The following is a 57,501-nucleotide window of genomic DNA, read 5'->3' on the forward strand; positions in this document are numbered from 1 at the left end:
TTCAAGCCTATTTTTAGAATAGGAAAACACCCGGAGGGGTTCCCGAGTGGCCAAAGGGAGCAGACTGTAAATCTGCCGGCTCCGCCTTCGATGGTTCGAATCCGTCCCCCTCCACCATATTTTCTCGTAAGAGAAACCTTGATTGATACGTTGGGAAAACATCATTCAAGCCTATTTTTAGAATAGGAAAACACCCGGAGGGGTTCCCGAGTGGCCAAAGGGAGCAGACTGTAAATCTGCCGGCTCCGCCTTCGATGGTTCGAATCCGTCCCCCTCCACCATATTTTCTCGATTGAGAACGATAAAAAGCCAGCTTTCAAGCTGGCTTTTCCGTTTCTTTACATCATAGCTCTATAAACTGACGTCACTAAGTAGTCTAGTTAACCCTCAATATACTGAAGTAGAGCGGTAACACAGCTTTGTGCATCACTGCAATTGATACTCTCTGGCAGTTCAGTCTGCAATAAAAACCCTTGTTCCAAAGAGTGGCAAGATGAACTTTCACTTAAACAAATCGGAACTCCTTGAGCAGAAAGGGCATTCAATAACAGCAAAGCCGTTTGTATATTTCCCCCAGCATTGGCTGCAAAATGCAGCTCAAACTCAGCTGCGCTATTGAGTGAGGCCAGCGCATGCTCTAATTGAGTGTCCAATTCGGTTAAAGAAACCGAATCTAAATCACTAAAGCTCAGCATGCCTTGGTTCCTATCAGCATACTGCCAAGCAACGACATCAACCTGCTGCATATAGGCTCGCTGCATGCTTTGCGCGGCCGCCTGAATGATCACCTGCATTTGGTCACTGTTGCTTCTTCCACCACTGTCTTTGACTGATAATTCAAAAACATACGTGCCAGCAATCGTAGGATAAAACGCCGTTGCTTTCAGAGAATCTGCATTGATCAAGGTAAGCGATTGAGGCCCAGAAACTTGACGCCAAGACTTCGTTTTAATTTCATATATTGATAACTCAGATTTCGCCGTTCCGCTCAACGTAATACTATTTACTGGCAGTATTAGCATCTGATCAGCACCAGCATTAACCGTAGGCTTAGTCAGCTTATCCGCATCTTTCAAATCATCGGCTTTACATCCCACGATAAGTGCGAGCACACTCAGGATCACGAACAACTGGTTTAACTTAAACATAATATTTTCCTGTGGTTAAGCATTAGAAGAGGTAACTGGTACTGATGGAAAGAAAGGCGACTTCACTACCGTCCAAATACAATGCAGCATCTTGTTGCGCGTAATCCATCATCACATTCGATTGCGTATTGGTTTGGCTGAGCTGGTCATTTAAGCGGACCCCATCGCTGAAGGCTGAGATCCATTCCATCGGTTTAGTGGCACTGGTGGATGAGAAAAATACGCCGCTTAAAAACAGCGCTAATAGTTTGGTATTCATGCTTACTCCTTGTGAGCGGTCTGATTCACCGACCCATTCAAGGTAGCATTCTCAATACAAATAAATCGTCAGCAGTTTATTGACCATTTGTATCCAGTTTGGTCACATTAGGTAAAGAAATCTGTTTCGGCCATTGCAGTTCAAAACATGCGCCCCCTAATGCTGAACCATTTACTTTTACTCTAACCTTGCCTTGATGCCAACGAGTGATCTGTTTGACAATCGCCAGCCCAAGACCATGGCCTTTTTCACTATTACGCTCTTGATTATTCACTTGAGTAAAGGGCTCAAAAATACGTTCAATATCATCTGGCGCAATACCGGGGCCATCGTCTTCGACCACCAAAAAAAGTTGCCCATCAGATTCGTTCAACGAGAGATGGATCTCTTGCTGCGCAAATCGCGCGGCATTACTCAGCAAGTTTTTAACGGCCCGCAATAAAGCTCGATTATCGACAAATATCGTTTGCTGTCGCAACGAATCCAACACGCTGACACGCAATGTGAGTTGCGGGTTTTCAAGCTGGAAATGCTCCGCTTCTGCAACCAAATTGTCGGCAAAGTGGCAATAAGAAAAATGGCGAATATCTGTGATACGGTTATAGCGCGACAAAACAAGTGTCTGGTTAATCAAATGATCGAGATCTTCAATACTGGAGTGAATTACTTGGCGGTATTTTTCTTTCTGGCTTAAGGCAATGTCTTCATCCTCAAGCATTTCAAATGCAAAGCGTAAACGGTAGAGCGGTGTTCGTAAATCATGCGCCACGGCGTTGGTTAAGGTTCTTTGGCTGGCAATCAGCTTTTCGATGTTATTTGCCATATTATTAAAAGAATGACTGAGCTGAGAGACCACGGAAAGCCGAGATGTCGTCGCTCTACGAGATAATACTCCTTGGCCAAATTCATTCGCCGTTTTTACCAGACGTTTCAGATCTCGCCATAAAGGATAAATCCACATAACTAAGGCCACAGAAATGGCTAAAAAAAAGAAACCGCCGATAGCCGTGGTGAGCTTTAATTGGGTTTGGTAGGAAATATTGTCCTCGACGCGTAACCACGTATTCTCATCCACCGCAGCCAATAAGATCATGCTGCCTTGTTGATTGATATAACTGGTCATCTGCTCTTCATCAGCCAACAATTTACTTCGCTCGATGGGTGACAAATCTTGCTCTTGCAATAGACTCAACTCTAAAGGTATTCGGCTATTTTGCTCAGCAATACTGGTTTGCCATTGAGTACGGGGTTGGCTACGGAGATCTTCTACCGCGAGGTATAATGTGCCTCTGGACTGGTTAAGCGCAGCGAGTTCTCTCGGTTCATTGATCGCGAAATAGAGCACTTTGTCACTGTTCAACACTCTTTGCAAAAGTGCCATAGGATCACCATCTTGAAAAATGATCTCGCCTTTTTGCAACGCTTGATAAACTTCTGGGGAGGCGTGGTAACTGTCTAATGCCTCTAATCGAAGTGGGTAACTGAAATGCTTAGCATAGCCGTCAATAATCGTTGTCCACTCAGCTTGAGGTGCTTGACGTAATTTTTCAGATAGAAACGTAAAGTTACTCTGATAGACAGGCTTATAAAATTCTTCAGAGATACTGCGGCTAAGATATGGGATCGGATTAAATTGCGTGGGAATACTGAGTAATAAGATCGGCAGAAACACAGCTACCCAGAGTACCCAAAAAGATCGAATCATGACCACTTCCCTTCCGATACAGCGCAGAGCTGATATCCTTTACCTCGAACCGTTTTTATCAACTTAGGTTCATTAGGATCATCTCCGAGCGCACGCCGCAAGCGTGATATACGACGATCAATTGAGCGATCTAAACCATCATATTCAAAACCACGCACATGCTGAGCGATATCATCTCTCGTGACAATGGTGCCGACATGTTGGGCGAGTAGATACAAAAGCTCAAACTCGCTGGTCGTGAGTTTTATGGGCTGCTGCTCAAGTAATACCGCTCGATGCTGTAAATTCATCCACAAGTTACCTATGCACAATTCGTATTTGTCACTTTGACTTCCTCTTGCTTGCCTCCGAAGTAAAGCTCGAATACGTGACAGCAACAAACGGGGCTTAACCTGCTTAACAACATAGTCATCGGCACCCAATTCCAGCCCCATCACCTGATCAATATCGTCGTCCAACGCCGTTTGCATTAAGATCATACCGTGGTATTGATCTCGGATAGCGCGGCAGACATCCATACCACTTTGCCCTGGTAGCATAATATCCAGAATGACTAAATCAGGTTGCTCATCCAAAATCCGATCAACGGCTTGAATCCCATCCGCAACCGTTGAGACACAAAACTCATAGTGGTTGAGAAAGTCTTTGATCAGTTCCGAGAGTTCTAAATCATCTTCAACGAGAACCACTCGATAAGAGGGGGAGAGAGTACTGTTCATTGTGTTTCACATCCGTTTGCTAAGAACGCAAACTATAGCGGATTGTGTTTCATCTTTGTGTGACTAATTGTGACCAAGCAACAAAGTTGTGGTGTTGTTAAAACATTAAACAAATCATCAACAGCCGAGCCTACTGCGTTGAATCAATAAGAGTACGAAGAAAGTACCATTGGGCCTTGACTCATAAACAGAGTCGATAAAAAAGCCCCGAAAATTCGGGGCTGAAAAATGACTGAACCTATAGGGGTAGGACTCAATCAGGATACTAAATCGAACAAAATTACGCGTGTTTCATACGGACGAAGCACTTGATGCTCCAAAACTTTGAGTGGTTTTATATCTGTATAGTTGCCTAACAGGTATTTTGCTTTCTTAATCGGTAACTCTTTTGGCAGCACGCATTCGGTGTCAACGCCATAATAGTTATTGATACAGATCAGCACCTGTTTCGCGTTGCGTCGCTGGTAGGCAAAAATCTCTTTATGATCGGGTAGTAAATCGGTGTAATCACCATCGGTAATTACACCGATTTTTTTGCGCAGCGCTATCAACTCTTGGTAGAAATAGAACACCGATTGCTCATCAGCTAACGCACATTGCGCATTCAATTCTTGATAGTTTTCGGCAATGTCTAGCCAAGGCTGACCTTGGCTAAAACCGGCAAAGCGCTCTGCATTCCACTGCATTGGCGTGCGAGAATTGTCACGGGATTTTTGTGCAAGAATGGCCATCATGGCTTCATGACTTACCCCTTGCTGGTTCACCATGATGCCGTAAATGTTAGTACTTTCCACATCTCGGTACTGTTCAATAGCGGTGTAGCCGGGATTGGTCATGCCAATTTCTTCACCTTGATAAACATAAGGCGTGCCTTGCATCATATGAATCGATGCGGCCAACATTTTTGCCGACTCAACGCGATAACGTTGATCATCCCCTAAACGGCTCACGATACGAGGTTGATCATGGTTACACCAAAAAAGTGCTCCCCACCCTTTACCATTTAAACCCGTTTGCCAATGGTTGAAAATCTGCTTCAATTGCAAGAAATCAAATGGTGCTTTCGTCCATTTTTCACCGTTCGGATAATCCACTTTTAAATGGTGGAAGTTAAACACCATCGACAGCTCTTTGCCGTCCAAGCGTGAATATTGTTGGCAATGTTCAAGCGTTGTTGAGGACATTTCCCCCACGGTGACACTGCCGTACTGTTGGAAAACCGCTTGGCTGATCTCTTGTAAAAATTCATGCACGCGCGGGCCATCGGTATAAAAACGGCGTCCATCACCTTGGTGATCATCACTGAAATCCTGCGCTTTTGAGATTAAATTGATCACATCGAGACGAAAACCATCCACCCCTTTTTCGGCCCAAAAACGAATCACTTGCTTCACTTCCTCACGAACTTGAGGATTTTCCCAATTTAGATCCGCCTGCTCTTTGGCAAATAGGTGCAGATAATATTGCCCTGTTGCGTCATCTAACGCCCATGCACTACCACCAAACTTTGACTGCCAATTATTTGGAGCCTGACCATTAATCGGGTCTTGCCAAATATAATAGTCACGATACGGACTTGATTTATCAACCAACGCCGACTGAAACCAAGCGTGCTCGGTTGAGGTGTGGTTAACCACAATATCCATAATAATGCGGATACCTCTTTGATGAGCTTGAGCCAGCAGTTCATCAAAATCTTGCATGCTACCGAATTGAGGATTGACACTGTAATAATCCGAAATGTCATAACCGTTATCAACCATCGGAGATGAATAAATGGGTGTCAGCCAAATGGCATCAATTCCCAAGCGGTGCAAGTAATCCAGTTTAGAGATGATCCCTTTGATATCTCCCGTTCCTTTATTGCCGCTATCACAAAAACTTTTGGGATAAATCTGATAGATGGTCGCAGTTTTCCACCACTGACTATCACTCTTGGTTATAACCATATTGACAACTCACTTACCAAAATGAAAATGAGTGGTGAAAACTCACCACTCGAATGAAAGGTTATGCACTTGCTGGCTCTAGCTCGCCTTTAGCTTGAGCTCGTTTGTATAAAAACAGAGTAAGCAGAATTGGGACGGCCATCGCCACCAGCATCGCGATGCCGTAAATACCCCAGTATTGTGGTTGAATCGAAAGAATACCTGGTAAACCACCCACACCGATGCCATTCGCCATCACCCCTGCACTACCACAAATTGCGGCTGCAATAGCACTACCAATCATGGCGCTTAGCATTGGGAACTTGTACTTTAAGTTGACACCATACATCGCTGGCTCTGTTACACCCAAATAAGCCGAAATAGCCGCAGGAACAGAGATGTCTCGCTCACCGTGTTTTTTACTGATAAAGATGATACCGACGACCGCAGACGCTTGAGCAATATTTGACAGTGCAATCAGTGGCCAAATTGGCGTACCACCCATTTCTTGCATCAATTGCAGATCCACCGCGTTAGTGGTGTGGTGAATCCCGGTAATGACCAGTGGCGCATACAAGAAACCGAACACCATTGAACCGATAACCGCAAAATCGCCAGTCATTGCAGCTTTAGCCGCAAACGCGACGCCATCGCCCAATACGCGACCAAATGGACCAATTAAAGCGTGGGCCAAAATAACGGACAATATGATAGAGATAAACGGCACAACAACGAGGTAAAGATAAGAAGGGATGATGCGCTTTAAGTTTGTCTCAATAAACGCCAGAGCAACACCCGCCAACATTGCAGGAATCACCTGAGCTTGATAGCCGACTTTCTCTATCACAAACAAGCCAAAATCCCACACTTCGGGCATCTGCTTACCGATCAGATAAGCATTCATTAATTGAGGCGAAACCAGAGTCACACCCAAAGTAATACCCAGTATCGGTGTTCCACCTAACTTTTTCACCGTTGACCAACAAACACCAACCGGTAGGAAGAAGAAAATAGCCTCGCCAATTAACCATAAGAAAGAATGAACCGTGGCCCAAAATTGGCTAATTTCAACCAAAGTTTTTCCATCGAACATGCGAATGTCGCCAATGACATTACGAAAACCGAGGATTAAACCGCCGGTGATGATCGCTGGCAGCAAAGGAACAAAGATTTCCGCAAGATGCGAAATGCCACGTTCTAAAAAGTTCATGTTTTGGCGAGCGGCTTTCTTCGCTTCATCTTTAGAAACGGCTTCTTTGCCTGAAAGCCCGATTAAGATGGCGTAAACTTCGTCCACCTCAGTACCAATCACAACTTGAAACTGCCCAGCATTGGTAAAACACCCTTTAACCATGCTCAGCTGTTCTAGTCCTTTTTTATCCGCCTTGTCGGTATCATTTAAAACAAAGCGTAAACGAGTCAAACAGTGACTCACACTGGCGATGTTTTCTTTACCACCTACCAGCTCGATAAGACGTATCACGTCTTGCTTCGCTATCTTGGCCATACTTTTGCCCACCCTATATTGGAATACTGTCTGTTTTTCTTTTTAATGGGAACATTCCCATCTACAAGTGCAATATTGACATAAATAATAAAAGGTAAAAATGGGAACAATCCCATTAATTGAATAAGATCACAGACTAATTGTAATTCACTTTAAGAAATAAGGAGTTAGCTTGTTAGCGGTTGTTGAGTGATGTGTGCAGGGTTCATTTCATTATTAAGCTGTAAAATCAATAAATTAGCTGCTTTTTCTCCCGCTTGAGCATAGCCAGGATCAATACTATAAATATTAGGGAAAAGAAAAGAGAGCAGCTCATTACCACCCACACCAGTGACGGCGATATCATCTCGGCCCAATTCTTGGAGACGTTTAATCACGCCAAGTGCCAGAGTGTCACTGGCGCACACGATAGCTTGAGTCTGATCATTCAGCACTTCATCAACCAGTTGGTAAGCACTTTCATGATGCAAACGCCCAGTGCGATAATTGGGAGTGCATCCACTTTGTTTGCACCAATCTAAGTACGAATCTAAACGTAATTTACCTGTCGTTTTATCGCTAGGATCGACCCCAATGTAGGAAATATGAACTCGATTTTTCGCAGTCAAATGAGCAAGCGCGCCTTGAATAACACCATAATTGTCATAGTTAATCGATGAGACTTTATCGGCATCCATCGCAATCACAACCGCTCGCGATGCCCATAGGTTGAGTTGTGTGATATCGAGATCGGTAAAACCAAATACAATTACACCATCCACATTACGCTTATGTAAAACCTCAAGGTGCTCGTTCGTTTTAGTGCGATCAAACTGGCTTTCCATAATCACCACATCGTACCCATTTTGATACAACACCTGTAGCATTCGCCCCACGGCGCGGTTTTCAGACGGTGACTCAAGGCGTGAGATAATCACGCCAATCACTTTCTCACTGCCACCACGCATTAACTGAGCCGATTTCAGTGGCACATACCCAGAATCTTGGATAACGCGTTCCACTTTTGCTCGTGTTTCAGGCTTCACTTTTGGGTCGTTCGTCAATACACGAGAAACCGTCGATTTACCAACACCAGACAGTTTTGCAATATCCAAGATAGTCAGTTTTCTGCTCATGCGAACCTATAGCGTAAATAAAAATGGAAGATAGCATGCGCTTATCTTAAATGAATTATTGAGTGGTACAGCCTTGATAAGTCGTTGATCCCACTTCGAGCAAAGCCTCATCGCCTTTCGTATGTAAAAGCACGGTTTGAGGCTGAGTTTGCTCGCTATCGTCGATCACATACTTTGCGCCAGAGGCGGCTGGAATTTGTATTAATGTATATTCGCGATCGGCAATACGGAGAACGGCTGACTGTTGCTCAATATACGCAACATCAAAATGCTCACCAGAACGGCATTGATAATGCTGGAACAGGTTCTCACTTTCAACGCGCGAATCGTTCGCGTAGTGTGGTGAGCATGCCGCTAAAAAACCAACACTGAATCCAACAAAAAGAAATGATTTATTCATATTGCCTTCCACAAAGGGGGAATTTTTACTGTGCAAGAAAAGCAGGGACATCGCGAATACTATCAAGTACCACGGTGGCGAGTAATTCACCTTGCTCAGTAACGGGTTTACCGGTACGCACCAACACACGAGTACCAACACCTGCGGCTTGTGCAGCCATCATATCTTCAGCTTTATCGCCTATCATCACGGATTTTTCCATATCGATATCAAGAAAATCCCGTGCGGAGATAAACATACCAGGCTTGGGTTTGCGGCAATCACACTCTTCTTTATACTTACCTTCACCGTGCTCTGCATGGTGCGGGCAGTAATAAATACCATCAAACTCGACACCGTGATCGGCAAAATTCCAGTCCATCCATTGCGTTAAAGATAAAAAGCGCTCTTCACTAAATTTCCCACGAGCGATACCTGATTGGTTGGTCACCAAAACCAGCAAATACCCCATGTCTTGAAACTTCTTAGTGGCTTCAAATACACCATCAATAAACTCAAAATCATGCTCATCATGAACATAGCCATGATCAACGTTGATCACGCCATCGCGATCTAAAAACACTGCAGGTTTAGCCAAAATAACTCTCTCATATCACGCCAGATATGATGATTATTACACGCTTTATTTTTTTCATCACTACCTAATTCACTAAAGCGTTTAGACGTCTAGACGTAAAAATATCTATTGACTTAAATCAAGTTAAGCCATAGCATCGTCCAACAAGTGAGAGAGAGTTCAACATTTTATTCTGTTATCCCTGCACAGGTTTTCCGATGATTCAAATTAATCAAGTAAATAAAGTTTTCTATCAAGGCAATAAGGAAATTCATGCTTTGAAAGAGATTAATCTTCACATTAAGCAAGGCACTATTTTTGGTGTAATTGGCTCGTCAGGTGCAGGGAAAAGTACACTGATTCGCTGTGTCAACATGCTAGAAGCTCCAACAACAGGTTCGGTTGTGGTTGATGGCGTTGATTTAACTCAACTGAGCAAATCAGAACTCAGCCAAGCTCGTCGCAACATTGGCATGATCTTTCAACACTTCAATTTGCTTTCATCACGTACGGTATTTGACAACGTTGCTCTGCCACTTGAGCTGGCTGGTGTCGAAAAAAATAGCATTGAAAAGAAAGTGTCAGAGCTGTTGCAACTGGTCGGCCTGACGGATAAGCGCGAAACTTATCCTGCAAATCTGAGTGGTGGTCAAAAGCAACGTGTTGCAATAGCGCGAGCACTCGCCTCTGATCCAAAAGTATTGCTGTGTGACGAAGCAACCAGTGCGCTTGATCCTGCGACAACTCAATCGATTTTAGAGCTATTGAAAGAGATCAACCGCACACTCAATATCACCATTTTGCTAATTACTCACGAAATGGATGTGGTAAAAAGTATTTGCCACGAAGTGGCCATTATTGGCGACGGTGAACTGGTTGAAAAAGGCACAGTTGGCGAGATTTTTGCTCACCCTAAAACCGCCTTGGCTCATCAATTTATTCGCTCAACGCTCGATTTATCAATTCCGGAAGATTACCAAGCTCGCCTGCAAGCCACTCGCGTAAAAGGTAGCTACCCGCTGGTGCGATTAGAGTTTACAGGCGCAACGGTTGATGCTCCCTTGATGACACAAATTGCCCGTAAATTTAATATTGATGTCAGTATATTAAGTTCTGACCTTGATTACGCTGGTGGCGTTAAATTCGGCATGATGGTCGCTGAACTGTTTGGTAATGAGTCGGACGATACGGCCGCTCTTGAATTTCTTCGCGAAAACAACGTAAAAGTAGAGGTACTTGGTTATGTCCTTTAACACCATCACCGCTTGGTTAAACCTGAATGGCGATCTTCTACTGATGGCAACCTGGCAAACACTCTACATGGTCGCTGTCGCGGGCATCGTCGGTTTCGTGGTTGGTATTCCACTGGGGGTTATTTTACATACCACCAAAAAAGGCGGCCTTCTCGAAAACACTCAGCTGAACCGCATTCTTGGTGCCATCGTCAACATTGGTCGCTCTGTGCCATTTTTGGTGCTTATGGTGGCCATTATTCCGGTGACAAAACTGCTTGTCGGTACGTTTATTGGTACCACAGCGGCTATTGTTCCGCTGACGATTGGCGCAATTCCATTTGTCGCTCGTTTAATTGAAAGTGCATTGCTGGAAGTGCCCACTGGTTTGGTCGAAGCTGCGCAGTCAATGGGGGCTACGCCGATCCAAATTATTCGTAAAGTGTTGCTTCCTGAAGCGCTACCAACGATTGTCAACTCAGTCACCATCACTATGGTCACTCTAGTAAGTTACTCTGCCATGGCCGGAACCGTTGGCGGCGGTGGCTTGGGCGATGTTGCTATTCGTTACGGCTTTCATCGCTACGACTTAGGCATCATGACGGTCACCGTGGTGATGTTGATTGTCTTAGTACAAATTATTCAATCGATTGGCGATAAGTTTGTCCGCCGTGTCGACCACCGTTAAATCACAATAAAGTTAAAACACAGATTCGTTTTATAACAAGGAGTTAATCATGAAATTTAGCCTTAAAGCTCTACTTACCCTCGCCGTTAGCGCTTCAGCACTCGTGCTGGCAGGCTGTGGTGAAAAAGCGGTCGACAACAATAAAATCAAAGTGGGTGTCATTGCCGGTGCTGAAGCACAAGTTGCTGAAGTTGCAGCAAAAATTGCAAAAGAAAAATACAACCTAGATGTAGAACTCGTGACGTTTACCGACTATGTTACCCCTAATGCGGCACTGGATGATGGTTCGATTGATATCAATGCATTCCAACACAAGCCATACCTTGATCAACAGATCGCTGACCGCGGTTACAAATTAGCGATTGCAGGTAACACCTTTGTTTACCCGATTGCTGGCTATTCAAAACAAGTGAAATCGGTTGATGAGATTCAAGATGGCTCTCGTATTGCGGTACCTAACGATCCAACCAACCTTGGTCGCTCTTTACTGCTGCTAGAACAGCAAGGCCTTATTACTCTACGTGACGGTGCAGGCCTGCTGGCAACGGTACGTGATGTGGTCGCCAACCCAAAAAACATCACTATTGTTGAGTTAGATGCCGCGCAACTGCCTCGTTCACTTGACGACGTCACGCTCTCTATCATCAACACGACCTACGCCAGCTCAATCAATCTAACGCCTGAAAAAGATGGTGTGTTCGTTGAAGATAAAGAGTCACCTTATGTCAATATCATTGTTTCTCGTGCAGAAAATCTGAATGCTGAAAACGTGACTAACTTTGTTAAAGCCTACCAAACAGAAGAAGTGTACCAAGCCGCTTCGAAAATTTTTGACGGTGGCGCAGTAAAAGGCTGGTAATTAATAAAGCTATTACCTGTGCAAAAAGCCTATAAAAATAGAAAAGCCGATACGCGATGTATCGGCTTTTTCGTATCAACAACACGCACCTGTTTACTTAATATGATCCCAAGACATATTGGACACAATACGGCACGGGTCGCACTTAAAATGGAAAATGTCGTGCAGCGGTTCATCGAGTAGCCACTCTCCCCCACATGTCGGGCATTTTCTGGCTTGTTCGTCCGCTAGGCTCTGGCCGCCAACTCGATACAGATAGTAATAAGTAGGGATGTGAGTCAAAAACTCAATTCGTCCTCGTAAATCCCATCCTCGAATAAACAGCACACTGTCCACATCGCAAATCTCGTGCAGTGCAGCGTGTTCTGCTCGGCAACCACCCGCCATCTGAAGTTCATCACACGCCTGCCACTCCGTTTGCCATTTGATCACTGCTTTATGATCGCCATTTAAGGTCGCAGAATTACGATATAAAGGGATCGGCAGTAATGTGTCACCACTGCGCAGCGGAGAACAAGTGTGTACATAAGTGGTGTAAAGTATCTGCCAGCTAGGCAAAACATCATCAGCGGCTTGCTCGGAATTAAGATCGCGCCCCAACAAACGGGCTTTCGGAGCCAGCAAGCTAGCCTCCGTCAAGCGATTCAGGCACACCCTAACAAAATCAGAATGATACTTAGGGTGCAAGCTTTCTTGCTCTGGGCAAACCACCCGCACAAAGAACTCGCCCTCTCCCATCACGATGGGGAATTCACGCCCAAGCACTTGACCGTTATAGCGTAAAGCATCCATTAGGCCATTAATCGCTTTATCTACCGCCGAGATAGTCGTGTTATCAAAACACTCAAACTGCAATTCAACCACGTACATCGTTACACCACAGGTTCTAAATTAGCGAAAAACTCGGCCACACTTTCGGCCAGCACGTCGCGTTTATCGGTACCTAAACGTTCTAAAATCACATGTCCAGAAAGGTTACAGATCGAAATTACATCCATCTCCGCATCGGTTGCACCAATAAACACGGTTGGTTTGAGTTTTAGTCGGCGCTGAGTCACCAAATGACCGAGGATATTTTCCTGCAAACGAACAAAATCATCCTCACTCCACACTTGCAATAGAGCGAGCTCGTTGCCTTGCCACTTAGCTGGCATGTCCGCACAAAACTGTACGCCATAAAAGGCTTTAATATCAGAATGTAGAGTCAATTCAATCGCTGCTTCTACGTTAGAAAAATCAGCTGCAACAGATCTGACGACGGGCTTCCACAGCACACTGTCTTGGTCGTTCATCACTGCGCAAGGGGAATCCAACTCAGCCAACTCATCATTACGAGGAGACTCGCCATGCTTTGTTTGGTAAGCGTCAAGATAACGTTGAGTAAATGAAAGTAAGGCTTGCTCGGCAGTTTGTGCCATGAAGTGCTCCAAAATTGATGAGTCGCTGCCTTGTGTGATGACAGCAACCCTAGGATTGCGTAAAATTCTGCTTATTCTAATCGAATTGACGTGAAAGTATGAGCAAATATTCCGATGCCAAAGCGCTGGCAGGGTTAACCCTTGGCAAAAAAACCGACTACGCCAAACAATACGATCCAAGCTTACTGCAACCTGTCCCTCGTAGCTTAAACCGTGATGATCTGCATTTGGGGGATAGCTTACCGTTTAAAGGCTGTGACATTTGGACTTTGTACGAGCTCTCTTGGCTCAATGAAAAAGGGTTACCACAAGTGGCAATTGGCGAAGTTTCTATCCCTGCGACAAGTGCCAGCTTGATTGAATCTAAATCCTTTAAGCTCTACCTCAATAGCTATAACCAAAGCAAAGTAGCCAGTTGGGATGAAGTAACGCAGCGCTTAACCAACGATTTATCGGCCTGTGCCGGCGCGCCAGTTAGTGTCACTCTCAACCCGGTGACCGATTACACTGGCCAAGCGATTGTAACTATGCAGGGTGAATGCATTGATGGACAAGATATTGAGATTGAAAGTTACCAATTTGATGCCAGCTTACTAAAAAGTGCCGAGCGTGGTGAGCAAGTCAATGAAACACTGCACAGCCATTTACTGAAATCGAACTGTTTAATCACCAATCAACCCGACTGGGGCAGCGTCGAAATTCATTATCAAGGTCAACAAATTGATCGAGAAGCACTGTTACGTTATCTCGTCTCATTTCGTGAACATAATGAGTTCCACGAACAGTGTGTAGAGCGCATCTTCACCGACATTATGCAATACTGCCAACCGACACAGTTAACGGTATACGCTCGATACACTCGCCGCGGCGGTTTGGATATCAACCCATTTCGCTCAACCGAACAAGAACGGCCAACACATAACCAACGTATGGCCCGTCAATAAGGATTAGCATTAGGATGATCAACGTGCGCTGGACACTTTTGCTCAGTTTAACTCTGGCTCTGTTTTCACTGGCTTCACAAGCCACTATCTACTCGTCGCCAATGTTAAATGAAGCCAATGGGTTAATTGATATCTCACCGAATCAAGCCAAAACCCTAGCCACTGAGTATCTGACTCAGCGCAAGTTGGCCGAAAAATCAGAAAAATCATCATCAGTGATGGCGCGCGATGAAAGCGACAGTCGGATTCGAACACCGGGCAGCAGCGTTGATGCGTTAAAGATTTTAGCCAAAGCAGAGTTCCAGTTGCACAATATGGATGCCGCACTGGCCGCGTTAAAACTTGCTGAAGAGCTCACGCAACACTATCAATTGCCTTATTTAGCCACGGATGTACAAATACTCAAAACTCGTCTAATTTGGCTCAATAATAATGATGCAAGCGCCGCTCGGCAGGCGCTACGCGCGATCAGCATTCAATATGATGCCATCAAAAATGCGGATCAAGTGGCAAAAGGTCTCGATTATAAAATTACCCTGCTCAAAGCAGAAATTGCCTCAAAAGCCAATGATATCGAATTGGCCAATAAGCTTTTTGCTGACCTAAAGCCTTACATTGATTCGATCTCCTCACCGAAAACAGTGATTGAATATCAGATTGTTATTGGTCAACATTTTCTCACTCATGGCTTTTACAATCGCGCTTTATCTGAGTTGCTAGTTGCCTATTGGGGCGCGATTGAAAACAACTCAAGCGCCCTACTCGCTAAAACTAATACCTTACTGGCTCAGCTTTTTTTTGAAAGAAAAGTGCTCGATAAGGCTTTAGAGCATTTGTCTCAAGCCGCCGATTTTTATGACGGCTATAACAAGTCGCCAGCCTTGGCTGATGTATTGCAACGTATGGGCGATGTCTATTACCAGCAAGGTAAATACAATCTAGCGCTCGTTCACTACTTCAACGTGATCGATCACGAAACGAGCCGCAATGATCTGGAAAAAGTCATTGAAGTGCGTATTAGTTTGGCGGCGACCTACCTTAGTCTCTATAACTACCCATTAACTGACCAGTATCTCACTCGCGCTGAAGACTTGCTTGAGCTGAAAGATTATCCTCGTTTAAAGGCACAGGCTTACTTACTGCATTCAGGATTGGCCTTTCACCAAAAACAAGCCGATGTGGTCATCAGCAACGCTCAACACGCCTTAAGCGTTGCTAAAACGATGCAAGATGAAGAGATTGAAGAGCATGCCTATCGGTTACTGGCCTTGGGTTATGAGCAAAACGGTCAGTACGCACAGGCCTTAGAGAACATAAAACGCAGCAATGCACTATCGCAAATACGCCAAGAAAAACTCAACCAAATCAGTGAAGATGCTTTTCGTCAGCAAAAAGAGTTTGTAGAACAAACCTTACATCTGGTCGGGCAAGAAAAAGCGCTGCTCAAAACTCAAGAAGAGTATAATAAGTTCAAAAAGATCGCCTTTATTCTGTTTATCATCTCCATTATTTTATTTTTACTGCTACTGCGTAGAGGCTACCTTATCCAGTTGCAAAATGAAGAAATCGATGAACTCAACAGCACGCTCTTTACCCATTCTCGCTCTCGCTTGCGTAACTTGCGCATGCTCAATGCTAAGCTTCCTTCAGCGATGCAAAAAAGCAGCCGTCATTTTGAGCCGTGGTATATTGGTGAACTCATCCACGAGCCACTGAGTGATCGCCTCCGCTTTGTGATGATTGATATTCCCTTTCTGCGCAACATGTACTTAGAACATGGCTATTCAGCTGGCTTAGAATTGGAGCATCAATTTGGTCAGTTTTTAAAATCGAAAATCAAAGAACCGAATCGGATTTATCACTTTTCAGATTCCAATCTGCTCTATATCGAACCGAATGCCGATCGCAATACACTGCCTGAAATCGCATTCGATCAAATTCAGCAATGGATAGATGAATTTCAACCTGAACGTCGCTTAAACCGTACAATACGGATGGGCATCGCCGACTACCCGTTTTTGCCAAGAGCTTATATGGCGATTAATGATAAAGAGCTGCTCGATATTCTGCTGATGGCAACTAACACAGCTCGTGAGCTAAGTATGAGAGAAGGAGCAAGCCATTGGGTCTACTTAAAAGCGATTGATAACGCTCCAGCCGCTAGTTTTGCCTCCAACAATATTCGCAAATCATGCAAGCACGCCATCAATCAAGGGTTGATAAAAGTACATTCTTCTTATAAGAATGAGGAGAGCATCAAAAAACTCCTAAAAGATGGGTAATTACTCGGCATTCAATGTGTTAAAGCAGTGACGTGGGCAATTAATTTGTTATTATCGATAAATCAATTAATAGGATCCTAACGATCCTCGCAGTTTAGTTTAGTTGTACATGGGCGCTCTCGAACAGGATATTCAAACACAGTTACAGCAGCTGAAAACTCAGTTGGAACAGGTTCGTTTGACACACAGGGACACTTCGTTCAAATTTAAACGAGAACATACTGTCCTAAAACGGATCGTCACATCATTAAGCTTGGCGTGTCAGGGCAATGATCATCAGCTAAATATTAATTTATCGGATCTTCGTGAAGCTCTAGAGCAACAAAAAGACGTAAGCACGCTCATACCTCGCTTAGCCGTATTGGAGCGCATGTTGAAGCAACAAACTTTGGTTATGGAAAAAGAAAACTCTCATTTGGACTCTCAAATCAAACATTGTGGGGAAACATTACTTCGCGTTGCTGGCCTACCCGCCAAACTTAAGCGTGATTTGCGTGATCTGCTCAGTTTTTCAGAAGCTCAGCCTAAAGCTGAACAAGCGATTCAACTGCTTGGGATTTATGAACGTGCAATCAAAATAATAACAGCGAACCCGAATACGGCCATCAGCGATCTGCATGTCGCGGATAGAGAGCTATTAACCAAGCTATCCGATGAACTGCAACACCTGATCACTGAATTGGATTTTGAAGGTGAATCAGGGGAACTACTGGTAGATATTCGTGCCAAGCTGTTGATTGGTGTATCGACATCAACGCTCTTAGAGTTGACGTTAGAGATTCTAAAACTGGTGATTGATGGCACCAACAGTGAGCGCAAAACATCTGAGAAATTTTTAGAACAGGTCAACTCATCACTCACAAAACACATTAAAAGTAGCACTCACAACGCAGACCAAAGCCAGAGTTACTTTGAACATCGCCAAGAGATGAATGCTGAACTCGCCGCTTTGATTACCCAAAGCCAAACCCTAATCAAAGATTCTGTGGCGATTGACGATCTTAAGCTCTCCGTTTCACCTATATTATGCGAAATGGCGTCACTTTCTGAACGCTTAAGTCATGCAGAGCAACGCGAGCAGGCACTGATTGAACGCTTAAATTATGGCAAAAATCAAATGGAAGCTCTGTTTGAGCTCACCCAAGATTATCGCCGTCGATTGGAAGATCAGTCTCAGCGCTTGCTGCTTGATCCACTGACAAAAGTCTATAATCGCACGGCCTTTAATGACCACCTTGAGCTGGAATATCGGCGCTGGATAAGAGCTCAACATACTTTCCGAATCGTAATCTTTGATATTGATAAGTTCAAAACTATCAACGATAGCTTTGGCTATACGGCAGGTGATAAAGCCCTTAAAATTATTGCCCGCACCATATCCAAAGAAGCATCCGATACAGATACCGTGGCACGTTTCTCTGGTGAAGAATTTATTATTTTACTTCCCGATCAAGAAGATAATCACTGTTTCAAGGTGGTAAAAAACATTCAACGTCATGTATCGAGGCTCCCTTTCAAGTTCAGAGACAAGAGTATTACGATTACACTTTCAGCCGCGAGTACCTGTTTTAAAGACTCCGATACGCCAGAGGAAGTACTTGAACGTTTACGCCGCTCGTTACTAGAAGCCAAGAGTTTCGGCCCTAACCAAGTGGTTTGGAAATAAACACAAGTCCAGATCGGATGTAGACAAAAGAAACCCATTCAAATCGCGGCCTTAACTGGTCGCTATTTGAACAAAACCAAACTAAAGCGTGCTTAACATCACACTCTGCTTGCATAAACATTTCCTAACAATCGAGAAAAGAACTAGATTGATACTGTAATTTCAATCAGTTATGTCGTCCTATCGCACATCCGTCACTAAACGAACCATGACCTATACTCCATACTAAGCGGGTATATATAAAAACCAACTTTAGTCGTAGCGTGGACATTTTCCTTACTTCTCAACTAAGGAGGCCAGTATGATTACTCATATCAGCCCTACAGGCAGCATGGATCTGCTTTCTCAACTTGAAGTTGAGCGTCTAAAAAAGACCGCGTCGAGCGATCTATATCAACTGTATCGCAACTGCACTTTGGCGGTACTTAACTCTGGTAGCCATACGGATAACTCAAAAGAACTTCTTGAAAAATATAAATCTTTTGATGTCACTGTCATGCGCCGTGAACGCGGTATCAAGCTAGAGCTGACGAATCCACCAGAACATGCCTTTGTTGATGGGCAGATCATTAAAGGAATTCAAGAACATCTGTTTTCGGTCCTGCGCGATATCGTTTATGTCAACATGCATCTGGCGGATAATCAGCGCCTAAATCTTACCAATGCCATTCACATCACCAACTTAGTGTTTGGTATTTTGCGTAATGCCAGTGCCTTGGTTCCCGGTCTTGAACCTAACTTAGTGGTTTGTTGGGGTGGACACTCTATCAACCCTACTGAGTACCAATATACGCGGGAAGTGGGCCATGAACTGGGCTTGCGTGAACTGAACATTTGTACAGGCTGCGGACCAGGCGCTATGGAAGGGCCAATGAAAGGAGCCGCTATTGGACACGCTAAACAGCGCTATACCGCACAACGCTATCTTGGCTTAACCGAACCGTCGATCATTGCCGCCGAGCCACCAAATCCGATTGTGAACGAATTGGTGATTATGCCGGATATTGAAAAACGCCTAGAAGCTTTTGTGCGAATGGCGCACGGCATCATTATTTTCCCCGGTGGAGCAGGAACAGCGGAAGAACTGCTGTACATTTTGGGTATCATGATGCACCCAGATAACGCAAGCCAACCAATGCCAATTGTACTGACTGGTCCAAAAGAGAGCGAAGCCTACTTCCGTTCAATCGACACATTCATTGCCGAAACATTAGGTGAAAAAGCACGCCAACATTATCAAATCGTCATTGATGATCCAGAAAAAGCGGCGCGTATCATGAGCCAAGCGATGCCGCTGGTTCGTCAGCATCGTAAAGATAGTGGTGATGCTTATAGTTTCAACTGGTCCCTCAAAATCGAGCCTGAGTTCCAACTGCCTTTTGAACCGACTCACGACAGTATGGCCAACTTGGATTTACACCTAAACCAAAAACCAGAAGTACTCGCTGCTAACTTGCGTCGCGCCTTCTCTGGCATTGTCGCTGGTAATGTGAAAGCGGAAGGCATTCGAGAAATTGAACGTCACGGCCCATTCATCATCGATGGCGATGCCCAATTAATGAAAAAAATGGATTTATTACTAAAAGACTTCGTTGCACAACACCGAATGAAGCTACCCGGTGGAAGTGCTTATGAACCTTGCTATAAAATTGCAACCAATAATCACAATCATTAAAGGCTAAGCTGACTTATGCCATGATGAGTGGCAATCTTAAGTGAGATCATTACAATAAGGGCTTATTAAGCCCTTATTTTTTGGTCGTTATGTCTTTACACCTTGTCATCATTGATGCTTTGAATTTGATCCGTCGGGTGCACTCCGCACAACCCGATCCTAACGATATGGCAAGAACCATAGAGACAACCTCGCGCACCTTGCACCGTATCATCAATGAAGCTCAACCGACCCACATCATCGCCGTGTTTGATCATCACTTACAAGACCGGGGCTGGAGAGCACAACTTCTACCGACTTATAAGCAGAACCGGAAGCCGATGCCAGAAGCACTGCAACTTGGCTTAGACGCCATTCAGCAAGCATGGTGGGAATTAGGGATTGATTCACTGCTCTCGGAAGGTGATGAAGCCGATGATTTGGTGGCCACCTTAGCCACGAAAGTGGCAAGCCACGGTGAAAAAGTAACGATCATTTCAACCGATAAAGGCTACTGCCAACTGCTCTCTCCCACTTTACAAATTCGTGACTACTTTCAACATCGTTGGTTAGATCAACCCTTTATTGAACAGGAATTTGGCGTAAAGCCGAGCCAATTAACCGATTTTTGGGGATTAACGGGCATCAGTTCAAGCCAAGTTCCCGGCATTGCCGGCATTGGTCCAAAAGCAGCAAAAGAGATATTAACACAATTTCCCGACATAGAAGCGGCCTACGCCAGTGCTGATTTGGCCAAGAAATACCGTAAAAAATTTGATGAGCAGATCGATATGGCGCGAGTCTGCAAACACATTGCCACACTAAAGACCGATATAGAGCTCGGTTTTAACTTGCAAGACATTCGCTTTTCAGCGCAAGTATCCCATCCAGAATAGCAAAACGCTCCTAGAAAGGAGCGTTAAATTAACCTATTGGAGCATTAGTGCGGAGAGATGTTCGACAAGCATTGGACATGCACTGTGATCTCTTCACGATCATGATACAAATGCTTTGCCTGCATGCGGAACTTTACATCATTTTTAATCAGAAAAACTTTTAGGTTTTCAATGTCTTGTAAAACTTCATCATAGCGCCCTTTCATTGGCAGCTTTAAGTTGAAGATGGCTTCTTTCGCCCAACCCTTGAGGATCCACTGCCCCATTAAATGCGCAACACGAGCTGGCTTTTCAATCATGTCACACACAATCCAAGTCACGTTCTTGCGTGGCGGCTCAAATTTAAAACCATCCTCGGCATGGTGTTTCACCTGTCCTGTGTCCATCAAACTTTCAGCCATTAGACCGTTGTCGATAGCATGAACAAACATCGAACGCTTCACCAGTTGGTAAGTCCAGCCCCCCGGGCATGCGCCCAAGTCTACCGCCCACATTCCCGGAGCCAAACGTTCATCCCACTCTTCACGAGGAATAAACACATGGAAAGCCTCTTCCAACTTCAGTGTGGAACGACTTGGCGCATCGGCTGGGAATTTCAAACGAGGAATACCCATGAAAAAAGGCGAGTTATTGTTGGTGTACGAATACCCAACGAAGCAGTGTCCGGGTTGAATAAAGCAGACATGTAGCACAGGTCTCTTCGCCGACTCTTTGTTAGACAGAATCCCCTTGCCACGTAACGCTTGACGCAATGGCACGGTAAACTTACGACAAAATTTGAGCAACTCTTTCGCTTCATTGGTATCTGGCGTTTCAATGCGAATGTCACCACAACGCGGAAAACCCTCAAGTTCGGCGAGTTCAGATAAGATAGGCGAAATACGATCATCTTTAGGTAAATCGCTAAATTCCGTCGCTACCGCAAACATCTGACGAGCAAAAATAAGCGATTGGAAATCGATCTCTTTAATCAGCTTATCAGCATCACCGGCCTGATAGCACTCAAACAAAACGTAACCCGTATTGTTTTTCAAACGAGGAAAACCAAAAACCTCTAGCTTAGTCGCTTTATCTTGGATCTCTCCGGCACACTCTTTTTCAAAGCCTGCACGACAATAGAGCATTACGTGTTTCACTGGTCCACCTCTTGAATATTAAGTGCTGCATAGCCAAACACTCCCCACCCTAGCATAAAGAACACGCCACCAAATGGCGTGATCGGGCCAAACCACTTGATGCCCGTGAGTGCTAAAGCGTAAAGACTGCCGCTAAAACAAAGGACGCCGATGATAAAGCAAATTGCCGCAATGAAAAAATATTTTTGTGCTTTCGATCCCAAACGACAACGCAGCAAAATACCACACGCTAATATGGCTAAAGCGTGAATCGATTGGTACTGCACTCCCGTTTCAAACACCGAAAGCAAGTAAGGGGTTAAATACGCTTTTAGGCCGTGCGCCGCAAAAGCTCCTAGAGCGACACCAACGCCCGCCATAAAAGCCGCGATAGTGAGCAATAACTTACTCTTCATCTAGCAATACCTCTTGTTCCCTTCTGGCTTTTTTGAGCATCCAATCACGGAAAGTAGCGATGCGCCCCATATCGGCCTGCTTCTCGTGACAGACCACATAGAAAGCATTTTTAGTCATCAGCACTTCGTCAAAAGGCGCAATCAAGCGACCCGCTTCCAGCTCTGGCTGAGCTAACACGTTATTCCCTAGTGCGATACCTTGCCCATGCGCCGCCGCTTGCAGCACCATGGTCGAATGGCTAAAGATGGGGCCGTGGTTGACATTCACCCCTTCAAGATCGTTCTCTTTGGCAAACTGTTTCCAATCTTTACGTGAAGTATCGTGTAGCAGAGTATGGCGTGTTAGATCGTCCAGTGTTTCTAAAGGCTTAGGGCCTAACAGCAGTGAAGGAGAACAAAGCGGGATCAAAAACTCTTGATACAACTTATCCGCGCGTAAACCAGGCCAGTTACCTCGTCCATAATAAATCGCCACATCCACATCATCGGTTAACGAACCTTCATCCATATCAACCGCTTTGATACGCACATCAATATCCGGCTCTTGCTGGTTAAAATCGGCCAGACGTGGCACGAGCCACTGAATCGCAAAACTCGGCGGTAAACTAATGGTTAATGCCCCTTTCTCACTGCGCTCTAGTACCTTATCGGTGGCTTCAGAGAGTGCGGTAAAGATATCTTTAATGTCGAGAAAGTAACTTTGCCCTTCTTCTGTCAATAGCAGAGAACGATTACGACGGCGAAATAGCTTTAACCCTAAAAATTCCTCTAACGCTTTGATTTGATGACTGACTGCGGCTTGTGTCACAAATAGCTCTTCCGCAGCGCGAGTAAAACTCAGCTGGCGAGCTGCCGCTTCAAACACTTTCAGCGAGTTTAATGGTGGCAATCTTCTGGACATAGGTACACTCAAAAATTAGATTAGTTTTTTTAATCTGAAACATTATAAATTGTCCATTGCCGAGCGGCTAGAGAAATTCTATATTTCACCCCGCAACAAGGCCTGAACGGCTTGATTCAGTTATGAATCAATTGGCTTTTGTTGCGATGTTGTGTTTGCAAACTCGTATTTCGAGTGAGGTAGAATTCTACCATCCTGTTTTGTGCAGTTATCCCCTGCACCAAAACATATACTTCCTGTATTTATTGTTTGACCTGTCTGTCAAATTCTTTAGCACCGCCTTTGGGCGGTGTTTTTTTTATGCCTGTGATTAAGTCGGAGCCATAAAAAAACCGCTCACGAAAACGTGGGCGGTCGATTCTGTATCGAGATAACGATTAAGGTCGATATACCTTGATGTTGTTAAAGCCTTGCTCTTTCAAATACAGAGCTTGAAGCCGGCTCATCACACCGCGCGCACAATATAAGAGATATGTTTTCGATTGATCCAAATCGCCAAACTGAGTCGATAACTTGTAGAAAGGCAAATGTTTTACTTCCACACCTTCAATCAGCAGTGGCTTGTCATCTTCTTCATCTGGGCTACGAATATCAAGTACCACCGCATCTTTTCCGATAGCGGTCACTTGTTCAACTTCAGGTGCTTGCTCTTGGCTCTCTTTCTCAATATCACGGATATCCATTTGACGAGCGTTGTAAACTACGTGCTCTAGGATTGAGAAATCAAACTTCGCTTCTTCGGCTTCTAATTTCGCTTTCACCGCTTTAACTGTTGGGCTTTTTGAAATAACCCCACAGTATTCTGGCATCGTTTTGGCAAAATCTTCTGTTCCAATCTCGCGCGCCACTTTAATAATCTCTTCTTTGTCCCAGTTGATGAGAGGACGTAAAATTAAAGTATCTGTCACACCATCAATATGACGAAGATTAGTTAGAGTTTGGCTCGAAACTTGACCCAACGCTTCTCCGGTCACTAAAGCTTCAATATTTAACTTATGAGCTATCATGCCTGCGGCGCGCATAAACATACGTTTTAGCACCACACCCATTTGACCATCGTCTACTTTTTCTAAGATTTCAGCCACCACTGGCTCGAAATCGACCGAGATAAAACGCACTTTGGCTGAAGAACCGTATTTATTCCACAAATAATGGGCCACTTGCTTTACACCAATTTCATGCGCTGGACCGCCTAAATTGAAGAAGCAATAATGCACTTTTGAGCCACGTTTGATGTGTAAATAGCTTGATACACCCGAGTCAAAACCACCAGAAATCAAACTCAATAAATCTTCTTGAGTGCCAAGAGGGAAACCACCTAAACCTTTATAACGGGCAATCACTTGATTGAGCAATTCATCGGCTATTTCAATATTGATGGTAACGTCTGGGTTTTTAAGTTGAACTTTTGCACTCTCAACTGCTTGGTTTAAACCACCACCAACATAACGCTCAACATCGATTGAGGTAAAATCATGCTTTCCTCGACGCTTGGCACGCACAACAAAAGTTTTTCCTTCGATGTTATTACGGCTGAGTGCTAACACTTGCTCGTAAATGTCATGCATATCCTTAAACTCAGATTGCTGCACTTCGAGCACTTGCTGGATGCCAGGAGTATGAGTCAGAATTTCAAGGACTTCTTGATAGTATTGGTCACTTTGCGCAGCCACTTCAATGTGATCGCGACGGTTAAATACCGCGACTGACTCTGTTCTTCGTTTGATGATATTACGAATATTGGACTCTAAAATTTTTGTGAAGCGCTTGCGTACTGAGTCACTTTTAACAAAAATTTCCGGATGGGGCTTAACAATAAATTTCATAGTTCTATTCGCAATCTGATTGGGCAACGTGGTGAATCAATGGGTCGCATTCTACTTGCTACTGATACACCGCTAAGGGCGCAGGATTATACACGAGGTGATAACCATAAAAAAGACGAGCCTTAGCGCTCGTCTATGTGTTTTTACATAATCCAACGTAACTTACTGAACGGATGGAACTTCATCACTGTACAGCGGTTCACCTTGCATGATACTGATTTCTACTCGGCGGTTGCGTGAACGTTCACTTTCCGTATCGTTAGAGCCGACTGGATCGGTATCGGCCATACCACGCACCCTGAGTCGTTGATGAGAAAACCCGCGAACCTTTTCCATCTCTTGCGCCACAGAAACCGCTCGTTGAGCCGAAAGATCCCAGTTTGAGCGATACAATTCAGAATCGACACTTTGATTGTCGGTATGGCCAGAAATACGCACAATGCCCGGCACATCTTTAACCAGATCGGCAATTTGACGAACCAATGGACGAAACTTAGGTTGTAGAAATGCAGAACCTTCGGGAAACGCACCTTTTTCACGAATACGGATCACCAATTGCTGACCTAAGTTTTCAACTTCAATAGCGCCTTGTTCGATTTCTCTTGCTAACGCTTTTTTGATGTCCTGTTCAACAATTTCCATCTCCTGCGACATAGATTCTGCTTGCTGTTGTTGCATTTCCGATTCGGTGTTTTGATTATTCTGTGTTGAGGTTTCTGGGGATTGCCCCCCCGTCAATTGCCCTTCATCACGCTGCATACCACCAGAACGGTCAGAATCACCTTCTTGGAAATTTAATGTCTGCTGGGTGATATCAATGGTTTGTTGCATGATGACATCAATTGGTGTCGGTTCAGGACGGCCTGGGCGAAACTCTTGTGCAATGATGCTTGTCCCTTTAGGAATGTCTTTCACTTCCAAACGATTTTGCACACCAAAAGCAAACTTCATCGAGCCTGCTATCTGTTTAAACTTCAGAACGTCCATCTCGGAAAAAGAGAGCAGCAGTACGAAGAAACACATCAACAGCGACATTAAATCGGCAAAGGTTCCCATCCACAACGGCAAGCCGGGAGGTGGGCATTTACAGCCTTCTTCATCATCCATTACAGGCTCCGTTATTCACTATCAACATCTAAAACACGCTTGCCTTCATTGAGGTAGTTTTTCAGATAACTATCAATGACCCGTGGGTTTTGTCCATCCTGAATAGCCAGAACGCCATCCATGATTAAACGACGGTTAAGCTTTTCTTGGTCTCGGCGCAAAGCAAGTTTGTCTGCAATCGGGAAAAAAATCATGTTCGAGAGAACAGCGCCGTACAAGGTAGTTAATAAGGCAACGGCCATGGCAGGGCCAATTGATTTAGGGTCATCCATGTTAGACAACATGGCAACCAAGCCCACCAAAGTACCGATCATGCCCATCGCTGGCGCTACGTCACCAAAGGCACGAAATACACCAGACCCTTGAGAATGGCGCTCATCGGTCAATACAATGTCTTTTTGCAACGCAGAACGCACCACGTCAGCATCATGGCCATCCACCAGCAAATCGATCCCTTTTTGCATGAAGCTATTAGTAATTTCCATCTCTTCTAACGCAAGAAAGCCGCCTTTACGTGCTGCATCCGCCATTTCCACGATTTTTGCGATCAAATCTTCAGGCTCATCAGCTTTAAACATAAAAGCCTTACCTGCGACTTTGGCTGCACCAAAAAATTGTCCCATCGTGAATTTCATCAAAACAACAAAGGTTGAGCCCCCCACTACGATCAAGATAGATGTGACGTCGAAGAACATCATTAGGCTTCCGCCTAAAATCATCGCCATGATAACGAAAGCGAGGCCTCCGATCAGGCCTATCAGCGTTGCTAAATCCACAAAGCACTCCTCATGCTGCTTACCTGCGATAATGAGTTTAAACTCGTTATCGGCAATAGATTCAAATCTTTAAGTAAATTATTGGATCATACCGAAATTCTCTCTATTCAGTTTATACCTAAACTGAGCAAAGATGCACTGTTGCCAGCACACTGATATGGCCAAGATTCTGAGTCACCGTCACTATTTCAGTAAATATCGGTCTGGTTGCTAAGTATCGTATTATTATTTTTATTATTTGTGATAGTGACAGTTCCAAAAGAGGGACTTTTCAGACAAAAATCGTTGGTTAAATTTGACCATCACTACGCCCTAAGGTAACTTTCGTGCATATTTACCAAGATAAAAAGATTATGGCGAGCAAGAAACCTGAAAATATGTCCTTCGAAGCGACAATCGAAGAACTTGATAGCTTAGTGGAACAGCTAGAAAATGGCGATTTAGCCTTAGATGATGCGCTAAAAAAATTCGAGCGCGGAATATCCCTTGCTCGTGCTGGACAAAGTAAGTTAAGTGAAGCGGAGCAGCGAGTCAGTATTTTGCTCAGTGCGAGCGATGACGCGCCACTCTCTGACTTTACTGAACTACCTGAGTAATAGGCATGTATTACTGATACATACTTATTACTGACTCATATTTATCGATCTCATCGCTCGCTATGTGACATGAACCTGTCAATTAAGTCACAGGGAAACGGTCGATCGTAACCTAGTAGATACCACAACTTAGTAGAAAGAGTGCCCTATGATTGAGGCTCTGAGCTCCTATCAGCAAAGAAATATTGACCAATTAAACCTTTGGTTAGGCCGTTTACCGCACCAAAAACAACCGTTGATTGACGCGATGCGCTACGGTTTGTTACTTGGCGGTAAAAGAGCTCGACCTTATTTGGTGTATATCACAGGGCAAATGCTTGGTTGTACGCCAGATGAACTCGATACCCCAGCCTGCGCAATAGAATGTATTCATGCTTACTCATTGATCCACGATGACCTTCCCGCGATGGACGACGATGAATTGCGTCGCGGTAAAGCCACTTGTCACATCGAATTTGACGAAGCCATCGCGATTTTAGCGGGCGATGCCCTGCAAACACTGGCCTTTACTATTTTGGCAGAAGGTCAACTCGCCGAACATGCGCAAGTCAACCGCATTAAGATGGTTCAAATGTTGGCTCAAGCTTCCGGTGCTCAAGGTATGTGTATAGGGCAAGCGTTGGATCTGCAAGCGGAAAATCGTCTGGTTTCAGTGCAGGAATTAGAAGAGATCCATCGCAATAAAACAGGAGCCTTGATGCGTTGTGCAATCCGTTTAGGTGCGCTTGCGGCTGGTGAAACAGGGCTTGCGGTACTACCACAATTGGATCGCTATGCCGATGCCGTTGGTCTCGCATTCCAAGTTCAAGATGATATTTTGGATATCGTTAGCGATACCGAGACATTAGGTAAACCTCAAGGCTCGGATCAACAACTCAATAAAAGTACCTACCCAGCGCTGCTAGGGTTACAAGGTGCTATTGATAAAGCACAAAGTCTGTTACAGGAAGCTCTTCAAGCCTTGGAAGCAATACCCTACAATACAGAATCACTCGAAGAGTTCGCCCGATACGTCGTCGAGCGCAAGAACTAAACTATAAGCGCGCAAAATTATGACTCTTGATATTTCAAAATACCCAACACTGGCTTTAGCAAATACACCCGATGAACTGCGCAGTCTGCCAAAAGAGGTTCTGCCAACGTTGTGTGATGAATTAAGAAACTACCTTCTTAATTCCGTCAGTCAGTCGAGTGGCCACCTTGCGTCAGGCTTAGGCACGGTTGAATTAACGGTTGCCCTACACTACGTCTATAACACCCCTTTCGATCAGCTGATTTGGGATGTAGGCCACCAAGCTTATCCGCACAAAATATTAACTGGTCGCCGCGAGAAAATGTCGACCATTCGTCAAAAAGACGGTCTTCACCCTTTTCCTTGGCGTGAAGAAAGTGAATATGACACGCTCTCTGTCGGCCACTCGTCCACCTCAATCAGTGCCGCCTTAGGGATGGCGATCAGTGCAGGTAAAGAAGGGAAAAATCGCAAAGTAGTGGGCGTAATTGGTGATGGTGCTATCACCGCAGGCATGGCCTTTGAAGCAATGAACCATGCTGGCGACGTTCATCCGGATATGTTAGTCGTGCTCAACGACAACGAAATGTCGATCTCTGAAAACGTGGGCGCACTGAATAACCATTTAGCGCAACTGCTTTCCGGTAGCCTTTATACCTCGATCCGTGAAGGGGGCAAAAAAGTGCTCTCTGGCATACCGCCTATTAAAGAGCTGGTACGCCGCACAGAAGAGCACTTGAAAGGCATGGTCGTACCCGGCACCTTGTTTGAAGAGCTTGGATTTAACTATATCGGCCCAGTCGATGGCCATGATGTGATTGAACTTATCAAGACATTACGCAACATGCGCGAGCTCAAAGGCCCACAGTTTTTGCACATCATGACCAAAAAAGGCAAAGGCTATGAACCCGCCGAAAAAGATCCGATTGGTTACCATGCCGTTCCTAAATTTGCCCCGAGCCACAATAGCCTGCCGAAAAACAGCAACGCCAAACCCACATTTTCTAAAATCTTTGGTGATTTCTTATGCGATATGGCCGCGCAAGATCCCAAATTAATGGCAATTACACCCGCGATGCGTGAAGGCTCTGGCATGGTTCGCTTTTCAAAAGAGTACCCACAACAATATTTTGATGTGGCGATTGCTGAGCAACATGCCGTCACACTTGCAACTGGTATGGCGATTGCGGGAGATCATCCGATAGTGGCGATCTACTCAACCTTTTTACAAAGGGGTTATGATCAACTGATCCACGATGTTGCCATCATGAATTTATCGGTTATGTTCGCCATTGACCGAGCGGGTTTAGTCGGAGCTGATGGCCAAACTCACCAAGGTGCATTTGATTTAAGCTTCATGCGCTGCATTCCCAACATGGTGATCATGGCACCCGCCGATGAAAATGAGTGCCGACAAATGCTCTATACCGGCCATAAACACACAGGGCCAAGCGCAGTGCGTTATCCTCGTGGCAATGGCATGGGAGTCGAAATCCAAACCCAATTTAGTGCGTTAGAGATTGGCAAAGGACGCATTATGCGCCAATGTGACACGGCTATCGCGAATGAAAAAATCGCGATCCTCAACTTTGGCACTTTCCTACCAAACGCGCTTGAAGCAGCCGATAAGCTAAATGCAACAGTAGCTGACATGCGATTTGTTAAGCCCCTTGATGAAACACTCATTCGCCAACTGGCTGCGCAACATGATGTGCTAGTGACCTTGGAAGAGAATGCGATTGCAGGTGGTGCGGGTGCGGGTGTCATTGAATTGATGATGAAAGAGAAAATCCTAAAACCAGTACTCAATTTAGGTTTGCCTGATCAATTCATCGCTCAAGGTACACAAGAAGAGCTGCATGCAGAATTAGGTTTAGATGCCAAAGGCATCGAGCGTTCCATTCAAGAATATTTAGCAAAGTAGCGAGCGTTTTATAAGCTGTCGGTTTTATGAACTGAAGGTTTTTATGAACCGAATAGCTCGATAAGCTACACCACTTTCAGTTACATCCCAATACTCAAAACCCTCGCATCGCGAGGGTTTTGTTTTTATATCGGCTGGCTCCACTCAAACTGAGTAAACAGCCTTTGCCATACCTCATCAAAACCAGCTTTAAGCACTAATGCTTGGCCAGTAAACGGATGAGTAAAACGTAATTCAGAGGCATGGAGCATCAGACGCTGCGCGTCATAATGATCGCGAAATAGGCGGTTGTGCTTGCCATCACCATGAGTGGTATCACCAATAATCGGATGACTCAAATGGTGCATATGACGACGCAGCTGATGTTTACGGCCTGTTTGCGGTTTCATTTCCACCAAACAGTAGCGGCTGGTTGGGAAACGCCCGGTTGAATACGGCACTTCTACTGTCGCTAATGGTTGATAAGCGGTGATCGCCTCTTGGGCTTCTTTATCTTGTTTGGCAAACTTATCGGCAATTTTATCTAGCTCGATTTTGAGTGGGTAATCAAGCACATCCCCTTGTTCAATCCAACCACGCACAATCGCATGGTACGTTTTTTCCATTTGATGGTTGGCAAACATCGGCATCATTTGCGCCGCCACTTCACTGGAGAGCGCAAACACAAGCACGCCAGAAGTTGGCCTATCTAATCGATGTAGGGGAAACACATGCTGGCCAATTTGATCGCGCAGCGTTTGCATCACAAATTGCGTTTCGTGTTTATCTAGCCATGAGCGATGCACCAGCATTCCTGCAGGTTTATTCACGGCGACCAAATCATCGTCCTGATACAGAATCTCTAACATGGTTGGCTTACCTCATCAATCAAACGTAGCAGCGCAATCACCTCAGCCAATTCCGCTTGATGTTGCCATGCCTCTTCAAAATAGGGAGTGAGCGAGAACCCTTGAGGAAGCTCTGTTTGCTGCTCAATTGCCAATAACATTTTGGGGATGAAAATCCACTGCAGCCACTGCTCCGGAGTGAGGGTATCGATGGAGAAAGGCTCTGTGCTCATCAATGCGCTTTCGCTTGGCGGCTGGGATTGCCAGCGCTGAGAATTGCGTAACTGAGTTTCTAGTTGCTTCAACAGGTGGGTAAGTTCTGTGCTTACTGTCATTATTCACCAAGTTAATTTGCTAAGTGACCTTGAAAATGAGCTATAGAGTACCATTTATTGTTCAAAGAGAGTTATTGATCAAAAATAGTTATTCAAGAACACAAGTTAAGGTCACTTTATCCATGGATACCATTCATACGCTTAGCCAATTGCTCACCAATAGTGGTAGCCAATATCGGATCTTTGATTTAGGAAGGCGCATCTGCCCGATTGAAAATACACACTTTTCTCAAGTAGAAAAAGGTCAGCAACCGTATCCCTATCCATTGCAGCGTCATGCTCATCTTGCCATCGCCTATTGGAACCAAACCCAGCAACCTTGGATCTGGTTTCTTAAATTCTCTTTGGATGAACGTGGCCTACTCAAACAAGCTGAGATAGGTAACTTCATCAAGTTTGTACTTGAAGCGATGGGATCACGTTTGCATCAAGACCTCAGCGATGAGCAGCAGCAAAAGCTTGCCAATAACCCTTATACCTTTAAACCGAGCGACGACAAAATGGCGGTATTCCACAGCCAAATACGCGCCCAGTTGAACCTACCATCAAGCCAATATTATGAGCATGCGCAACACTATTTTAGTGGGGATTTAGGCTGGGAAAACTGGCAGACGGTCGGCTTACAAGGCATTACTGATATTTGTGCTCGTTTAAGCAAAGAACAAAATAGCGTGTTATTAAGGAAAGCATTAAACCACCTCCCCGCTCAGCCTTTGTATGCCCTGCTGGGTGCACTCGAACATAGTGCACAGTTGAATGATAAGTTGGCGCTGCGTTTGCAAGAGATGGCAATGTTGCACATCGAAAGCCACGAACCTGATCTGTTCTTACTCTCTGCTTTAATACGAGCCTTATCAGGTGCGGATAATGCACTCACCGCGACCTTGGTTGAACGTATTCTGCAAAGCCCACGCTTGAGCCATCAAGAGATATTAATTGCCATTGCAGGGCGCTCGTGGCATGTATTGTCTAACCCATCACTTGCCGAAACGTTTTTATTACGCTTGGCGCAAACAGGCAATCAAGCCCTCTTTAACCAGCTCTTTGCTGATTTAGTGATGCTGCCAGAACTGCGAATGGTACTGCTGCCACTGCTGCATTCTAGCCCTTCGATCGAATTAGCCGATGCCTTAATTCGCTTACAACAAACAACTAAAGCTCAATAACTGGAATGTTTATGCTAGGCGATCTATTGGCTATTTTATTACTCAGCTTGGGCTGCTTTCTTTTCTGGCAACAGCGTCGCCAAGCCGAATTGGCAAAAGCGGCGATCAGTCGAAAATGCGAACAACTCGACTTACAGCTGATCAGCGTTGCTTTTGGACGCCACAAATTCAAAACGCCAGAAGGACTCTGTCGTTGGCATACCGTTTATTGGTTTGAGTTTTCTGCACTAGGTGACGACTGCTACCAAGGTGAATTACAAATGATAGGCTTTAGGCCATCTGCTTTTCATTTGCCGCCTCATCGTATGTAAACTCAAATTCCCAATAAGGGCCAAAAACATCTTCTTTCTCACCCAACAGCTCAAAGCCGAGTTTTTTGAGTACCGCAATAGAGGCATGGTGGCCAATATTAGCAGTGGCTGTAATTTTTTGTCGTTGCAATTGGTAGGCTGCTTTAGGTAAAAAAGCCTTCAATGCCTCAGTTGCAATGCCTTTGCCCCAATACAATTTATCAAAAAGAAAACCGAGTTCTGCTCGCTCTTCGTCAAGTTCAATGAACAAATGCCCCATGTATTCGCGGTTATAATTATCTAACACCGCCATTGCGTACAAATGAGGATCATGAAGCACTCGTTGAAAAAGCTGTTTTGCTGAAGCGACCGTTTTAGGGCCATTCATCTGTGCCCGATTTTTGGCGCAACAATTGAGCATCAAAAAATCAGACTCTAACGAATCGGTGTAAGGGAGAAGAAGCGTTCTTCTTGTTACGGTTGTCACGTACAATCCTTGTTAGCCGCAAAATAATACCGAAAGACTCAACTAGGCTTAGGGCAATACGCCTTAGCCCAAATAAAATCTGGTACTCTATTTTTGCAAAGAAGCCGAAAATTAAACCAACCGAACGATGAGGTAATTGATCTAGATTGTTTTTTTGTTGTTATTATTTTGCTGCACTTATCATATGAACTTTTTTTGAAGCAACAACACGCTAAAGCCAGAATGCAAGTAATAAGAAAAGCCTCAACACGCATGTGTCGAGGCTTAAAGTCTTACTCGCAGCAGTCCAGCTACTAAATTGTGTGCTCCATGCATCATCCATAATAGTGGCCAATTCTTCGGCTCATCCTGCATCGCCATCCTAGCGGTGTCCAAACTTTCCATGGTACTAACACTCCGGTCAATACTCATCACTTGTTCCTTGAGCGGTGTCCATAACATCATCCTGATGTTGTCCTGCCTTATCCACAAGGTGTCCATCGCCAATCCATGCAGCTCGCATCCTGCCAACTGTTGTATCCTTACGCTGTCCTAGCATCCTGCGTGGTTATTCTTCGTGAACAACCTTGTCTTCTTCCTGAAGAGACCAAACCTTGGTGCTTTGTAATTCCTTGTCAGAATCCTTCCGACAGGGTTCAATTTACTCGTTTGGCTTTAAGAAACAATCACCTAAAAATATCATTTTAAAAAAAACAACCTAAAGAAATAGATATATTAATTAAAAACAAATAGTTATAAAAAAATCACCACCAAACACTGCGTTAAACACTGTGATTTCTTACAAACAATGTGCGAGATCTCTTACAACACTTCGCCACTTTTGCTCTTGGTAAATAAAAGGTAAGATCACAGCCACTCACAAAAAGGATAACCTATGCTCACAAAAGATGTCACTCAAGAACTAGAAAACATCTTGACTCTCTTACAACAACAGGGAAAGGAACCGAGTGTGGCCTTAGTAAAGTCACGTCTTAGCACCTCAGTGCCAATGCCAGCCTTGATTGCAACCATCAAAAGTTGGAAAAATGCACACCGAGTTCCCAAAGTAGAAGTGAGCTTTAGTACGGAAAATAGCGCGAACAAGATAGCCGAACTTGAAACGCAACTAGCCGCTTTGTCAGCCCGAGTAGCAGCCCTAGAGGCACAACTAACCGAGAAGTAATTGAATGATGAAAATTTGGGTGGACGCCGATGCATGTCCGAAAGTAATTCGTGAAACCATTGTCCGCGCAGCCGAAAGGACGGGCGTTGAATGTACTTTTGTGGCCAATCATGTCGTTCCGATTCCGCAACGATCCAACATTCGTTCACTGCAAGTCCCCAGTGGTTTTGATGTTGCCGATAACGAAATCGTCAAACGGGTAGAAGTGGGCGATTTGGTAATTACTTCCGATATTCCGCTGGCCGATGAAGTGATAACCAAAGGTGGCTTGGCGCTCAATTCTCGTGGTGAGCTGTATACCAAAGAGACCATCAAGGCACGCCTCAATATTCGAGATTTTATGGACACAATGCGATCAAGCGGTATCCAAACTGGCGGACCAAGTGCGCTTTCTCAAACAGAACGGCGCGAATTTGCCAACCATTTGGATCGCATTTTGGCTAAAGCGAACAAATAACCACGTTTTGACGGTTGGACAATCACTAGCCTGTCCAACCGTTCCTCTTCATTAGCGCTGAACCGCCTTAAATCTTGGATTAGTTTTACAAATTACATATAAACGACCGCGTCTTTTGACGATTTGACAATCTGGATGACGTGATTTTGCGCTTTTTAATGAACTTAATACTTTCATAGTTTACTCCTTACCAAACTGAGCAAAGCGACGATTGAAATTCGCCACTCGTCCTTCTTTTTGAACAACTCGCTGCTTACCGGTGTAATAGGGATGCGATTCAGACGACACATCTAAGGTGAAATAAGGATAGGTGTTGCCATCTTCCCACTCGATCGTCCGATCAGTTTTTAGCGTTGAACCCACAATAAAATACTTATCCACACTGGTGTCGTGGAAAACCACTTTTTGGTATGGCGGATGAATTCCGTCTTTCATCAATTTCCCCTCACTTAAATTGTTATGTTATAACATGACAATTAATAATCATTACCAAGAAGAAAAGCAAGCTTAAATATGATATTTTTCTCAACCAACGTGAAAAAAGACGGATACGGATATGCACACCATTGCTCCGATTGGCACTATTGAAACGCCTTATAAAGAAAAATTTGCCGTTCCTCGCCAACCTCGCTTAGTGGCGAGCGCAAGCGCGAGAGTCAAGCTCATCGGTCACGCTAATTGCTTAGAGTCGGTGCGAGGCATCGAACAATTTAGCCATGTCTGGTTACTTTTTCTGTTTGACCAAAACCTCGATGCCGGTTGGAAACCGACGGTGCGCCCACCGCGCTTAGGCGGAAATGAGCGGATCGGCGTATTTGCTTCACGGGCCACGTTTCGACCTAACGGCATCGGTATGTCTGCCGTTGAATTGAAAGGCGTCACTCAACAAGGTGATCAGGTTTATTTGGAACTAGGCAGCGTAGATTTAGTCGATAACACACCGATCATTGACATCAAACCCTATATTCCCTATTCCGATTCGATAGCCACAGCCAGCGGTGGCTATGCCGAGAGCGAGCCCCACAAGATCGCAGTGACCTTTAGCCAAGCGGCGTTAACGGTACTGAATGCGCGGGCAGATCACGACATGGTTAAAGCCGTCATTGAGCAAGTACTGGCTCAAGATCCTCGCCCAGCCTATAAAAAACATAAAATCGATCATAAAGAATATGCGGTAAATCTGTTCGATCTGAACGTAAAATTCACTATCGCAAACAACTTAGTCTCAGTAACCGCAATAGAACGCTTTTGACAAAGCCGATTGGCTGATATTATTAGCGGCTTAATTCTAGCCTCTCATTGGAGAGCGCTTTTAACTATCATGAAACGGATACCATAGAATGCGTACCAGTAAATATCTTCTTTCTACTTTGAAGGAGACTCCAAACGACGCAGAAGTCGTGAGCCATCAGCTCATGTTACGTGCAGGTATGATCCGTAAGCTGGCTTCAGGTCTTTATACCTGGCTGCCTACTGGTCTACGTGTGCTGCGTAAAGTCGAAAACATCGTTCGTCAAGAGCTCGACAATGCCGGTGCAATCGAAACCTTGATGCCCGTTGTGCAACCGTTTGAACTGTGGGAAGAGACAGGCCGCTCTGAGAAAATGGGCCCTGAGCTACTTCGCTTTACTGACCGCCATACTCGTCCGTTTGTGCTTAGTCCAACAGCAGAAGAAGTGATCACCAGCTTGGTACGCAACGAAGTCAGCTCTTACAAGCAATTGCCGCTGAACCTGTACCAGATTCAAACCAAATTCCGTGATGAGAGACGTCCTCGTTTTGGTGTGATGCGTGCTCGTGAATTCTGCATGATGGATGCCTATAGCTTTGATATTGATAAAGCAGGCTTAGAGAAATCTTACCAAGCAATGCACGAAGCTTACTGTAAAGCCTTCGATCGCATGGGGCTTGATTACCGCCCAGTATTAGCCGACACCGGCGCTATCGGTGGTAACGGCTCGCATGAGTTCCATGTATTGGCTGAAAGTGGTGAAGACATCATCGCCTTCTCAACTGAATCGGATTACGCCGCCAACATCGAAAAAGCGGAAGCCATTGCGCCAGCCGTTGAGCGCGCCGCGCCAACTCAAGAGATGACGCAGGTTGATACGCCAAACGCCAAAACCATCGCTGAATTGGTTGAGCAGCATGGCCTACCGATTGAGAAAACAGTTAAAACACTGTTTGTAAAAGCCTCTGATGAGATCGATGCCTCTATCGTGGCACTGATCATCCGTGGTGATCATGAACTCAATGAAATCAAAGCCGAGAAACTCGCTGAAGTTGCCGCTCCGCTAGAAATGGCTAGCGAAGAAGAGATTCGCGCGCTGATTGGCGCAGGCCCAGGCTCTCTTGGCCCTGTTGGTCTTGAATTGCCGTTTATCGTTGATCACAGCGTAGCCGTCATGAGCGATTTTGGCGCAGGAGCCAACATCGATGGCAAACACTACTTTGGCATCAACTGGGGTCGTGACGTTGAGCTAGCGAAAGTGGAAGATCTTCGTAACGTCGTTGAAGGCGACCCAAGCCCATGTGGCAAAGGGACACTAATGCTCAAACGCGGTATCGAAGTGGGTCATATTTTCCAATTGGGTACCAACTATTCTGAGAAAATGAACTGTGGCGTTCTTGATTCCAATGGTAAAAACACCATTTTAGAGATGGGTTGTTACGGCATTGGTGTATCACGCGTTGTAGCATCAGCCATCGAACAAAACAACGATAAATACGGCATCATCTGGCCTGACGCGATCGCACCTTTCCAAGTGGCGATCGTTCCCATGAACATGCACAAATCAGAGCGTGTCCAACAAGCTGCTGAAAAACTGTATGCGGAACTGACCTCAGCTGGTATTGAAGTGCTATTTGATGATCGTAAAGAGCGCCCGGGCGTAATGTTCTCAGATATGGAACTGATCGGTGTGCCACATACCATCATTATTGGCGATCGCAGTATGGATGAGGGCAACTTCGAATATAAACATCGCCGCAGTGGTGAGAAGTCGGCCGTCGCTATGAATGAAATAGTCTCCTTTATTAATGCTCAAATAGCCTAATAAAGTGTGCTATTGAAAAGGTTGCCTAAATGGCAACCTTTTTTATTTTGTCACCAGCCACACAAACTTTTTTAAGCATATTAATCTTCGATTCATCTACGGTGATCTATTCTTTAATCCATTATTAATGGAGGTGACCTATGGATCTAAAAAGTTTGCTTAACCAAGCATTGAATTCAGACATCGTAAAACAAGGTTCAAGCCAACTCGGCGCTATCACACAAGATTCAAGTAAACTCAAAACCTTAGGAGCTGGTGCACTCGGTGGTGGCCTAATCGGTTTGTTGATGGGCTCGAAGAAAGCAAAAAAAATAGGCACTAAAGTGATAGGGATTGGTGGAGCAGCGGCGCTCGGCGCACTAGCCTATAAAGCGTATAATGACTGGCAAGCAAAACAAACGACCACTCAACCGCAGTCTAGCTTTGACCCTAATGATGCTAGCCACAGCACGCTGATCCTAAAAGCGATGATTGCCGCCGCAAAAGCTGATGGCCATGTGGATGAACAAGAAATGGCGAAAATTGAGCAAGCCATCTCTGAAATGGGCGCAGATAACCAATTGCAGCAGCTGGTAAAAAATGAGCTGCATAAACCGCTCGATCCCGCGGCTATTGCACAGTTAGCCACAACGCCCGCACAAGCGAGTGAGCTTTATCTGGCCTCTTTACTTATCGCCGATGAACAAAATTTCATGGAAAAAGCGTATCTGAACGAGCTCGCTAAGCAACTACAGCTAGCCGACGATCTGGTCATGGCGCTAGAGCAGCAAGTGAACGCTTAAAGTTTCATCACATGCAATCAGAGCTTGCGCAAACGCAAGTTCTGATTTTGTCTTTGCCAAACGTAATGTGTATATTGAGAGCCATTATCATTAGTTAGGATTTAATCTATGCAAGTTTACGGTTGTTGTGAATTAGTGCGCGAGCTTTATGCGCAGATAGGCAGTGGTGATCAAGCTTATATTCCTCAAGCAATCTCCTGCGCCATCAAAACCTTGAATGATGTCGCAGCAGACGAATCGCTGCCAAAAGCGGTTCGAGAGCAAGCAGCCTTTGCGGCAGCTAACTTGCTGATTTCTGATTTCGAGGATAAGTGATGAATTTAGCCAATTTTGCCACAATGGATCCAATCATGCTGATGAGCATCATCAATATGAAGCTACGTGATGATTTTAATGGCGATCTTGATAAGCTGGCGGATGACTTTGATATCGATCGGGCGGCATTAGAAGCTCGCTTAGCCAGTGCAGGCTTTGAGTTTTTACCGCAAATCGGTCAATTTCGTTAAGGCATAAAAAACCCGCTAATTTAAAGCGGGTTTTCGTTCAAATAACAGTTCTTAAAGCACAGCACTCAGATTTTTTGTACTAAGCTTTTTTCTCTTTTCTTGCCAGAGCCTTACGCTCATTGCGTTTCGCTTGGTTCTCAATAAAGCCACTGAGCTCTTTTTCCGCCCAAGCTTGTGCTTGTGCTTCGCTTTCAAAACCCATTTCGCGCTTTGAAACAACACTTCTGCGAGAGGTCACTTGACGTACGATTTCCGCCGCCCAACCATTGCGCTTTTCAGTCACTTTGATGGTAAATTTTTTACTTTCTGACATTTTCGTTTTCCTAAGGGAATAATAAGGGATTACTCATCAACGTTTGTCGCGCGCCATTATATTATATGGCGGCGGATGTTGAACACCATCCCTTGGTAAGCGCGGCATTAGAGCACAAATCACAATTTTTTTCTGCATTTTTTACAAAAAATTCATCCTCAAAGTAAACAAAAAAGCCGCTGAGTTGCAGCGGCTGGAATAACAAGACTAAGTCGTTTCTCTCACTGGCGACAAGGTGAGTTACCCTAAGTTCTTACGTGCATTTTGGAACATACGCATCCATGGACTGTTTTCACCCCAAGAATCAGGATGCCAAGAGTTCGCTACCGTGCGGAACACGCGCTCTGGGTGCGGCATCATGATCGTCACACGGCCATCTTGAGTCGTTAAGCCTGTAATGGCATTTGGTGAACCATTTGGGTTGTTCGGATATTGCTGCGTGGCATGGCCGTTGTTATCCACAAAACGCAGCGCAACGGTGCCTGATTGTTCAATCGCCGTTAAATGTGCCGTATCACGAACTTCAACGCGCCCTTCGCCGTGCGAAACCGCAATCGGCATGCGCGAGCCAGCCATCTCATTAAAAAACAGTGAATCAGATTGCTGCACTTCCACTAAGCTAAAGCGCGCTTCAAAACGCTCTGATTCATTGCGCACAAAACGCGGCCATAAATCAGCGCCGGGGATTAACTCTTTCAAATTCGACAGCATTTGACAGCCGTTACACACTCCTAGCGAGAAAGTATCTTCACGTTGGAAGAAACGTTGGAACCGTTCACGAGCTTGTACATTAAACAGCACTGATTTCGCCCAACCTTCGCCCGCGCCCAATACGTCACCATAAGAGAACCCACCACATGCGACGAGGCCTTGGTACTCTTCAAGCACTGTTTGACCCGTTAAGATGTCGCTCATGTGTATATCGGTTGTTTCAAAGCCTGCGCGATCAAACGCTGCCGCCATTTCAACGTGTGAGTTAACCCCTTGCTCGCGCAAAATAGCCATTTTTGGCTTCACGCCTTTAGCAATATACGGTGCTGCAACATCTTGTTGCACGTCAAAGCTCAAACTGACGTTAAGGCCTTTATCACTGTTATCTTGTTTTGCTGCAAACTCTTGGTCCGCGCACTGCGGGTTATCGCGCAGCGCTTGCATCTTATGCGTGGTTTCAGCCCAAATGGTGCGAAGTTCGGTGCGGTTACGCACAACAATAGGTTGTTCACCAGCGGTAATGGCTAGCTCATCAGAAGCGTCAACACGACCGATAACGTGTGAACACGCTTGTAAACCATGCGCCGTTAGCGTCGAGATCACCGTATCTAAATCGTGGTGACGAACTTGAATGACTGCGCCCAGCTCTTCATTAAATAACGCGGCCAATGCATCATCACCTAGCGCGGCGATATCGGCTTTCACGCCACAATGACCAGCAAAGGCCATTTCAGCTAGAGTAACGAATAAACCACCGTCACCTTTATCGTGATAGGCAATAATCTGCTGATTCGCGACCAAGGTTTGGATCGCTTCATAGAAGGCTTTAAGCTGCGCCGCATTATCTACGTCTGCGGGTTTATCACCCAACTGTTTGTAGACTTGTGCTAACGCCGTTGCGCCCAAGCGATTCTTACCATTACCTAAATCAATCAAAACCAGTGAGGTTTCGCCCTTATCGGTTCTTAACTGAGGGGTGATGGTGTTACGTACATCTTCAACACGAGCAAATGCCGTGATCACCAATGATAGCGGAGAGGTCACTTCTTTTTGTTCGCCATTCTCATCCCATTTGGTCTTCATCGACATCGAATCTTTACCCACAGGGATAGTCAGGCCGAGCGCAGGACAAAGCTCTTCACCGACCGCTTTTACTGCCTCATACAAACCAGCATCTTCACCAGGGTGACCCGCTGGTGACATCCAGTTCGCCGACAACTTAATGTGTTTGATATCACCGATATGGGTAGCGGCAATGTTGGTGATCGCTTCGCCCACGGCTAAGCGTGCCGATGCCCCAAAATCCAGCAAGGCAACTGGCGTGCGCTCCCCCATCGACATCGCTTCGCCATGGTAAGTATCATAACTTGCCGCGGTAACCGCGCAGTTTGCTACTGGCACTTGCCATGGACCAACCATTTGGTCACGAGCAACCAAGCCAGTGACGGTTCGGTCACCAATGGTGATGAGGAAGGTTTTTTCTGCAACCGCAGGGAGACGCAGTATTCGATCAATCGCTTCGTTCAATTCGATATCACGGCGATCAAGTGCTGGATTATTAACTTTCAGCGTCTTCACATCACGATACATTTTAGGTGTTTTGCCAAGCAATACGTCCATCGGCATATCAATTGGCGTATTGTCGAAATGTGAATCTTCCAATTTCAGTTCACGCTCTTCAGTGGCAATGCCCACAACAGCATAAGGCGCGCGCTCACGTTGGCAAATGGCATCAAAGCGCGCCATGTTTTCTGGCGCTACAGCCAGCACGTAACGCTCTTGTGATTCATTACACCAAATTTCAAGCGGGCTCATTCCCGGCTCATCGTTAGGCACATCACGCAGTTGGAAAATACCGCCACGTTCGCCATCATCAACAAGCTCAGGCAATGCGTTTGAGATACCACCAGCGCCCACATCATGGATAAAGGCGATCGGATTCGCCTCACCGAGTTGCCAGCAGCGATCAATCACCTCTTGGCAGCGGCGTTCCATCTCTGGGTTTTCACGCTGTACCGACGCAAAATCAAGATCTTCCGCAGATTGGCCAGATGCCATCGAAGAAGCGGCGCCCCCACCAAGGCCAATGTTCATTGCCGGACCACCGAGCACAATTAAGCTCGCACCAACAGGGATCTCTTTTTTCTGCACATGCTCGTCGCGGATATTCCCCATCCCACCAGCAATCATGATTGGTTTGTGATAACCACGCACTTCTTCACCAGCGTGAGAATTGACTTTCTCTTCGTAAGTACGGAAGTAACCTAACAAGTTGGGACGACCAAATTCGTTGTTAAAAGCCGCGCCACCGAGCGGGCCTTCCAGCATAATATCAAGTGCCGTGACAATGCGCCCCGGTTTACCAAAATCCGTTTCCCAAGGCTGCACAAAATTAGGAATACGCAAGTTTGAAGTAGTAAAACCGACTAACCCGGCTTTAGGTTTTCCACCAATCCCCGTTGCACCTTCGTCACGAATTTCACCACCGGAACCCGTTGAAGCGCCCGGCCAAGGAGCAATCGCCGTCGGGTGGTTGTGTGTTTCCACCTTCATTAAAATATGCGCTTTTTCATGGTGATAACCATATTGGCGTGTCTCTGGATCAGGGAAAAAACGCCCAACGTCTGAACCCACCATGACGGCGGCATTATCTTTATAGGCAGACAGCACGTGATCAGGAGTCACTTCATAAGTGTTTTTGATCATCTTAAACAGCGATTTATCTTGCTTAACGCCATCAATAGTCCAATCGGCATTGAAGATTTTATGGCGACAATGCTCAGAGTTTGCTTGAGCAAACATCATTAATTCGATATCGGTTGGATTACGCTCAAGCTTAGTGACGAAGCTTTCGAACAAATAATCAATTTCATCGTCAGCCAATGCAAGCCCAAGGGTAACGTTTGCTTTTTCAAGCGCTGAGCGGCCGCCATTCAGCAAGTCGACGTACGCTACGGGAGCAGGTTCAGCGACTTTAAACAGTGAAGTTGCTGATTCGAAATCGGTAAACACGACTTCCATCATTCGGTCGTACAGCAGGGAATAAAGCGTAACAAGTTGCGGTTGAGAAAGTTCGCGATCTAATTCGATGTAGTAAGCCGTGCCTCGCTCTAAGCGCTTCACCTCATTCAAACCACAGTTATGCGCAATATCCGTCGCTTTGGAAGACCAAGGCGAGATGGTTCCAGGGCGAGGAGTGACCAGTAAAAGAAGACCTTGTGGCTCATGTTCTTGAATCGTTGGGCCATAAGTGAGTAGTTTCTCTAATTTTTCAAGGGATTGAGCGTCTAAATCCGCAGAGAGATCAGCAAAATGCATGAACTCCGCGTAAATACCCGATACAGGCAGTTGCTGTTCACGACAAAGTTCAACGAGTTTGTTAACACGAAACTCAGAAAGCGCTGGGGAGCCACGCAAAATTCTCATGTGCTTAGGTCTCTTATACAGTGGGTTGAGGTGTAATTGGAATGAATTCAAAATCATTAAAATACAATAAGTTAATAAAAGAAAACTGAATACATACCAATTTCACCTCGTAATTTCGAACGCATTATAAAGGAATTCTTTTTGTGACGTAACACCAAAAGCAACCGTTTGCGTCATTTTTTTTGTCAAATTTGAAATACAGCCACATTAGCGTGGTCGCCGACACTTTTTCATCCGTTTTTGATCTGAAACTTTGCCAATATGGCCGCCTTTGATATAAAGGCAGTAATTGATGTAAGAGATCGCTCATAAATGCCAAAGTATTATCTGATTCAGCTTCATCGCTCATTGTCCATTTTCCTACTCACTCTTTTTGTCGTCGGTTGCCAAATCGATTCAGATCCTAAAAGCGAGCTTGACCATATTCGTGAACGTGGCGTATTGCGAGTGGGTACGTTGAACAATCAACTCTCCTACTACATTGGCCCAGATGGCCCTGCAGGGCTGGACTACGAACTAGCACGCGAATTTGCCAATCAGCTTGGGGTTAAACTAGAGATGAAACCCGCTTATCGGTTGTCTAGTCTCTTTCCTGCACTGAAAAATGGGGAAATCGACGTTGTTGCAGCAGGGTTAAGTCAATCGAATCAACGCTTGAATGAGTACAGAACAGGGCCCGCTTATTACTATGTCAGCCAACAAGTCGTCTATAAGAAAGGCAACTGGCGTCCAAGAAATTTAAAACAATTACTGGAAAAACAACCGGAACTGATTGCTGGGCATGAAGGTGACAGCGTTTTTTCTATCGTGAATGAATCCCACTTTGAAAATACGCTCAGCGACATTAAACAGATCTACCCAGAGTTTCAGTATAATGTGAATAATAACGCCGACGTTAACGACCTTTTAAAACAGGTTTCGAATGGCGAACTGCTATTTACCATGGCTGATTCGGTCGAAGTCTCGCTGTCCCAGCGAATCTACCCTGACTTAGCCGTCGCCTTTGAATTAACTGAAGATCAGCCCATCGCTTGGTATATGCGTCGTTCTGAAGATGAAAGCTTATACGCCTTGATGATTGAGTTTTTTGGCAACCTTAAACAATCTGGTCAATTAGCGGCCTTAGAAGAGAAATATATTGGTCACGTGGGCACGTTTGATTATGTCGATACGCGCGCCTTTATTAGAGCACTCGATGTCCGCTTACCAAAATGGGCCCCTCTTTTCCAACAATATTCTGACGAGTTTGATTGGCGATTGATTGCCGCCTTAGCTTATCAAGAGTCTCACTGGAATCCGTTAGCTAAATCCCCCACCGGGGTCCGCGGTATGATGATGTTGACTCTCCCTACGGCAAGAAGTGTTGGTGTCGCCAATCGACTCGATCCGGAACAATCGATTCGTGGTGGTGTCGAATACCTGCGTCGGATGGTACAGCGTATACCAGACTCCATCCCAGAACATGAGAAAATTTGGTTTGCTCTCGCCTCCTATAACGTCGGCTATGGGCATATGATGGATGCAAGACGCTTAACCAAGCAACAAGGTGCGAACCCTGATTCATGGACTGAAGTCAAAGAACGCCTCCCTCAACTGAGACAAAAGAAATACTTCAGCCAGACTCGATATGGCTACGCGCGAGGTGACGAAGCCAAGGCCTACGTTGAAAATATTCGTCGCTATTATCAAAGTATTATTGGCCATGTTGATCAACAAAAGCAGATAGACAATAGTTCAGGTACTGATGATTTGGTTGTGATCAGTATTGAGGAGGAGGAGGCCGCGTTAGAAGCTATGGAATCGGCCGATGAGGCGCAGGATAATCAGTATCTCGACCCCGTAGCTCAATAAGCATAGCAATAGCTAAATCTTCCACGTTGAACGAAAATTGCACACTTGATTTCCAAGTGTGCAGCCCATACATCAAAACGTGAAAAAGATCGTTTCCTAAGTTTCATATTACGGTAACAATCCTGCACTATAAAGGCAGATTAAGATTGTCATAAGGCACCCTAAACCATTAGGGATCATTGTCAAAACTCAGCAGTAGGAGGTTGTTTATGCTTAAACGTAAAAAGCTATCAAAACACCTTAATAAAACGGTGGCAGCGAACCGTCGTAAACGTATGTTATCCAATAATAAAAAGAAAATTATCTGGCGTAACCGTGCATTTATGCAATTAATCTCTGCTTAACCTTCAGCGGCAAACATCTACTCAAAGTGGATGTTTGCTAAAGCCCATCACTCTGTTGCTTATTCCGCTGTTTTTCCGCCTGTATCTCTGCGCGTCTTCGTCTAAAAAAAGATTGCAGTTGCTCCCGACACTCCTCTTCTAACAATCCTTTATCGACCGTCGCGTAATGATAGGAGGCTTGGCTTTCAAATAAATTCAGCACCGTACCGGCCGCCCCAGCTTTGAGATCTGGAGCGCCAAAGACAATTCTTTTGACTCGGCTATGCAGCAGTGCGCCTGCGCACATTGGACAGGGCTCTAAAGTGACGTATAAGGTAGTATCAAGCAAACGATAATTTTGTAACTGTTGACCTGCTTGACGCAGAGCCTGAATTTCAGCGTGCGCTGTCGCATCATGTTGACTAATAGAGGCATTCCAACCTTCAGCAATTATTTCGCCATCTTTAACAAGCACAGCGCCCACAGGCACTTCACCTGCTTGTTCTGCAAGATTGGCAAGCGCGATAGCTCGGCGCATAAACTTTTGATCTTGAACGGTAAACTGTGTATTCATATATCCTATTTTCTCTTTCACTAGCCTTTGCCGTTAGCGGACGATAGCCGTTCTGCCAGAAAATCCACCAGCAGCCTAACTTTTGAGGACAAATGGCGATTTTGTGGGTATAAGGCCCATACACCTTCACGATCATCTCGGTACTGATGCAACACTTCTTGCAACTCACCCGAGAGCAAATACGGCTCTACATAATAGTCGGGCAATTGTACGATTCCAATCCCTTGCAACGCAGCATTCAATAACGCCACACCGCTGTTGCATTTAATTTTTCCTTTAACACCTATTTCACGAGAGCGTTGCTGATCCTTAAATCGCCAATAGTTCATAGTGCCTTGTAAACATTGGTGATGAACCAACTCTGACAATGAATAGGGGGTGCCATATTCCACCAAATAGTCAGGGCTAGCGCAGACAAACAGTTGTCGGTTGGATAACTTTTTGCCAATAAAACTCGAATCATCTAACTGCCCTAATCGTACAGCGACATCAATTCCTTCCGCAATCAGATCCAATTTTTGGTTAGTGAGTATCAGTTCCAACTCCAATTGAGGATGTAACTGCAAAAACTCATGCAGCAAAGGCGCGACTTTCTGCTCACCATAAGTCACCGGAGCGGTCACTTTCAGTAAACCTGACGGCGTTTGCTGCATCTGCGTGACAGCAAGATCAGCCTGCGCTAAGCCTTCAACCAATTGCCGACACTGATGATAATAGAGTTGACCCGCTTCGGTCAGGGAGACTCGCCGCGTGGTACGTTGCAACAACTTTACCGCCAAGCGCTCTTCTAATAGCGCAATACGTCGGCTGACATTCGCTACTGATGTCGATAGTTTGTGCGCTGCTGCGGTAAAACTTCCAGTTTCAGCCACCGCAACAAATTCATGAATGCCTTCCCAACTCGCCATCTTAATTATTACTGATAAGTAAAAGTGATTCTTATTTTAGACCGATTATCAAATTTCAAGAAGGGAATATACTGTCACTCTCCCCAACTGACTTGAAACTTCAAGTAATGTGCAAAGGAAAATCTTATGTCATCACATCAATTCATTAAATCTCGCGCGGCGATTGCGTGGGGGCCAAATCAACCACTAAAAGTCGAGGAGGTTGACGTTATGTTGCCCCAAAAAGGCGAAGTGTTGGTGCGTATTATTGCGAGCGGCGTTTGCCATACCGATGCCTTTACGCTATCTGGTGAAGACCCTGAAGGGATTTTTCCGGTTATCCTCGGCCACGAAGGTGGCGGTATCGTTGAGAGGATTGGTGAAGGGGTAACCAGCGTCGAGGTAGGAGATCATGTCATTCCCTTGTACACCGCAGAGTGTGGTGAATGCAAATTCTGTAAATCAGGTAAAACTAACCTGTGCCAAGCAGTACGTGAAACGCAAGGAAAAGGATTAATGCCGGATGGCACTACACGTTTCTATAAAGACGGCCAACCCATTTTCCATTATATGGGTTGCTCCACCTTTTCTGAGTATACCGTGTTGCCAGAAATTTCCTTGGCTAAGGTCAATAAAGCGGCGCCATTAGAAGAGGTCTGCTTGCTCGGTTGTGGTGTCACAACGGGCATGGGCGCGGTGCTCAATACGGCCAAAGTTAAACAAGGTGATACTGTGGCCATCTTTGGCCTAGGCGGCATCGGGCTTTCCGCCATTATTGGCGCAAGAATGGCCGGTGCCAGCCGTATTATTGGCATTGATATCAATGAGAGTAAGTTTGAGCTTGCTACTCAGCTTGGTGCAACGGACTGCCTGAACCCGAAAACTCTGACTAAGCCAATCCAAGAAGTGATTATTGAGATGACTAATGGCGGTGTTGATTTTTCTTTTGAGTGCATCGGTAACGTCAATGTGATGCGCCAAGCATTGGAATGCTGTCATAAAGGCTGGGGAGAATCAGTCATTATTGGTGTGGCTGGCGCGGGCCAAGAAATATCAACTCGCCCTTTCCAATTAGTGACGGGCCGGGTATGGCGAGGTAGTGCATTTGGCGGCGTAAAAGGCCGCTCGGAACTGCCACACATTGTCGAGCGCTATCTGGCAGGCGAATTTGGTTTGCAAGAGTTTATTACCCATACCATGGATTTAGAGGATATCAACCAAGCCTTTGATTTAATGCATAAAGGCGAAAGTATTCGTTCTGTGATTCATTTTGACCAATAAGCCTTAATAGTCAGCCCTTTTCTCTTAAAGGGCTGGGTGGGGAAACTTGCTATGCACATTGAAAACATTAGCCAAACCAAAGTATTTGAAGGCTGGCATAAACAGTACACGCATTCATCACAAGTACTAGGGTGCAGTATGCGTTTTGCTATTTATCTTCCACCTCAAGCGGCCTATCAATCGGTTCCGGTGTTGTATTGGTTATCCGGCTTAACATGCAGCGATGAAAACTTCATGCAAAAAGCTGGCGCATTTCAAAGCGCGGCTAAGCTCGGTATCGCGATTGTTGCCGCCGATACCAGCCCAAGAGGTGAAGGTGTTCCTGACGACCCGCAAGGAGCGTATGATTTTGGCCTTGGCGCAGGATTTTACCTCAACGCAACTCAAGCGCCTTGGGATAAGTACTACCAAATGTACAGCTACATTGTGCAAGAACTTCCAGCCTTAATAGAGCAATATTTTCCCGTAAACCAACAGCGAGCGATTGCAGGACACAGTATGGGTGGCCATGGTGCATTAACCATCGGATTGAAAAACCCTCAACGCTATCGCTCGATTTCAGCCTTTAGCCCGATAAGCAACCCAATACACTGCCCTTGGGGGCAAAAAGCATTTCGCCACTACCTTGGTAGTAACCTGCAAGATTGGAAACAATACGATGCGGTTGAATTGCTCACCACTCACTCATCATCCTTACCCATTTTGGTTGACCAAGGAGAGGAAGATCCGTTTTTACACGAACAGCTTAAACCTGAACGCTTACTCGCCGCTGCACAAGCGAGCAATAGCCCACTCTCGTTAAGAATGCATAAAGGTTATGATCACAGTTATTTTTTCATTCAAAGTTTCATTGATGATCACTTAACATTTCACGCGCAACATCTGTACAAATAAGATTGAAAAAGCCCGCGATACACTCGCGGGCTTTTAATTCAGACTCGATAAATAACGTTAACGCTACAAGCTGTATGTGTAAGGCGCTTGCACCCCTAGCGGAATACCAAAAGCCCAGTAAGCGAGCAGGAACAGCGTCCAACCAATCAGCATCGCAATGGAGAAAGGCATCATCATTGAAGCCAAGGTGCCAATGCCCGTCGATTTTACATAACGTTGGCAATACACCACGACTAATGGGAAGAAGACCATCAGTGGAGAGATAATGTTAGAAACCGAATCGCCCACGCGGTAAGCCGCTTGCGATAGCTCGGGAGAAATCCCTACCGCCATCAGCATAGGTACCAGAATTGGACCAATCAATGCCCATTTTGCCGAGGCCGAACCTACCAGCAAATTAACGCTAGCCGTGAGTAAAATCATCCCCACAATCGTTGCTTGGCCGGGTAAGTCCATCGCTTTTAGGCCTTCGGCGCCATACAGTGCCAACATAGTACCAATATTAGATTGACCAAACGCTGATAAGAACTGAGCACAGAAGAACGACATCACTATGTATGCGCCCATCGTAGCCATGGTGCCAGACATCGCTTTTATCACGTCATTACTGTTTTTAAAGGTGCCAGCCACTCGGCCATACACAATTCCCGGAATAATAAACAAGATAAAAATCAAAGGAACGATCGACTTCATCACTGGCGCAGAAAAGGCCGTTAGCTCACCATCAGGCGAACGCAGTGCTGAGTTTTCTGGGATCAAAGCCGCTACTAGTAATGCAATACCTACCACCATTGCCCAGCCAGCAAAACGAAATGCTCTCGATTCAGTTGCGCTGAATGTTCCTAGATCAGGCGCTATTTCCGCATCTTCATCGACAGGCATATTCGCTAGACGAGGTTCAATAATTTTCTCAGTCACATACCAACCAATCGCAACGATGATCACCGAAGATAAACCCGTGAAGAAAATGTTCGCCAGCGGATTCACTATGTATTGAGGATCCAAAATTTGTGCGGCGGTTTGTGTAAAACCAGCGAGCAAAGGATCAATACCAGAAGGGATAAAGTTCGCTGAAAAGCCACCAGAAACACCAGCAAATGCGGCTGCAATACCGGCCAGTGGATGACGCCCTGCCGCATGGAAAATAATCCCACCCAGAGGAATAACCAATACATAACCAGCATCAGCAGCCGTATGCGACACTATCGCCACCAAAATCAGCATCGGTGTTAGTAGTTTCGCTGGCGTGAAATTTAGCATTTTCTTAAGGCCTGTAGTGATAAACCCTGAAGAATCAGCCACTCCCACACCGAGCATGGCAACCAGCACGATACCTAGCGGCGCAAAGCTGGTGAATGTGGTCACCATATTGGCTAGAAAACTCGCGAGCGCTTTACCTGTCAGTAAGTTATTCACTTGCAGTGCTTCACCCGTTCGAGGGTTGGTCAAATCAAATGTCACATTCGATAACAGTGCCGATGAAACCCAAACAATAATCAGTGCCCAGAAGAACAAAATCGCAGGGTCAGGAATTTTATTTCCTGCATGTTCAATAAAATTTAAAAAGCGATCCATACCGCTCGGCTTCGGAAATGGTGCTTGTTTTACGACTTGGTTACTCATTCGTAACTCCATATGTGATGTTGCTGCTGTAGGCCTATATCAATTTATTTAGCCGACCTATTAATCGTCGGTTATTCTATAAAAAAGCCTCAACCAAAGCACAAGCTTCTACAGTTTTTTACAAAAATGGGGACATATTTTGCAAAAATAGCATTCCGCCACAACAATCCAAACACATTCTTATGCTCTTTTTTCCTACAAATCAGTAACCAATTTGCAAAATCAAATATTTCATTTTTGTATAAGCATCGAGACGCTAATCAAACTCACTGAACTGCGAAATCATGGTTTTCAGCTCAACCGACTGCTTATTTCCCTGACGATCATGCCAATAGGACTCAATATAAATGGTTTTCAGTGAGCCCGATAAAGAGACCGTTGGTACTGACCAACTGAGTGTATAAAAGGGATGTGAGTTATCTTGTCCGTTAACAATATCACTATCAAAATTCGCTGGCGTGAGAGTAGAAATCGCGGCAGAAGCGCCACGGCTACGAAACCATTCCAACTTTTGTTCGGCCAAATGTAGTGCTTCGATACTATGAACGGCAAAATCCGCCTTTTGCTCAACCAACACTTGCAATTTGACCAAACCCAGTGCCCCAACACCAATTAGAACAAACGATATCATCACTTCTATTAGGCTAAATCCTTGCTGCTTAGAGATCATTCCATGAACCTTTTTGCCATCTAGGTGGAACCGAAAAGGAAAAGCTGTTTTCAATATCACTGTTATATTGCAAACGTAGCGAGTTATAAAATAGTGCTATCTGACCTTGGGTATCAAAGGCCATTCCTCCGGTAAATTGAAAAGATCCCGACTGTAAGTAGGTAGCGTGCTTTGGCGTCAAGGTGGTAGCGCTGCCGTACAATGTTTTTATCGGTGCATCAAAATTAGCATTGAGATCCGCGATGAGTTCAGTATCAAATCCATTCCAATTTGCCGTATCAGCGGCAAATCCACTGTTAAAGTGAAAGAGCACCCCTTGAATGCTGCCACTCCCTCGAATCCCTAATACACCATTATGCACCAGCAAAAAAAGGTAAGTTCCAGGATGAGCATTTTGTATGGTTGACATTGTATCAATCGATGCTTGGTTCAGTTGACAACTGCCATCAATCCATACTTGATTGGGCTGACCAAGAACCAAAGCACCTTTAAATTTCGAAACACAATCAACATCACCACTGGTCATTGTGTAACTCAAGAACTTAAATTCAGTATCGTCGCGTGCTTTTTCCCATTCTCCCCGTTCGTAACCAAAGAGATCTTTAAATGGGTTTAGCGTTTCATCTCGGTAAATATCATTTTTGACATTGACTGCTTCATAAAGACCGCTACTATTTTTCCAAATACCGCTTTGTGAACTACTGTTCGTTTTATGCGTCGGCGCGCAATCGGCACTATTGTCAAAAACAGCGCTTGGTTTTTGAATAGCACTCCCAACACCATTATTTGTCACTCCCGCCGTAGCAATAACATATTTAGCAACGGCGATAGCCGCGCATTCATATTTCCCATCACTATTTTTGGGCCCGGGATCTGGTGGAGAAATAAGTGTAGAGCCAAACACTATTAAGTCTGAAGTAGAACGAATGGCTCCTGGACTTCTCCCACGTTGAAACAGAATGTTCTTTTTCAACGTCGTCATTTGATACTGGGACATAAGTGTACTGGCGTTAGTAGGGTCTGCAGAGAGGTACGTTAACTCTAAATCGACACACAAGGTATTGAGGTTATTGGGAATTGAACTATTTTTATTGTTCACAATATGGCTATAACCACACTCAAGCCCCCCTTCTGCTCGCCAATGCTGTTGCCTCGCTTGCACCTCATTTTGTGCTCGTTTGATCTGAAAAAAGAGCGAACGGTAGGAGCCTAATGCCACCACTAAAGCGAGCACCAACAAAAGCGTGGTGATCAATAACGTTACAGCGCCTTGCTGAGCTTGCTTCATTACTGCCAATTCCTTTGTTTTATTGCCACTCCAAATGATGTTGATACACGGCTATCCCCCACCAACTCTGCTGCCATAGAGATCGTCATGTAGGCTGAGCTCACACCATTCGCCGCTAATGATGCTCGCTGGACTTGAAAATGAGTCACATTAATCTGGTTAGTATCAAAAATAGCAGAGCAACCAGCCGTCGCTTGGGAAACGGTTTTGGCCCCTGAAATCACAGACGTCGGCCTGTCACAGACACCCAACGCGCCAGAAGTCATGACAAACCCAACATTTCTGATCTGTTTCGTTGCCCCCGTATCATCAAGGTAGGCATACGCGAGCGTTGATTGGTCGGCCGAAACAAAAACGATATCATCGCTATCCAGTAACGTGAGTGAGTTACCATGACCGCCATCATAACCTGCACGTTGAATATCTTGTTTGAGGTATTGCAGCGCGCCCGTCACTTGTTGCAGTAGCAGTAGCTCCTTGCCTCTTTCGGTCGCTACCTTCTGCCCAGTAATGAATACGGAGCCGATAATGGCTATCGCAATTAAGCCAAGCATGGATGCCACCATGAACTCAATTAACGTTGCCCCCATCTGCTTGGTTTCAGCGATATGAGCTTTATAGGTATGCTTTTTTGCTCTCGGTATGTTAGCTGCACTGCTTAAAACCAAAATAGTCTCCTCCATTACCACATAGGCGCATTCGTCCTGAAGGTCTATAGGTCGTGAATTTGAGTGCACCTTGGTGTGTTGAAAAGTCAAGGCTCCCATTTACAGCTCGGCCATTAATGGCTTCAAAATGGATCTGATTTGACGGGTAATTCACCCCCAATTCAATATTTCGATAAGGTTGCCCCGATAGCGATGAAATCACTTGCCCCCCGGGATAGGTTCCTGAATTAGTCAGCACGATTTGCCATTCACCTTGGCTATTAACCGAACCCGACATGACAATATGCGCCCATAGCGGCTGCTTTCTCATTACTGCTTCCGAACGGGCGCTCATCATCAAGCCATTAATCTCACCCGCTAAACGTTGCATCTTTTGCGTATCACTGACTTGTTTGAAATTGGGAGCCGCTATCGTGAGTAAAATAGACAAAACGGAAACCGTGATAAGCAGCTCAAGTAAAGTAAACCCGCGAGCCATTTCCCAAATTCCTATGTAATTAAAATATGAAACAAAATTCACCTTGCGCGAATGCTATCACCTAATAAAAATAGCGGCTAAATCAACAAGGAACTCCACGTGATGATTCGAAATTCTAAATGCAACAACCACAACCGGCGGTCGTTCGGGATGACATTGATCGAATTATTGATTGCGGTTGTGATTATTGGCGTACTGTCTGCAATCGCTTATCCAAGTTATACCAAGCACGTTTTAAAAGGGCACCGAACCACCGCACTCGCCGATATGGGGAGAATTCAACTGGAACTGGAGCATCACTACGATAAGGGTTATGACTGGAGTGGGATCATTTCAGGGGGAAATTGCGTCATCTGTGAAAGCGATGCTGAACGCTATCAGTTTTCAGTCGCCAGTTCCGCAACCAGTAGCTACACCATCACCGCGACGGCGCAGAGCACCAGAGGCCAAGACAAGGATGAATGTCTAACCAGCGATAAGGTCATGACATTGAAATCAACCAACGAATCCGCACCAAGCGCATGCTGGAAATAGAACACCACAAAGGTTCAGTTTGTGAGGGGAGGAGAAAGTCATCCTGTATCAGGAACGAATAAGGCCTGCATTGCAGGCCTTATTGGATAGATAATAATTCAACAGTGAATTAGCTGGTTAAATCATCGAAGAACTTTTTCACGCCATTAAAGAAACCTTCCGATTTAGGCTTATGCTTATTTGCCGCTTCACCACCGCAAGTTTCTTCAAATTCACGTAATAGTTCTTTTTGACGCGCGCTCAGTTTCACAGGTGTTTCAACCACGAGTTTGACAACCAAATCACCGATCGCCCCACCGCGTACGCCTTTCACACCTTTACCACGCATACGGAACATGCGCCCTGTTTGCGTCTCTTCTGGTACTTTCAAGTTTACACGACCATCGAGTGTTGGAACTTCAACTTCACCGCCAAGTGCCGCCATAGCAAAACTTACAGGGACTTCACAGTATAAGTTGTTGCCATCGCGTTCAAAAATGTGGTGCTCTTTGACGTGAACTTGTACGTACAAATCCCCCGCTGGAGCGCCCATTTCTCCCGCTTCACCTTCGCCAGATAAACGAATGCGATCGCCCGTATCCACACCGGCTGGAATTTTAACATTAAGCGTTTTGGTTTTTTGCTTACGCCCCTGTCCATGACACACGTTACATGGGTCTTTAATGATCTTACCTTTACCATGGCAAGTCGGACAGGTTTGCTGTACAGCAAAAAATCCTTGGCGCATCTGTACTTGGCCGTGACCATGACAGGTTCCACACGTTTGCGCAGACGAGCCTTTCTTCGCGCCAGTACCTTCACAAGAATCACAATGGACCAGTGTTGGCACTTCAATCTCTTTCGAACAACCACGAACGGCCTCTTCTAAAGACAGTTCCATGTTGTAACGCAAGTCAGCACCACGTTGTGCACGCGCTTGACCACCGCCCCGGCGACCACCACCGAAAATGTCACCAAAGACATCACCGAAGATATCGCCAAAATCAGCACTGCCGCCACCAAAGCCGCCACCGCCCATTCCGCCTTGTTCAAAAGCAGCATGACCGTACTGATCATAAGCCGCTTTCTTTTGCGAATCGGTTAAAATTTCATACGCTTCTTTTACTTCTTTAAACTTGTCCGAAGCGCTGTCATCCCCTTGGTTTCTATCAGGGTGAAACTTCATTGCTAGGCGCTTGTACGCCTTTTTAATATCGCGCTCAGAGGCATCTCGGCCTACGCCTAATACTTCGTAAAAATCACGTTTTGACATCTTCTTCGTCACCAATTTGTTACCGCAAACGACACGCTGCCGCTTGGTGTTTATATCGACCTAACTAATGGCTCTAGATTCTAGTGAATTCAAACTAAAAAGACACTGTTAGTTAGATGGACACCAATGAGTTTTCATTAATTACAGACATACGGGCGTAAGAGTTACCCCAAACGCCCGCATCATACCGTTGATTTCATTCTTCTCTTAGAGAAGTTAGGGTGGGTTAAACTCGCGAGCCACCCAACCCTAGCCCTCCCCGTTTAAAAGGAGGGAACTCAATCAATTACTTTTTGTCTTCTTTGACTTCTTCAAACTCAGCGTCAACGACATCGTCTTCTGCAGACTGTTGTTGGCCTTCACCCGCTTGTTGTGCTTGAGCTTTTTGCTGAGCGATCTCCATCAGTTTTTGAGCAGCAGCCATAAGCGCTTGAACTTTAGCGTCGATCGCTTCTTTGTCTTCACCTTTCTTCGCTTCTTCAAGCTCAGTAATGGCCGCTTCAATCTTCACTTTATCGTCAGCAGGAAGAGCATCACCCGCTTCTTCAATTTGCTTACGAGTACCGTGAATCATTTGGTCCGCTTGGTTACGTGCTGTCGCTAACTCTTCGAACTTTTTGTCCGCTTCTTTGTTTGCTTCAGCTTCTTGGACCATTTTCTCGATTTCAGCATCGCTCAAACCGCCAGACGCTTGGATAGTGATCTTCTGCTCTTTGCCTGTTTGTTTATCTTTCGCAGACACGTGCAAGATACCATCCGCATCCAAGTCAAACACAACTTCAATTTGTGGCATGCCACGTGGTGCAGCTTGAATACCTTCTAGGTTAAATTGACCTAGCGATTTGTTGTACATGGCTTGCTTACGCTCACCTTGTAGAACATGGATCGTTACTGCGTTTTGGTTGTCTTCAGCGGTAGAGAATACTTGATTCGCTTTAGTTGGAATCGTTGTGTTTTTCTCAACCAACTTAGTCATCACGCCACCCATTGTCTCGATACCTAGAGACAGAG

General features: G+C 45.2%; 58 protein-coding genes and 2 tRNA genes (1 of these 60 only partly in view). 27 read left to right on the forward strand and 33 right to left on the reverse strand.

The features are described from left to right. Window positions 1-32: 32 nt before the first annotated feature. A tRNA-Tyr gene (locus AACV20_RS16870) sits at window positions 33-117 on the forward strand. Between the two features lie 79 nt (window positions 118-196). Then, window positions 197-281, forward strand: a tRNA-Tyr gene (locus AACV20_RS16875). 99 nt (window positions 282-380) lie between these two features. Here AACV20_RS16875 and AACV20_RS16880 read toward each other — a convergent pair. From AACV20_RS16880 to gmhB, 9 genes are all read right to left on the reverse strand, one after another. Continuing rightward, window positions 381-1,148: a PKD domain-containing protein gene (locus AACV20_RS16880; protein ID WP_170907678.1), complete on the reverse strand. Its 768-nt coding sequence runs from the start codon at window positions 1,146-1,148 to the stop codon at window positions 381-383. Window positions 1,149-1,170: 22 nt separating this feature from the next. Then, window positions 1,171-1,407, reverse strand: coding sequence for a hypothetical protein (locus AACV20_RS16885; protein ID WP_017047988.1), 237 nt, complete (start codon window positions 1,405-1,407; stop codon window positions 1,171-1,173). A 76-nt stretch (window positions 1,408-1,483) separates the two neighbouring features. Beyond that, a complete protein-coding gene (locus AACV20_RS16890) occupies window positions 1,484-3,118 on the reverse strand; it encodes an ATP-binding protein (RefSeq protein WP_170907679.1) in 1,635 nt (544 codons plus the stop codon). After that, window positions 3,109-3,831, reverse strand: coding sequence for a winged helix-turn-helix domain-containing protein (locus AACV20_RS16895; RefSeq protein ID WP_094164532.1), 723 nt, complete (start codon window positions 3,829-3,831; stop codon window positions 3,109-3,111). The genes AACV20_RS16890 and AACV20_RS16895 overlap by 10 nt, the downstream gene beginning before the upstream one ends. 257 nt (window positions 3,832-4,088) lie before the next feature. Next, window positions 4,089-5,780: an alpha,alpha-phosphotrehalase gene (treC, locus tag AACV20_RS16900; protein ID WP_170907680.1), complete on the reverse strand. Its 1,692-nt coding sequence runs from the start codon at window positions 5,778-5,780 to the stop codon at window positions 4,089-4,091. 61 nt (window positions 5,781-5,841) lie between these two features. Further along, the gene (gene treB, locus AACV20_RS16905; RefSeq protein ID WP_026027679.1) at window positions 5,842-7,266 is read right to left on the reverse strand and encodes a PTS trehalose transporter subunit IIBC; all 1,425 of its coding nucleotides are present in this window, start codon (window positions 7,264-7,266) and stop codon (window positions 5,842-5,844) included. A gap of 167 nt (window positions 7,267-7,433) precedes the next feature. Next, the gene (treR, locus tag AACV20_RS16910) at window positions 7,434-8,381 is read right to left on the reverse strand and encodes a trehalose operon repressor TreR (RefSeq protein WP_088732013.1); all 948 of its coding nucleotides are present in this window, start codon (window positions 8,379-8,381) and stop codon (window positions 7,434-7,436) included. Between the two features lie 55 nt (window positions 8,382-8,436). Further along, window positions 8,437-8,781, reverse strand: coding sequence for an MliC family protein (locus tag AACV20_RS16915; RefSeq protein ID WP_017044208.1), 345 nt, complete (start codon window positions 8,779-8,781; stop codon window positions 8,437-8,439). Window positions 8,782-8,806: 25 nt separating this feature from the next. After that, window positions 8,807-9,358, reverse strand: coding sequence for a D-glycero-beta-D-manno-heptose 1,7-bisphosphate 7-phosphatase (gene gmhB, locus AACV20_RS16920; protein WP_017044207.1), 552 nt, complete (start codon window positions 9,356-9,358; stop codon window positions 8,807-8,809). Between the two features lie 197 nt (window positions 9,359-9,555). Here gmhB and metN point away from each other — a divergent pair, with 197 nt between their 5' ends. From metN to AACV20_RS16935, 3 genes are read left to right on the forward strand one after another with little or no spacing between them, the layout of a single operon-like run. Further along, complete coding sequence (metN, locus tag AACV20_RS16925; protein ID WP_013857383.1) at window positions 9,556-10,590, forward strand: methionine ABC transporter ATP-binding protein MetN; 1,035 nt, start codon at window positions 9,556-9,558, stop codon at window positions 10,588-10,590. Next, window positions 10,580-11,257: a methionine ABC transporter permease gene (locus AACV20_RS16930; protein WP_017044205.1), complete on the forward strand. Its 678-nt coding sequence runs from the start codon at window positions 10,580-10,582 to the stop codon at window positions 11,255-11,257. Before metN ends, AACV20_RS16930 begins: the two co-directional genes overlap by 11 nt. Before the next feature lie 49 nt (window positions 11,258-11,306). Beyond that, complete coding sequence (locus tag AACV20_RS16935; RefSeq protein ID WP_013857385.1) at window positions 11,307-12,116, forward strand: MetQ/NlpA family lipoprotein; 810 nt, start codon at window positions 11,307-11,309, stop codon at window positions 12,114-12,116. A 93-nt stretch (window positions 12,117-12,209) separates the two neighbouring features. Here AACV20_RS16935 and AACV20_RS16940 read toward each other — a convergent pair whose 3' ends face one another. After that, a complete protein-coding gene (locus tag AACV20_RS16940; RefSeq protein WP_170907681.1) occupies window positions 12,210-12,986 on the reverse strand; it encodes a Zn-ribbon-containing protein in 777 nt (258 codons plus the stop codon). Window positions 12,987-12,988: 2 nt separating this feature from the next. Then, window positions 12,989-13,534 carry a SecY-interacting protein gene (gene syd / locus AACV20_RS16945; RefSeq protein ID WP_047688882.1) on the reverse strand — a complete coding sequence of 182 codons (546 nt, stop codon included), beginning with the start codon at window positions 13,532-13,534 and terminating at the stop codon, window positions 12,989-12,991. Between the two features lie 98 nt (window positions 13,535-13,632). On the opposite strand from syd, the gene queF reads away from it, so the two are divergent. The 5 genes from queF (at window position 13,633) to xni (ending at window position 20,976) form a co-directional block, all read left to right on the forward strand. Next, on the forward strand, window positions 13,633-14,478 hold the full coding sequence (gene queF, locus AACV20_RS16950; RefSeq protein WP_170907682.1) for an NADPH-dependent 7-cyano-7-deazaguanine reductase QueF: 846 nt from the start codon (window positions 13,633-13,635) through the stop codon (window positions 14,476-14,478). A gap of 14 nt (window positions 14,479-14,492) precedes the next feature. Continuing rightward, window positions 14,493-16,760 carry a tetratricopeptide repeat protein gene (locus AACV20_RS16955; RefSeq protein ID WP_170899441.1) on the forward strand — a complete coding sequence of 756 codons (2,268 nt, stop codon included), beginning with the start codon at window positions 14,493-14,495 and terminating at the stop codon, window positions 16,758-16,760. Between the two features lie 109 nt (window positions 16,761-16,869). Continuing rightward, window positions 16,870-18,426 carry a GGDEF domain-containing protein gene (locus tag AACV20_RS16960; protein WP_170907683.1) on the forward strand — a complete coding sequence of 519 codons (1,557 nt, stop codon included), beginning with the start codon at window positions 16,870-16,872 and terminating at the stop codon, window positions 18,424-18,426. A gap of 301 nt (window positions 18,427-18,727) precedes the next feature. After that, window positions 18,728-20,101, forward strand: coding sequence for a nucleotide 5'-monophosphate nucleosidase PpnN (gene ppnN, locus AACV20_RS16965; RefSeq protein ID WP_017045573.1), 1,374 nt, complete (start codon window positions 18,728-18,730; stop codon window positions 20,099-20,101). Between the two features lie 89 nt (window positions 20,102-20,190). Next, window positions 20,191-20,976, forward strand: coding sequence for a flap endonuclease Xni (gene xni, locus AACV20_RS16970; protein ID WP_026028115.1), 786 nt, complete (start codon window positions 20,191-20,193; stop codon window positions 20,974-20,976). 44 nt (window positions 20,977-21,020) lie between these two features. On the opposite strand, the gene rlmM is transcribed toward xni, so the two are convergent. From rlmM to pomA, 6 genes are all read right to left on the reverse strand, one after another. Further along, a complete protein-coding gene (gene rlmM / locus AACV20_RS16975; protein ID WP_170907684.1) occupies window positions 21,021-22,112 on the reverse strand; it encodes a 23S rRNA (cytidine(2498)-2'-O)-methyltransferase RlmM in 1,092 nt (363 codons plus the stop codon). After that, window positions 22,109-22,507 carry a DUF423 domain-containing protein gene (locus tag AACV20_RS16980; RefSeq protein ID WP_013857395.1) on the reverse strand — a complete coding sequence of 133 codons (399 nt, stop codon included), beginning with the start codon at window positions 22,505-22,507 and terminating at the stop codon, window positions 22,109-22,111. Before AACV20_RS16980 ends, rlmM begins: the two co-directional genes overlap by 4 nt. Next, window positions 22,497-23,408 (reverse strand): transcriptional regulator GcvA, encoded by a 912-nt coding sequence (locus AACV20_RS16985; protein ID WP_026027676.1) that lies wholly within the window; start codon window positions 23,406-23,408, stop codon window positions 22,497-22,499. The genes AACV20_RS16980 and AACV20_RS16985 overlap by 11 nt, the downstream gene beginning before the upstream one ends. A gap of 377 nt (window positions 23,409-23,785) precedes the next feature. Beyond that, the gene (gene thiI, locus AACV20_RS16990) at window positions 23,786-25,234 is read right to left on the reverse strand and encodes a tRNA uracil 4-sulfurtransferase ThiI (protein ID WP_026028972.1); all 1,449 of its coding nucleotides are present in this window, start codon (window positions 25,232-25,234) and stop codon (window positions 23,786-23,788) included. 162 nt (window positions 25,235-25,396) lie between these two features. Further along, window positions 25,397-26,341, reverse strand: coding sequence for a flagellar motor protein MotB (locus tag AACV20_RS16995; protein WP_170907685.1), 945 nt, complete (start codon window positions 26,339-26,341; stop codon window positions 25,397-25,399). An 11-nt stretch (window positions 26,342-26,352) separates the two neighbouring features. Then, a complete protein-coding gene (pomA, locus tag AACV20_RS17000) occupies window positions 26,353-27,117 on the reverse strand; it encodes a flagellar motor protein PomA (RefSeq protein ID WP_017045579.1) in 765 nt (254 codons plus the stop codon). A 353-nt stretch (window positions 27,118-27,470) separates the two neighbouring features. Here pomA and xseB point away from each other — a divergent pair, with 353 nt between their 5' ends. From xseB to dxs, 3 genes are all read left to right on the forward strand, one after another. Next, window positions 27,471-27,713: an exodeoxyribonuclease VII small subunit gene (xseB, locus tag AACV20_RS17005; RefSeq protein WP_010319093.1), complete on the forward strand. Its 243-nt coding sequence runs from the start codon at window positions 27,471-27,473 to the stop codon at window positions 27,711-27,713. A 148-nt stretch (window positions 27,714-27,861) separates the two neighbouring features. Next, window positions 27,862-28,746 (forward strand): (2E,6E)-farnesyl diphosphate synthase, encoded by an 885-nt coding sequence (gene ispA / locus AACV20_RS17010; RefSeq protein ID WP_170907686.1) that lies wholly within the window; start codon window positions 27,862-27,864, stop codon window positions 28,744-28,746. 19 nt (window positions 28,747-28,765) lie between these two features. Beyond that, window positions 28,766-30,649 (forward strand): 1-deoxy-D-xylulose-5-phosphate synthase, encoded by a 1,884-nt coding sequence (gene dxs / locus AACV20_RS17015; protein ID WP_170907687.1) that lies wholly within the window; start codon window positions 28,766-28,768, stop codon window positions 30,647-30,649. Between the two features lie 125 nt (window positions 30,650-30,774). Here the strand turns inward: dxs and truC are convergent, their stop codons facing one another. Next, window positions 30,775-31,497: a tRNA pseudouridine(65) synthase TruC gene (gene truC / locus AACV20_RS17020; RefSeq protein WP_017045581.1), complete on the reverse strand. Its 723-nt coding sequence runs from the start codon at window positions 31,495-31,497 to the stop codon at window positions 30,775-30,777. Further along, complete coding sequence (locus AACV20_RS17025; protein ID WP_129532310.1) at window positions 31,491-31,811, reverse strand: YqcC family protein; 321 nt, start codon at window positions 31,809-31,811, stop codon at window positions 31,491-31,493. Before AACV20_RS17025 ends, truC begins: the two co-directional genes overlap by 7 nt. Before the next feature lie 122 nt (window positions 31,812-31,933). Between AACV20_RS17025 and AACV20_RS17030 the strand changes: the two genes are divergently transcribed. Both AACV20_RS17030 and AACV20_RS17035 read left to right on the forward strand, forming a co-directional pair. After that, on the forward strand, window positions 31,934-32,977 hold the full coding sequence (locus tag AACV20_RS17030; RefSeq protein WP_064626120.1) for a DUF3549 family protein: 1,044 nt from the start codon (window positions 31,934-31,936) through the stop codon (window positions 32,975-32,977). Between the two features lie 11 nt (window positions 32,978-32,988). Continuing rightward, a complete protein-coding gene (locus tag AACV20_RS17035) occupies window positions 32,989-33,288 on the forward strand; it encodes a DUF3301 domain-containing protein (RefSeq protein WP_170907688.1) in 300 nt (99 codons plus the stop codon). Here the strand turns inward: AACV20_RS17035 and AACV20_RS17040 are convergent. After that, window positions 33,248-33,760, reverse strand: a complete 513-nt coding sequence (locus tag AACV20_RS17040) for a GNAT family N-acetyltransferase (RefSeq protein ID WP_013857407.1) — start codon at window positions 33,758-33,760, stop codon at window positions 33,248-33,250. The two genes, AACV20_RS17035 and AACV20_RS17040, sit on opposite strands and share 41 nt — an antisense overlap. Window positions 33,761-34,628: 868 nt before the next feature. Between AACV20_RS17040 and AACV20_RS17045 the strand changes: the two genes are divergently transcribed. Together AACV20_RS17045 and AACV20_RS17050 are read left to right on the forward strand one after the other, a co-directional pair. After that, on the forward strand, window positions 34,629-34,916 hold the full coding sequence (locus tag AACV20_RS17045; RefSeq protein WP_088728691.1) for a hypothetical protein: 288 nt from the start codon (window positions 34,629-34,631) through the stop codon (window positions 34,914-34,916). A 7-nt stretch (window positions 34,917-34,923) separates the two neighbouring features. Next, window positions 34,924-35,373, forward strand: coding sequence for a YaiI/YqxD family protein (locus tag AACV20_RS17050; RefSeq protein ID WP_026027673.1), 450 nt, complete (start codon window positions 34,924-34,926; stop codon window positions 35,371-35,373). Between the two features lie 51 nt (window positions 35,374-35,424). Here the strand turns inward: AACV20_RS17050 and ykgO are convergent, their stop codons facing one another. After that, window positions 35,425-35,550, reverse strand: coding sequence for a type B 50S ribosomal protein L36 (ykgO, locus tag AACV20_RS17055; protein ID WP_010319082.1), 126 nt, complete (start codon window positions 35,548-35,550; stop codon window positions 35,425-35,427). 3 nt (window positions 35,551-35,553) lie between these two features. Continuing rightward, window positions 35,554-35,808, reverse strand: a complete 255-nt coding sequence (locus tag AACV20_RS17060; protein WP_010319081.1) for a type B 50S ribosomal protein L31 — start codon at window positions 35,806-35,808, stop codon at window positions 35,554-35,556. 121 nt (window positions 35,809-35,929) lie between these two features. Here AACV20_RS17060 and tsaA point away from each other — a divergent pair, with 121 nt between their 5' ends. The 5 genes from tsaA to AACV20_RS17085 all read left to right on the forward strand — a co-directional run bounded on the left by tsaA (window position 35,930) and on the right by AACV20_RS17085 (window position 39,717). After that, entirely contained in the window at window positions 35,930-36,625 is a 696-nt protein-coding gene (tsaA, locus tag AACV20_RS17065) for a tRNA (N6-threonylcarbamoyladenosine(37)-N6)-methyltransferase TrmO (protein WP_064624671.1), read from the forward strand. A gap of 88 nt (window positions 36,626-36,713) precedes the next feature. Beyond that, complete coding sequence (locus tag AACV20_RS17070) at window positions 36,714-38,429, forward strand: proline--tRNA ligase (protein WP_170907689.1); 1,716 nt, start codon at window positions 36,714-36,716, stop codon at window positions 38,427-38,429. Between the two features lie 140 nt (window positions 38,430-38,569). Beyond that, window positions 38,570-39,211, forward strand: a complete 642-nt coding sequence (locus AACV20_RS17075; RefSeq protein WP_013857413.1) for a tellurite resistance TerB family protein — start codon at window positions 38,570-38,572, stop codon at window positions 39,209-39,211. 108 nt (window positions 39,212-39,319) lie between these two features. Continuing rightward, complete coding sequence (locus AACV20_RS17080; RefSeq protein ID WP_010319078.1) at window positions 39,320-39,526, forward strand: YaeP family protein; 207 nt, start codon at window positions 39,320-39,322, stop codon at window positions 39,524-39,526. Then, window positions 39,526-39,717 (forward strand): DUF4250 domain-containing protein, encoded by a 192-nt coding sequence (locus tag AACV20_RS17085; protein WP_026028112.1) that lies wholly within the window; start codon window positions 39,526-39,528, stop codon window positions 39,715-39,717. Before AACV20_RS17080 ends, AACV20_RS17085 begins: the two co-directional genes overlap by 1 nt. 79 nt (window positions 39,718-39,796) lie before the next feature. Here the strand turns inward: AACV20_RS17085 and AACV20_RS17090 are convergent, their stop codons facing one another. After that, entirely contained in the window at window positions 39,797-40,030 is a 234-nt protein-coding gene (locus AACV20_RS17090; RefSeq protein ID WP_010319076.1) for a DUF3622 domain-containing protein, read from the reverse strand. Between the two features lie 240 nt (window positions 40,031-40,270). Beyond that, window positions 40,271-44,167: a phosphoribosylformylglycinamidine synthase gene (gene purL, locus AACV20_RS17095; protein WP_170907690.1), complete on the reverse strand. Its 3,897-nt coding sequence runs from the start codon at window positions 44,165-44,167 to the stop codon at window positions 40,271-40,273. Window positions 44,168-44,479: 312 nt separating this feature from the next. On the opposite strand from purL, the gene mltF reads away from it, so the two are divergent. Both mltF and AACV20_RS17105 read left to right on the forward strand, forming a co-directional pair. Further along, complete coding sequence (mltF, locus tag AACV20_RS17100) at window positions 44,480-46,018, forward strand: membrane-bound lytic murein transglycosylase MltF (protein WP_013857418.1); 1,539 nt, start codon at window positions 44,480-44,482, stop codon at window positions 46,016-46,018. Window positions 46,019-46,227: 209 nt separating this feature from the next. Next, on the forward strand, window positions 46,228-46,362 hold the full coding sequence (locus AACV20_RS17105; protein ID WP_254917022.1) for a hypothetical protein: 135 nt from the start codon (window positions 46,228-46,230) through the stop codon (window positions 46,360-46,362). A gap of 37 nt (window positions 46,363-46,399) precedes the next feature. On the opposite strand, the gene tadA is transcribed toward AACV20_RS17105, so the two are convergent. Continuing rightward, complete coding sequence (gene tadA / locus AACV20_RS17110) at window positions 46,400-46,915, reverse strand: tRNA adenosine(34) deaminase TadA (RefSeq protein ID WP_170907691.1); 516 nt, start codon at window positions 46,913-46,915, stop codon at window positions 46,400-46,402. A gap of 20 nt (window positions 46,916-46,935) precedes the next feature. Further along, window positions 46,936-47,823 carry a LysR family transcriptional regulator gene (locus tag AACV20_RS17115; RefSeq protein WP_170907692.1) on the reverse strand — a complete coding sequence of 296 codons (888 nt, stop codon included), beginning with the start codon at window positions 47,821-47,823 and terminating at the stop codon, window positions 46,936-46,938. A gap of 126 nt (window positions 47,824-47,949) precedes the next feature. On the opposite strand from AACV20_RS17115, the gene AACV20_RS17120 reads away from it, so the two are divergent. Both AACV20_RS17120 and fghA read left to right on the forward strand, forming a co-directional pair. Next, complete coding sequence (locus AACV20_RS17120) at window positions 47,950-49,083, forward strand: S-(hydroxymethyl)glutathione dehydrogenase/class III alcohol dehydrogenase (RefSeq protein ID WP_170907693.1); 1,134 nt, start codon at window positions 47,950-47,952, stop codon at window positions 49,081-49,083. A 51-nt stretch (window positions 49,084-49,134) separates the two neighbouring features. Next, on the forward strand, window positions 49,135-49,977 hold the full coding sequence (gene fghA / locus AACV20_RS17125) for an S-formylglutathione hydrolase (RefSeq protein ID WP_170907694.1): 843 nt from the start codon (window positions 49,135-49,137) through the stop codon (window positions 49,975-49,977). 63 nt (window positions 49,978-50,040) lie between these two features. On the opposite strand, the gene AACV20_RS17130 is transcribed toward fghA, so the two are convergent. The 5 genes from AACV20_RS17130 to AACV20_RS17150 all read right to left on the reverse strand — a co-directional run bounded on the left by AACV20_RS17130 (window position 50,041) and on the right by AACV20_RS17150 (window position 54,704). Beyond that, window positions 50,041-51,600: an AbgT family transporter gene (locus tag AACV20_RS17130; protein WP_170907695.1), complete on the reverse strand. Its 1,560-nt coding sequence runs from the start codon at window positions 51,598-51,600 to the stop codon at window positions 50,041-50,043. Between the two features lie 256 nt (window positions 51,601-51,856). Continuing rightward, a complete protein-coding gene (locus tag AACV20_RS17135; RefSeq protein WP_013857425.1) occupies window positions 51,857-52,270 on the reverse strand; it encodes a type IV pilus modification PilV family protein in 414 nt (137 codons plus the stop codon). Beyond that, complete coding sequence (locus AACV20_RS17140) at window positions 52,260-53,567, reverse strand: hypothetical protein (protein ID WP_094134194.1); 1,308 nt, start codon at window positions 53,565-53,567, stop codon at window positions 52,260-52,262. Before AACV20_RS17140 ends, AACV20_RS17135 begins: the two co-directional genes overlap by 11 nt. Next, the gene (locus tag AACV20_RS17145) at window positions 53,558-54,226 is read right to left on the reverse strand and encodes a PilW family protein (RefSeq protein ID WP_094164459.1); all 669 of its coding nucleotides are present in this window, start codon (window positions 54,224-54,226) and stop codon (window positions 53,558-53,560) included. Before AACV20_RS17145 ends, AACV20_RS17140 begins: the two co-directional genes overlap by 10 nt. Beyond that, window positions 54,204-54,704 carry a GspH/FimT family pseudopilin gene (locus AACV20_RS17150; protein ID WP_017043370.1) on the reverse strand — a complete coding sequence of 167 codons (501 nt, stop codon included), beginning with the start codon at window positions 54,702-54,704 and terminating at the stop codon, window positions 54,204-54,206. The genes AACV20_RS17145 and AACV20_RS17150 overlap by 23 nt, the downstream gene beginning before the upstream one ends. Window positions 54,705-54,806: 102 nt before the next feature. Here AACV20_RS17150 and AACV20_RS17155 point away from each other — a divergent pair, with 102 nt between their 5' ends. After that, on the forward strand, window positions 54,807-55,238 hold the full coding sequence (locus tag AACV20_RS17155) for a type IV pilin protein (protein WP_026028109.1): 432 nt from the start codon (window positions 54,807-54,809) through the stop codon (window positions 55,236-55,238). Between the two features lie 109 nt (window positions 55,239-55,347). On the opposite strand, the gene dnaJ is transcribed toward AACV20_RS17155, so the two are convergent. Both dnaJ and dnaK read right to left on the reverse strand, forming a co-directional pair. After that, window positions 55,348-56,490, reverse strand: a complete 1,143-nt coding sequence (gene dnaJ / locus AACV20_RS17160; RefSeq protein WP_026027474.1) for a molecular chaperone DnaJ — start codon at window positions 56,488-56,490, stop codon at window positions 55,348-55,350. A 286-nt stretch (window positions 56,491-56,776) separates the two neighbouring features. Then, on the reverse strand, window positions 56,777-57,501 hold the end of the coding sequence (dnaK, locus tag AACV20_RS17165) for a molecular chaperone DnaK (protein ID WP_013857431.1). 1,183 nt of this gene lie beyond the right edge of the window; the window shows 725 of its 1,908 coding nt (coding positions 1,184-1,908); its start codon lies off the right edge, out of view; its stop codon occupies window positions 56,777-56,779.

It is taken from the genome of Vibrio sp. B4-6 (assembly GCF_963888245.1).
GTDB classification, from domain to species: domain Bacteria; phylum Pseudomonadota; class Gammaproteobacteria; order Enterobacterales; family Vibrionaceae; genus Vibrio; species Vibrio anguillarum.

What these genes read in the sequence shown, in the direction of transcription:
- AACV20_RS16880 (WP_170907678.1), bottom strand. Translation starts at nt 1,148, where the DNA reads ATGTTTAAGTTAAACCAGTTGTTCGTGATCCTGAGTGTGCTCGCACTT.
- AACV20_RS16885 (WP_017047988.1), bottom strand. Translation starts at nt 1,407, where the DNA reads ATGAATACCAAACTATTAGCGCTGTTTTTAAGCGGCGTATTTTTCTCA.
- AACV20_RS16895 (WP_094164532.1), bottom strand. Translation starts at nt 3,831, where the DNA reads ATGAACAGTACTCTCTCCCCCTCTTATCGAGTGGTTCTCGTTGAAGAT.
- treC (WP_170907680.1), bottom strand. Translation starts at nt 5,780, where the DNA reads ATGGTTATAACCAAGAGTGATAGTCAGTGGTGGAAAACTGCGACCATC.
- treB (WP_026027679.1), bottom strand. Translation starts at nt 7,266, where the DNA reads ATGGCCAAGATAGCGAAGCAAGACGTGATACGTCTTATCGAGCTGGTA.
- treR (WP_088732013.1), bottom strand. Translation starts at nt 8,381, where the DNA reads ATGAGCAGAAAACTGACTATCTTGGATATTGCAAAACTGTCTGGTGTT.
- AACV20_RS16915 (WP_017044208.1), bottom strand. Translation starts at nt 8,781, where the DNA reads ATGAATAAATCATTTCTTTTTGTTGGATTCAGTGTTGGTTTTTTAGCG.
- metN (WP_013857383.1), top strand. Translation starts at nt 9,556, where the DNA reads ATGATTCAAATTAATCAAGTAAATAAAGTTTTCTATCAAGGCAATAAG.
- AACV20_RS16930 (WP_017044205.1), top strand. Translation starts at nt 10,580, where the DNA reads ATGTCCTTTAACACCATCACCGCTTGGTTAAACCTGAATGGCGATCTT.
- AACV20_RS16935 (WP_013857385.1), top strand. Translation starts at nt 11,307, where the DNA reads ATGAAATTTAGCCTTAAAGCTCTACTTACCCTCGCCGTTAGCGCTTCA.
- AACV20_RS16940 (WP_170907681.1), bottom strand. Translation starts at nt 12,986, where the DNA reads ATGTACGTGGTTGAATTGCAGTTTGAGTGTTTTGATAACACGACTATC.
- syd (WP_047688882.1), bottom strand. Translation starts at nt 13,534, where the DNA reads ATGGCACAAACTGCCGAGCAAGCCTTACTTTCATTTACTCAACGTTAT.
- queF (WP_170907682.1), top strand. Translation starts at nt 13,633, where the DNA reads ATGAGCAAATATTCCGATGCCAAAGCGCTGGCAGGGTTAACCCTTGGC.
- AACV20_RS16955 (WP_170899441.1), top strand. Translation starts at nt 14,493, where the DNA reads ATGATCAACGTGCGCTGGACACTTTTGCTCAGTTTAACTCTGGCTCTG.
- AACV20_RS16960 (WP_170907683.1), top strand. Translation starts at nt 16,870, where the DNA reads ATGGGCGCTCTCGAACAGGATATTCAAACACAGTTACAGCAGCTGAAA.
- ppnN (WP_017045573.1), top strand. Translation starts at nt 18,728, where the DNA reads ATGATTACTCATATCAGCCCTACAGGCAGCATGGATCTGCTTTCTCAA.
- xni (WP_026028115.1), top strand. Translation starts at nt 20,191, where the DNA reads ATGTCTTTACACCTTGTCATCATTGATGCTTTGAATTTGATCCGTCGG.
- AACV20_RS16980 (WP_013857395.1), bottom strand. Translation starts at nt 22,507, where the DNA reads ATGAAGAGTAAGTTATTGCTCACTATCGCGGCTTTTATGGCGGGCGTT.
- AACV20_RS16985 (WP_026027676.1), bottom strand. Translation starts at nt 23,408, where the DNA reads ATGTCCAGAAGATTGCCACCATTAAACTCGCTGAAAGTGTTTGAAGCG.
- thiI (WP_026028972.1), bottom strand. Translation starts at nt 25,234, where the DNA reads ATGAAATTTATTGTTAAGCCCCATCCGGAAATTTTTGTTAAAAGTGAC.
- AACV20_RS16995 (WP_170907685.1), bottom strand. Translation starts at nt 26,341, where the DNA reads ATGGATGATGAAGAAGGCTGTAAATGCCCACCTCCCGGCTTGCCGTTG.
- xseB (WP_010319093.1), top strand. Translation starts at nt 27,471, where the DNA reads ATGGCGAGCAAGAAACCTGAAAATATGTCCTTCGAAGCGACAATCGAA.
- ispA (WP_170907686.1), top strand. Translation starts at nt 27,862, where the DNA reads ATGATTGAGGCTCTGAGCTCCTATCAGCAAAGAAATATTGACCAATTA.
- dxs (WP_170907687.1), top strand. Translation starts at nt 28,766, where the DNA reads ATGACTCTTGATATTTCAAAATACCCAACACTGGCTTTAGCAAATACA.
- truC (WP_017045581.1), bottom strand. Translation starts at nt 31,497, where the DNA reads ATGTTAGAGATTCTGTATCAGGACGATGATTTGGTCGCCGTGAATAAA.
- AACV20_RS17025 (WP_129532310.1), bottom strand. Translation starts at nt 31,811, where the DNA reads ATGACAGTAAGCACAGAACTTACCCACCTGTTGAAGCAACTAGAAACT.
- AACV20_RS17030 (WP_064626120.1), top strand. Translation starts at nt 31,934, where the DNA reads ATGGATACCATTCATACGCTTAGCCAATTGCTCACCAATAGTGGTAGC.
- AACV20_RS17035 (WP_170907688.1), top strand. Translation starts at nt 32,989, where the DNA reads ATGCTAGGCGATCTATTGGCTATTTTATTACTCAGCTTGGGCTGCTTT.
- AACV20_RS17045 (WP_088728691.1), top strand. Translation starts at nt 34,629, where the DNA reads ATGCTCACAAAAGATGTCACTCAAGAACTAGAAAACATCTTGACTCTC.
- AACV20_RS17050 (WP_026027673.1), top strand. Translation starts at nt 34,924, where the DNA reads ATGAAAATTTGGGTGGACGCCGATGCATGTCCGAAAGTAATTCGTGAA.
- ykgO (WP_010319082.1), bottom strand. Translation starts at nt 35,550, where the DNA reads ATGAAAGTATTAAGTTCATTAAAAAGCGCAAAATCACGTCATCCAGAT.
- AACV20_RS17060 (WP_010319081.1), bottom strand. Translation starts at nt 35,808, where the DNA reads ATGAAAGACGGAATTCATCCGCCATACCAAAAAGTGGTTTTCCACGAC.
- tsaA (WP_064624671.1), top strand. Translation starts at nt 35,930, where the DNA reads ATGCACACCATTGCTCCGATTGGCACTATTGAAACGCCTTATAAAGAA.
- AACV20_RS17070 (WP_170907689.1), top strand. Translation starts at nt 36,714, where the DNA reads ATGCGTACCAGTAAATATCTTCTTTCTACTTTGAAGGAGACTCCAAAC.
- AACV20_RS17075 (WP_013857413.1), top strand. Translation starts at nt 38,570, where the DNA reads ATGGATCTAAAAAGTTTGCTTAACCAAGCATTGAATTCAGACATCGTA.
- AACV20_RS17080 (WP_010319078.1), top strand. Translation starts at nt 39,320, where the DNA reads ATGCAAGTTTACGGTTGTTGTGAATTAGTGCGCGAGCTTTATGCGCAG.
- AACV20_RS17085 (WP_026028112.1), top strand. Translation starts at nt 39,526, where the DNA reads ATGAATTTAGCCAATTTTGCCACAATGGATCCAATCATGCTGATGAGC.
- AACV20_RS17090 (WP_010319076.1), bottom strand. Translation starts at nt 40,030, where the DNA reads ATGTCAGAAAGTAAAAAATTTACCATCAAAGTGACTGAAAAGCGCAAT.
- purL (WP_170907690.1), bottom strand. Translation starts at nt 44,167, where the DNA reads ATGAGAATTTTGCGTGGCTCCCCAGCGCTTTCTGAGTTTCGTGTTAAC.
- mltF (WP_013857418.1), top strand. Translation starts at nt 44,480, where the DNA reads ATGCCAAAGTATTATCTGATTCAGCTTCATCGCTCATTGTCCATTTTC.
- AACV20_RS17105 (WP_254917022.1), top strand. Translation starts at nt 46,228, where the DNA reads ATGCTTAAACGTAAAAAGCTATCAAAACACCTTAATAAAACGGTGGCA.
- tadA (WP_170907691.1), bottom strand. Translation starts at nt 46,915, where the DNA reads ATGAATACACAGTTTACCGTTCAAGATCAAAAGTTTATGCGCCGAGCT.
- AACV20_RS17115 (WP_170907692.1), bottom strand. Translation starts at nt 47,823, where the DNA reads ATGGCGAGTTGGGAAGGCATTCATGAATTTGTTGCGGTGGCTGAAACT.
- AACV20_RS17120 (WP_170907693.1), top strand. Translation starts at nt 47,950, where the DNA reads ATGTCATCACATCAATTCATTAAATCTCGCGCGGCGATTGCGTGGGGG.
- fghA (WP_170907694.1), top strand. Translation starts at nt 49,135, where the DNA reads ATGCACATTGAAAACATTAGCCAAACCAAAGTATTTGAAGGCTGGCAT.
- AACV20_RS17130 (WP_170907695.1), bottom strand. Translation starts at nt 51,600, where the DNA reads ATGAGTAACCAAGTCGTAAAACAAGCACCATTTCCGAAGCCGAGCGGT.
- AACV20_RS17135 (WP_013857425.1), bottom strand. Translation starts at nt 52,270, where the DNA reads ATGATCTCTAAGCAGCAAGGATTTAGCCTAATAGAAGTGATGATATCG.
- AACV20_RS17150 (WP_017043370.1), bottom strand. Translation starts at nt 54,704, where the DNA reads ATGGCTCGCGGGTTTACTTTACTTGAGCTGCTTATCACGGTTTCCGTT.
- AACV20_RS17155 (WP_026028109.1), top strand. Translation starts at nt 54,807, where the DNA reads ATGATTCGAAATTCTAAATGCAACAACCACAACCGGCGGTCGTTCGGG.
- dnaJ (WP_026027474.1), bottom strand. Translation starts at nt 56,490, where the DNA reads ATGTCAAAACGTGATTTTTACGAAGTATTAGGCGTAGGCCGAGATGCC.